Source organism: Terracoccus sp. 273MFTsu3.1 (assembly GCF_000383675.1).
In the GTDB taxonomy this organism is placed as follows: Bacteria; Actinomycetota; Actinomycetes; order Actinomycetales; family Dermatophilaceae; genus Terrabacter.
In genome coordinates this window covers 56,094-113,764 of the sequence record NZ_KB911827.1, presented here as the reverse complement: position 1 = coordinate 113,764, position 57,671 = coordinate 56,094, and the positions used below count along the sequence as shown (strand labels likewise).

Below are 57,671 nucleotides of genomic sequence, written 5' to 3'. Positions count from 1 at the left end.
ACGTCGGTCGCGACGGCGTCCTCGAGCGTGCGGGCCACGGTCTCCGGTGAGCCGACGAAGGTCTGGCGACCGGTCAGCTCGATGACGACCTCGCGGATGCTGAGCCCCTTGGCCTCGGCCACGGCTCGGTAACGGGCGGCCTCGGCCACGGGGTCACCGACCTGCCGGGCCCGGCCGCGGACGATCGAGGACGCGTCGGAGACGATCGGGTCGACGGTCGGCAGCGGGCCGTCGGGGTCGTAGTCGGACAGGTCGCGGTTCCAGACCTGCTCGAGCAGGAGGATCGCCGTCTGCGGGCTCACCTGCTGGCGCCGCACCTCAGCCGCGCGGTCGCGGGCCTCGGCGTCCGTGTCCCCGAGCACGAACGTGGCGGCCGGCAGGATCTTGAGGTCGTCGGGCTGCCGACCGTAGCGCCCGAGCCGGCCCTTGACGTCACGGTAGAACGAGCGCGCGTCGTCCCCGGTGGAGTGACGGCTGAAGACGGCGTCCGCACTGCGCGCTGCCAGCTCGCGGCCGTCGCTCGAGTCGCCGGCCTGCAGGACGACCGGATGGCCCTGTGGGCTCCGGGGCACGGTGAAGCGGCCGGCGACGTCGAAGTGCTTGCCCCGGTGCTCGAAGTCCCCCGCGGAGGCGTCGGACAGGAAGTCGGTGCCTGCCGCCCGCACGGCGTCGGCCGGCCAGGAGTCCCACAGCTCGCGGGCCGTCGCGACGAACTCCTCGGCGCGCTCGTAGCGCTCGGCGTGCGGGAGGAACCCTCCGCGCCGGAAGTTCTCGCCCGTGAAGGCGTCGGAGCTCGTCACGACGTTCCAGGCGGCGCGTCCTCCGGACAGGTGGTCGAGGGTCGCGAGCTGGCGCGCGACCTCGTAGGGCTCGTTGAACGTCGTGTTGATCGTCCCGGCGAGACCGAGGTGCTCCGTCACCGCAGCCAGCGCGGCGAGGACGGTGAACGTGTCGGGCCGGCCGACGACGTCGAGGTCGTGGATCCGACCGCGCTGCTCGCGCAGCCGCAGTCCCTCGGCGAGGAAGAGGAAGTCGAACCGGCCGCGTTCGGCCGTCTGCGCGAAGTGCGTGAACGACGACAGGTCGATGTGGCTGCCCGACGCCGGGTCGCTCCACACCGTCGTGTTGTTGACCCCCGGGAAGTGGGCGCCGAGGATGACCTGCTTGCGAGGCTGCGACATGGGAGGTCCTTTCTCAGGCCGACGCGGGGGCGTAGCGGTTGACGGCGACAGGCAGACCGAGGCGCTCGCGCAGCGAGCCCGGGTCGTATGCCGTCCGGAAGGCCCCCGCACGCTGGAGTGCGGGCACGACCTCGTCCACGACCGCGACGAGGTCGTCGTCGACGACGGCCGGACGCAGCCGGAAGCCGTCGTAGCCGACGTCGTGCCAACGGAGCAGGAGCGAGGCGAGGTCGGCAGCGGTGCCGGTGAAGACGTGCGCGTCCGACGTGAAGGGCGCCCCGGCCGCCTCGTCGAGCCGGCGTCGCCGGGCCCGGGCGGCGTCGGTCGTGCTCCCCAGGACCACGACGAGGTCGGCGAAGACCATGAGGGGATGGGCGTCGCGCCCGACCCGCGCCTCCGCCCCTCGGACCTCGCCGACGATGCTCGCTGCCTGCTCGTCGTCGTGCGGCGTGACGAAGACGACGTCCGCCGAACGGGCCGCCAGCTCGTACGGGATGGTCTGGTGGGCCAGGGCGGTCACGACAGGCTGCCCTTGTGGCGGTCGCGGGGTGATCGACGGGCCGCGGACGCTGAAGTGGCGCCCCTCGAAGTCGACGTGGTGCAGCCGGTCCCGGTCGACGAACCGTCCGGTCGCGACGTCCCGGATCTCGGCGTCGTCCTCCCAGCTGTCCCAGAGCCGCCGCACGACCTCGACGTGATCGGCGGCCTCGTCGAAGCGCTCGCGCACGGCAGCACGGCCCTCGGGGCTGGAGGCGAGATCCCGCCGGATCGTGGGGCGGGTGCGGCGACCGAAGTGGCCGGTCTCTCCGGGTGTGCCGCCCACCTGCACCCGCCACCCCGCCCGCCCGCGGCTCACGTGGTCGAGGGTGGCGACGGCCTTGGAGACGTGGAACGGCTCGGTGTGGGTCGTCGTGACGGTGGGGACGAGGCCGACGTGCTGCGTGAGGGGCGCGACCGCGGCGGCGACGAGGAGCGCGTCGAGCCGCCCCCGCACCTGGTCGGTGCGGGTGTCGACGTCGTCGGAGAAGGGGTCGGCCGACTGGAGGTCGAGGCTGTCCTCGATCGTCACGAAGTCGAGCAGGCCGCGCTCCGCCGTGCTGGTGAGATCCGCCCAGTAGCGCGCGGTGAAGAGGTCTACCGGTCGCGCGCCCGGCTCGCGCCACGCGGCCGGGTACCATCCGGCACCGTCGAGGGCGACGGCGAGGTGGATCGGTGCGGCGTTGCGAGCGGGGCGAGTCACCAGTCGACTCCCTTCTGCTGGAGGTCGACCCGCCGGAGGCTCGTGCCGGAGAGCGCGTACGTCGTCATCTCGGTGAGGCGCGGCGAGTACACGTGCAGGCTCACTGCCGGGTCCGGGCCCTCGTTGCTCACGTGGTGCACGTAGCGGCGTCCGAACGTGCGCTGCTGTCCGGCCCGCAGACGGCCGACCTCCTCCCTGACCTGCGGCGTCCGGTCTGGAGTGGCCAGATCGGCGACCCGCTCGCTCAGCTGTCCCTGCAGGACGACGAACGAGCCGGCGCTCTGCCCGTGGTCGTGCCATTCCGTCCCCTGCCCGGGCAGCCAGGTGAGCAGCCAGGCCTCGTGGTCGGCCTCGGCGGCGATCCGGGCGTAGTAGCGGCTGATGGGGTCGAAGTCGACGAGGCCGGCCCAGAGGGCACGATCGCCCGCGAGGCGCCGAGCGGTCTCGGCGAGGTTGATCGCCGTCGGCGCGTCGAGCGTCGGCGGCGTCCCGAGGCTCGACGCAGCGAGCGTGGTGAGGGTGGTGGCCCGGTCGGGGCGGGTGCGCAGAGGCATGGCAAGGCTCCTGAACGTGTGAGGGTGGGTCGGGACGGATTACGCGGGACGCCGCGCGCTCCGGCCGGACTCCGTGGGTGCCGGCCAGGCTGCGCAAGCGGTCATCTGGTCGTCAGCCCGGACAGAGGGCGCTGCTCACCCGGGACAGGTCGACGTGCCGGCGGCGGTGAGCCCACAGGGCGTGGCCGCGGGATGGCCGCTTGGTGGTATGCGTCATGGGAACCCTTGTGTCCGTGGGGCCCTCGTCGAGCCCGCGCTTGCGTCGACCGACGGGTCGACGCCTGGTCCTCACCCGGGGCACCCCACCGCGGAGGAGGGTTGCCGCCCAGCAAGCCGGGGCTTGTCGCTGGGACTCATGACCTGCGACGAAGATAACATACTGATTTGGTAGGGATAATGGGCAGACCACTCCGTGAGATGCACCGAGGCCACGGACCGTCGGGTCCGTGGCCTCGGAGCGGGCACGGCCTGGGGCTAGAGCACCTGCGAGAGGAAGCGCTGGAGCCTGTCGGTCTCCGGCGACTCGAAGAGAGTGTCCGGCTCCCCCGACTCGACGACCCGGCCGTGGTCCATGAAGAGCACCTGCTGCGCGACCGACCTCGCGAAACCCATCTCGTGGGTCACGACGAGCATCGTCATCCCCTCCGCCGCCAGGTCCGCCATGGTGGCCAGGACCCCCTTGACGAGCTCCGGGTCGAGGGCCGAGGTCGCCTCGTCGAAGAGCATCACCTCGGGCTCCATGGCGAGGGCGCGCGCGATGGCCACCCGTTGCTGCTGACCTCCGGAGAGGTTGCCCGGGCGCACGTCGGCCTTGTGGGCCAGGCCGACCCGATCGAGGTGGTGCTGGGCCTGCTCCGCGGCGGCGTCGCGTGACAGGCCCTTGAGCCGCGTCAGGCCGAGGGTCACGTTGGCCCGGACCGTCTTGTGCGGGAAGAGGTTGAAGTGCTGGAAGACCATGCCCACCCGCTGACGCAGCGCGTCGGGGTTGTCGCGCAGCACGCTCCGGCCGTCGAGCAGCACGTCACCCCGGTCGGGCTCGAGCAGTCGGTTGACAACCCGCAGCAGGGTCGACTTGCCTGACCCCGAGGGGCCGATGACGCAGGCCGTCGTCGCCGCCGGGACGTCGAGGTCGACGCCGCGCAGGACGGGGTTGGAACCGAACGCGAGGTGGACGTCTCGGGTGGAGACGGCAACTCCACGGACCGTCGCGGGTGCGTCGATGGTGGTCGGGCTGCCGGTGGTCATCGTGCCTCCTGGGCCAGAGCGAGCGGTGCGTCAGCGGCGGCACGGTCCCCGTCCGCGTCCCCGTCCGCGTCCGCGTCGTCGAGCCGGGCGGGGCCGTCGGCCCGGCGGCCGTCACGCAGACGGCGGTCGACGGCATTGACGACGTGCGTCAGGGGGACGGTGATGAGCAGGTAGAACAGCCCGGCGAGGACGAGCGCGGACTGGTTGCCGGTGTTGGCCGCCGCGTCCTGCCCGATCCGGAAGAGGTCGCGCTGGCTCGCGAGCAGGCCGAGGAAGTAGACGAGCGAGGACTCCTTGACCAGCGCGATGAACTGGTTGACCAAGGCCGGCAGCACCCGGCGCACCCCCTGCGGGATGACGACGAGCCGCATCCCCGAGGGCCGGCTGAAACCGAGGGCCCGCGCCGCCTCGAGCTGGCCGTCGTCGACGCTCTGGATGCCCGACCGGAAGATCTCACCGATGTACGCGCTCGCGATGAGGGACAGCGCGAGGATGCCCAGCGGATAGGGGTTCGGACCCCAGATCTGCAGCCCCACCGGCGACAGCCCGACCCCGATGAGCAGGATCGTCACCGCGGCAGGGAGGCCACGGAAGATGTCGGTGAACACTCGTGCGGGCCAACGCAGCCAGCGTCGGTGCGAGAGCCCGCAGACGGCCAGAACCATGCCGAGCACCGTGCCGATCACCGCCGAGGTTAGGGCCAGGATGAGCGTGTTGGGCAGGCCGACGCGCAGCAGGTCGGGCAGCGCCTCGCGCATGGCGTCGAGGTCGAAGAACGTCTCGCGCAACGTGGTCAGGATGTCCATCCGACCCTCCTCTCGGTGATGGGTGCTACGGCGTCGAGGTCACTCGGCGGCGGCCGCGCCGCTGCCCGGCTTGAAGTCGGCCGGGATCTCCCGGCTCGGGTAGTACTGCTTCTGGAGCTTGGCCCACGTGCCGTCGGCGACGACGGCGTCGATGCCCTTGTCGAGCGCGGCGCGCAGCGTGTCGTTGCCGGGAGCGACGGCATACGCGATACCGCCCGGGTCGAGCTGCTTGGCCACGGCCAGCACCCTGCCGCCGGAGTCGCCCGCGGTCTTCTCGCCGATCTCGGCGGGGGTGATCCACGCGTCGGCCGTGCCGGCGCGGAGCTGGTTGAGCGCGGCGTTGTAGTCGGGGACGCGGACCGGGTCGAGCTTCTCGCGCGTCGCGTAGTCGTCCTGGACCGTGCCCTGGACGACGACGACCCGCTTGCCCGCGAGCTGGTCGAAGGAGGTGATGCTCGAGCCCTTCGGCACGTCGAGGCCGAGGAAGCCGAAGTCGTACGCGTTGGTGAAGTCGACGGTCTTCTTGCGGGCCTCGGTGATGCTGATCGACGAGGAGCCGACGTCGAACTTGCGGGTCTTGACCTGGGCGAGGAGCGAGCTGAACTCGGTACCGACGAACTCGACCTTGAGACCCAGCTTGGCGGCGACGGCGGTCAGCAGGTCGTTGTCGAAGCCGGTGAACGTCCCGTCCTTGAGGAAGACGTTCGGCGGCGCATCGGTGAGAGTGCCGGCCCGCAGGGTGCCGGGCTGCTGGAGGTCGTAGGGGTTGTCGGCCGAAGCCTGGCTCCCGGACGACCCGCCCGCGCAGGCGGCGAGCGAGAGCGAGACGAGGGCGACGGTGGCAGCCGCCACGGAGCGCTGGATGAGGGGCATGGGTGTGGTCCTTCTCGTTTCGGGCAGGTCAGGACGCGCCGAGGCGCGGCTCGCCGGGCGACGGTGCTGGCTGGGGGAACGGGCGTGTGCCGCACGCACGGAGCGGCGCCGCGAGGGGCGCGCCGGGGTGCGGCTAGGGACAGCGCCGCAGGGCGGCAGGCATCCCGCGTCGCGCGTCGTTCACGTTCAGAACGTTATAGGACACGTAACTCGCGGTGATAACCGGGTCCGGGTCTGCCCGCTCACCCGTCACGGGTGAGGACCGTCCGGCCGGCGACGACTAGCGTCCGAACGGCACCGGCCCAGCCGGCCTCCCGACGGCGGGACGCCGGCCGGGCCCCGACGGACGAGAGGGCGGTGCTCGAGAGTGGAACAGCCCAGCCCCACGCCCACCCGGAAGGCCGACGCCGACCGGGCGCTCCGCCTCTCCATCGCGGCGGGTGCGGTGTCCGGGGCGCTGGCGCTCGCCTGGGGCATCGTGTCGGGCACGCGCGTCATCCTCTTCGACGGCGTCTCCGCCGGCATCGGGCTCGTCATGAGCGTCCTCGCCCTCCGCGCCAGCCAGGCGGCCGAGCGCGGCGAGAGCGAGCTCTTCCCCTACGGCCGGCAGGCCTTCCTCCCCCTCACCATCGGACTGCAGGGGATCGCCCGTCTGGGCTTCACGGCATACGCCGTCACCGACGCCGTCATCGTCATCACCGAGGGTGGGGACGACGTCTCCACCAGGTCGGCGACGATCTACGCGGTGGTGGCCACCGTGCTGTGCCTCGTGACCTGGCGCTGGCTCGAGGCACGGTCCGGCACGAGTGAGCTCGTGGCCGCGGAGGCCGTGGGGTGGCGGATCGCCAGCCTCCTGTCGGTGGCGATCCTCGCCGGATTCCTCGTCGTGACAGCGCTGCCCGCTGGTGAGTTCAAGGACACCGCGTCAGCACTCGTCGACCCGGTGCTCGTCATCGTCGTGTCACTCATGGTGCTGCCCGCCCCGGTCGGCTTCGTCCGGACCATGGCGCGCGAGCTGCTCGAGATGACACCTCCCCCCGAGATCGAGCGGCCGGCGCGTCAGGCCGTGACCGAGGTGTGCGCCGGCATGGGGCTCATGAGCCCGGTCGTCCGCATGACCAAGACCGGGGGCCGCCTCTACGTGGAGGTCGACCACGTCGTCGCCGCCGGCGAGTGGGACGTCGCAGACATCGACCGGCTGCGGACGGCTCTCACGGCACGGCTCCACCACCTGTCCGTGGCCACGTGGATCAACGTCGAGCTGTCCTGCGACCCCGCCTGGCAGCAGGGCTGACGGCGTCAGCAGATCGGGGCGGATCACCCACGGAGGGGGAATCGGTACGCCCCGCTCCCCCGGCACGATCGCGAGACGACCACCCACCACCACGAGGAAGAGGAGGCCGCTGTGAACCCGGTGCTCGCGTTCGTCATCGTCATGCTCGTCTGGACCGTCAGCGACCTCGTCGCCAAGAGGACGAAGTCGCTGCTGTCCTCGCTCTTCGTCGCCTCGATCATCTTCTTCGTCGGCTTCCTCACCGACATCTTCCCCGAGGACCTCCTCGCGAGCTCGAGCCTCCTCGCGCTCGCCGGCGTCGTCGTCGGCTTCGTCATCGTCCACCTCGGCACCATGATCAGCCTCGACGACTTCAAGAAGCAGTGGAAGACGCTGCTCGTCGGCATCGCCACCGTCATCGGCATCGGACTTGCCCTGCTGCTGGCCGGATTCATCTTCGGGCCCCGGATCACCGGCTCCGCGGCCGACGGCTATGCGCAGGCTCTCGACTTCGTCATCGCCGGCACCGGTGCCCTGAGCGGCGGCACCATCTCGGTCCTCATCGTCCAGGAGGCGGCCCTCGGCGTGGGCCTGACGAGCATCGCCGTCTTCCCCGTCCTCATCGCCGCGCTCCAGGGACTCATCGGCTTCCCGCTCACCTCGATCATCCTGCGCCGCGAGGCCGCCCGCCTCAAGGAGGAGTACCGAGCGGGCACGCTGGCGCCGGTCGTGGCTGCCGGCGCGGCCGCCGCCGGTGGCGACAGCGGTCGCGCTGGCAGTGGCGGAGGCAGCGCGGCTCCACCCGTCGAGCCGGTGCCCGAGACGAAGCTGCCCGAGTCCCTGCGCACGACCGCAGGCACGCTCTTCATCGTCGGGGTCGTGGTGCTCCTCAGCCTCGGCATCAACAACGTCACCGACGGCATCCTCAACACGTTCGTCGTGGCCCTGCTCTTCGGCATCGCCCTGCGGACGACGGGGATCTTCAAGCCGTCCGTCCTGTCCGGGATCGACGCCTTCGGCCTCATGATGATCGCCATCATGATCCTCGTCTTCGGCCCCCTGGCGACGGTGAAGCCCAGCGACGTGTCGGCGTTGGCCGTGCCGCTGCTCATCGCCTTCGTCTTCGGGATCGTCGGGATCGCGGGCTTCTCGGCCCTCGTCGGCAAGCTTCTCGGCTACAGCGTGTCGATGTCCGTGGCGATCGGGCTCACCTCGCTCTACGGCTTCCCCGGCACGATGATCCTCTCCCAGGAGGCCGCCAAGGGAGCCGGGGAGAGCCCCGAAGAGGTGGCCGCGATCGAGAACCAGATCCTGCCCAAGATGATCGTCGCCGGCTTCTCGACCGTGACGATCACGTCGGTCATCGTCACGAGCATCATCGCCGGCCGGATCGGCGGCGGCTGAGCCGTCGCGCACCGGCTCCGGTCCCGGTCAGGGGGCCATCGCGGCGTACCCGGTGGCGTCGTGGATCGCCAGCCCGGCGTACGTCGCGTAGGCACGCGCCCCGGCGTTCACCTGGACCAGCTGGGCCTCCATGGCGGTCCGGGTCCAGCCGTAGAACGTCTGCTTCGTGTCGACGGCCGTCGACCCGAGGTAGTTCGTCTCCTGGCCGAGACGCACGGGCTTGCCGAGCGCGGCGCCGGCTGTGAGGGCGGGGGACGCGACGTCGAGCGTCCCGTCCGTGCCGGCCGCGGTGTTCCGGTAGGACATCACCGTGACCCCGGCCGTGCGCTTCATGATCTCCCGGTCCAGGGTCGAGGCCGCGCCCGTGGACGTGACGGCACGGATCGTGTTGAACCAGAAGGGGATGTCGGCCTCGATGGGGTAGGTGCCGGCGTTGGCCTTGAGCTTGTCGAGCAGCGTGAGGTACTTGCTGACGACGGACTGCTGGTCGGTGCCCCAGGCGGACGTGGAGTAGGGCTCGACGTCGACGTGGATGCCGGTGAAGAGGCCCGAGCTCTTGGCCGGCTTGAGCCAGTACGTGACGACCCACGTCGGGTTGTCGACCCAGCCGGGGTCGCCCCCGAGCGCGTCGACCCGGATGCCGGCAGCGCGGGCCCGGTCGCTCAGCGCCTTGATGTTCGGCAGCTGGCTCGAGGTGGCGAGGTTCGGCGGGACGGCGACGAAGAGCTGGTCGATGCCGGCGCCCACGGCCAGGTCGACGGTGGCCGCGGGGGTGCTCGTGTCCCACACCCACATGGCCCGGGTGTCCGGGGCCGAGGACGAGGCGGCGGTCACGGCCTTGCCGCCCGTTGTCGCTGCCGCGGCGACGGGAGCCATGGCGACCAGGGCGGCAGCGGTGCCCGCCAGTGCGAGGGCCCCGGCGACGAGGCGGGTGGTGCGGGCACGAGGGGTGCTGAACATGTGAGAGCTCCGGGACGAAGGGCGGCGGACCAGCCCTCCGAATTGTCCGGATTGCGCAAGACTCGCGCAGGCGTTTCGCAAGATTGCCGCAAGTTCCGCACAGCACCCGCAGGGACCCCGGCGGACCCCCGACCCGTCAGGCCGGGTCGGGCTGGGCGCGCTCGACGAGGATCGCCAGACGCCGGAGCGCCTCTCGGTTGCGGCGGTCGAGCACCACGTCGCGCACCGGTTTCGGGACGAGCTTCGCCGGCCCCTTCGTCGCGTCCTCCTCCATCGTCACCTCGGTGTCGGCCCCGCTCGCGCGGCAGGTGATCCGCACGACGCCCTCACCGGACGGCCAGGCACGTACCGTCAGCTCGAGCACCTCGGGCCGCTCGCAGCGGAGCACCGTCGTCGTGTCGTCGATGAGGAGCGGCCACGCGCCGACCGAGTGGTGGATGTGCGTGTCGGGCGCCGGCCAGCCGGGCGTCACGTCGCGCACCCGCGAGGCGCCGACGACCCACTGGCTGTAGCTCCACCCGTCGGCGAGGACGTCGAAGACCGCCTCGGGTGTGCCGTGGACGATCCGGGTCGTGGTGCTCATGTGCGCCTCCAGGGCAGTTGGATCGTGTGGTGCCACAGGGCCGCCCGTGCCGCATTCGCGCCACAGGCACCGTGCACGCCCCCGCCGGGGTGGGCCGAGGCGGATGCGAGGTAGAGGCCCTTGACGGGTGTCTCGGCGCGTCCGGACCCGGCGACAGGTCGGAAGACGAGCTGCTGCTGGAGTCCGGCGGTGCCGCCGTTGATGGCTCCCCCGACGAGGTTGCGGTCGCGCGCCTCGAGCTCGCGCGGACCCAGGACCCGTCGGGCCGTGATGCGGTCCCGGAACCCGGGGGCCCGGTCCTCGATGCGCTGCTCGATGCGTTCGGCCATGGCGTCGAGGTCGCCCTCGCCCCACGTGCCGCGCACCTCGCGCACGCCGGACCGACCGGCGGCCGCGTCACCGCGAACCCGTTGGGGGACATGGGTGTACGCCCACAGCGCCTCTCCCCCGGCCGGCACTCGTGTGGCGTCGGCCACCCCCATCTGGCCGACGAGGAGGAAGGGCTTGTCCGGGACGAGCCCGGCAGCCACCTGCCCACCGGTCAGGGTCATCTCGTCCATCGAGTCCGCGACGTGCACCGTGCCCGGACCTGCGGCCGGAGGCCCTTCCCACGGGACGGGGCCGTCGAGCGCCCAGTCGACCTTGACCGTCGACGGGTCCCACTCGAACCGCGCCATCCGGTGACGCAGTCGCGTCGGCAGGGCGTCCCACGGCACGAGCCCGCCGTAGAGGGCGGGTGCCGACACGTCGGCAAGGACAGCGCGGCGCGCGCGGATCTCGCGGGACGCGGTCCGCACGGCGACCGCCCGACCGCCCTCCACGCGTACGCCCTCGGCTCGCTCGCCGAGACAGAGCTCGCCACCCTTGGCCTCGAGGCGGGACACCATCGCCGCCGCCAGACGGCCCGCCCCGCCGCGCGGGACGGGGAAGCCGACGGACTGGCCCAGCAGGGCGAGGAGCAGACCCATGGCCGCCGAACCCGGCGACTCGAGACCGATGTCGGCGTGACCGGCGTTGCCGGCCACGAGCATGCGTGCAGACTCACCGCGGAAGAGCCGCTCGGTCAGGCTGCGGGCCGGCATCGTCATCTCGCGCAGCAGCTCCAGCCCGCCCGGTCGGAGCACCTGACGGGCCAGACCGACGCCGCCGCGCACGGGTGGGAAGGGACTGAGGAGTCCGCGCAGCACGTCGTCGCCGACGCGGTCCCACGTCTCGCAGAGCGCCAGCCACGCCTCGCCGTCGCCGGGTGCGTCCTGCTCGAGCCCCGAGGCGGTGGCCGCCCGGTCCCGGTGCAGGACCCCCCACCGGCCGTCGCCGAAGGAGTGACCGAGGACGGACGGGGCGTGCGACCACTCGAGCCCGTGCTCCTCGAGGTGGAGCCCGCGGATCGTCGGCGACGCAGCGGCCAGGGGGTAGAAGGAGCTGAAGGTGTCGTGCACGTGCCCGGGCGCGACGGCGTCGTCGCTCGACACCGCTCCCCCCGGCCGGCCCTGCTCCTCGAGCACGACGACCGACCATCCGGCGTCGACGAGGAGGTTGGCCGCCACGAGCCCGTTGGGTCCGCTGCCGATGACCACAGCATCCGTCGCCGTCACGATGTCCCTTCGTCCGCCTCCTGCTCGTCGTACCCCGTGCAGGGCCGTACGAACCCGAGGGCAGCGGCCCGGATGCGTGGGGACGTGGGTAAGACGGAGGTGGACGTCCCAGGGCCGACCCCTCGTCTGCAGCACCCACCCTCTCGAAGGAGTGCCCCATGTCGACCGATGCCATCGTCCTGCTCAAGCAGGACCACAAGGACGTGCGTGAGCAGTTCCGCGCCTTCCGCAAGCCCGACCAGACCCCGGTCCAGAAGCAGAAGATCGTCGACACGATCCTCGAGCTGCTGACCGTGCACACCTACATCGAGAACGAGGTCATGTACCCGCGCGTGCGGTCCCTGCTGCCCGACCTCGAGGACGACGTGCTCGAGTCCTACGAGGAGCACCACGTCGCGGACGTGCTCTGCATGGAGCTGGCGGCGATGGACGCCACGGACGAGCGGTTCGACGCCAAGACGACCGTGCTCATCGAGAACGTCGAGCACCACATGGCCGAGGAGGAGCAGGACTGGTTCCCCAAGGTCCGCGAGGGCCTCGGACGCAAGCAGCTCCAGGAGCTCGGCGAGGAGCTGCTCGCAGCCCGCAAGAGGGCGCCGCGCCGACCCGAGCAGCCGAGCGCGATGAAGAAGGCCATCGACGCGGTCGTCTCCTGACGGTCCGGCCGTCTGCCTGACGAGGTCACCCGACCCGTCTGCCTGACGAGGTCACCCGACCTCGTCAGGCTCCAGGCCCGCCGGCCGAGCGCCGGACGTGGCGATCTCATGCCGACCGGGTGAGGACGGCCCACCGCAGACCGGGTGACGATGAGTCATCGCCTAGCCCGGGAGGACGCATGACCAGCTCGCCCATCACCGCTCCGACCCGCCCGCACGGTTGGAAGTACGGGACCGTGCTCTTCGCGGGAACGGTGCTGCTCATCTCCGGCGTCCTGGAGTTCCTCCGTGGACTGTCAGCCCTCTTCGACAACACCCTCTACGTCAACACTCCCCGCTACATCTTCGCCTTCGACGTCACGGCCTGGGGATGGATCCACCTCGTCTGGGGCATCGTCCTCGTCGTGGTCGGAGGCCTCATCCTCGCCGAGCGGCCCATCGGTCGGATCCTCGGTCTGGTCCCTGTCTCTCTCGCGATGGTCCTCAACTTCGCCTCGATTCCCGTCTACCCGATCTGGTCCATCGTGCTGCTGACGCTCAACGCCCTCGTCATCTGGGCGCTGTGCACCGCCGGCTTCGCCGACGACGTCGGCTACTGACGCCGGCCCTCGCTTCACGACGGTCCTCGCGCACTGGCCGCGAGGACCGTCGTCGCGCGGTCATGCCACTCCGTACGCGTACACTCGGAGTCGTAGGCGAGTCCCTGGACCCCGGTCGCGTCCCTCCCGTGAACGTGACACCGCGCGTCGTCCGGCTCCCCCGTCCCCGCGCCGGTCACTCCTCACATGCCCGTGCATCCCCGCGTCGTTCTCGCGAACCGACCGGGAGCCACGGTAATCCCCGTGGCCGAAGGAGATCGATCGCCGTGAGCACCCACCATGACCAAACGACCGGGAGCTCGTTCACCGCTCTCACCCGCCAGGTGCACGACCTCGGTCTGATGCGTCGGCGGTACGCCTACTACTGGACCCGGCTCGTCGGCGCCGTCGTCGCGATGGCCGTCTGGGTCCTCACCGTCGTGTGGATCGGTGACAGCTGGTGGCAGCTCGTGCCCGCCGCGGTCCTCGCGGTGCTGATGACCCAGATCGCCTTCCTCGGTCATGACGCCGCCCACCGGCAGATGTTCCGCTCCGGCCGGATGAACGACTGGGTCAGCCTCGTCGTGGCCAACCTGCTCGTCGGCATCAGCTACGGCTGGTGGCAGAGCAAGCACACCCGCCACCACGGCAACCCCAACAAGGTCGGCTACGACCCCGACATCGCGCCCGGCGCCCTGGCCTTCACCCCCGAACAGGCCCAGCGTTCCGAGCAACCGCTCGTCCGATGGCTCGTGGCCCACCAGGGCTGGTACTTCTTCCCGCTGCTGCTGCTCGAAGGGCTGTCGCTGCACTGGGAGGGCATCCACCGCGTCGCAGGCCGTCGTCGCGTCGACCGCCGATGGGTCGAGCTCGCCTTTCTCACGACCCGCCTCGCGGGCCTGCCCGTGCTCCTGCTCCTCGTCATGTCGCCGGTCAAGGTCGTCGCCGTCCTCGCCGTCCAGCTCGCCCTGTTCGGCCTCTACATGGGCCTCTCGTTCGCGCCGAACCACATCGGCATGCCGCTCGTCGCGCCGGGGCTCAAGCTCGACTTCCTCAACCGCCAGGTCCTCATGAGCCGCAACATCAGCGGCGGTCGGTGGATGTCCGTGCTCCTCGGTGGCCTCAACCACCAGACCGAGCACCACCTCTTCCCGTCGATGGCCCGGCCCCACCTGCGGCGGGTGCAGCCGCTCGTCGTCGCCTACTGCGCGGCCGAGGGAGTGCGCTACACGCAGACGACGCTCTGGACGGCATACCGAGACGTCATCAGCCACCTCAACTCCGTCGGGCTCAAGGACAACGATCCGTTCCTGTGTCCCCTCGTCGCGAGCCGTCGGGCCCTCCAGGTCACCGGGGTGACGTCGCTCCCGCCCGGCTGACCCTGCGAGCGATGGTCCCAACCACCCGCTGCGGGTGAAGCCTTGGGCAGGGGCGCGACCTAGCGTGCAGGAACGGCACCAACCCGTTCCGCTCACTGGAGGCGACATGGCCGACCGCCCGAACATCCTCATCATCTGGGGCGACGACATCGGGATCAGCAACCTCAGCTGCTACTCCGAGGGACTGATGGGCTACTACACGCCCAACATCGACCGCATCTCCGACGAGGGTGCACGGTTCACCGACTACTACGGCGAGCAGAGCTGCACCGCCGGGCGGGCGGCGTTCATCACGGGACAGAACCCGTACCGCACCGGGCTCACGAAGGTGGGGATGCCCGGCGCCGACATCGGCCTGCGCGCCGAGGACCCGACGATCGCCACGGCGCTCAAGGCGCAGGGCTACACGACCGGCCAGTTCGGCAAGAACCACTTCGGCGACCGGGACGAGTTCCTGCCGACCGCGCACGGGTTCGACGAGTTCTTCGGCAACCTCTACCACCTCAACGCGGAGGAGGAGCCCGAGCTCGACGACTACCCGACGGAGGAGGAGTTCCCGAACTTCCGTCAGAACTTCGGACCCCGAGGTGTCATCCACTCCTGGGCCAACGGCGACGGCACGTCCCGGGTCGAGGACACCGGCCCGCTGACGAAGGAGCGGATGAAGACCATCGACGACGAGGTGGTGCCCGAGGCGCTGCGCTTCATGACCGACGCCAAGGACGCCGACACACCCTTCTTCGTCTGGCTCAACACTACCCACATGCACTTCCGGACCCATCTCAAGGACGGCAGCCGGGGCAAGGCCGGGCGGTGGCAGTCGGAGTACCACGACACGATGGTCGACCACGACGAGCTCGTCGGACAGGTGCTCGACTACCTCGACGAGAGCGGTCTCGCCGACAACACCATCGTCATGTACTCGACCGACAACGGGCCGCACATGAACACGTGGCCCGACGCGGGCATGACGCCGTTCCGCAACGAGAAGAACTCGAACTGGGAAGGCGCCTACCGGGTGCCGGCCATGGTCCGCTGGCCCGGGCACATCGAGGGCGGCCGGGTGCTCAACGGGATCGTCAGCCATGCCGACTGGTTCGTCACCCTGCTCGCGGCCGCCGGGGTGGACGACATCGCCGACCAGCTCCGGGCGGGGGCCGACCTCAGCGGCACGACGTACCGCGTGCACCTCGACGGCCACAACCAGCTCGACTACGTCACCGGAGCGTCGGAGACGAGCGCGCGCAAGCACTTCTTCTACGTCTCCGACGACGGCGACCTCACCGCGCTGCGCTACGACAACTGGAAGGTCGTCTTCCTCGAGCAGCGCGCCACGGGCACTCTCAACGTCTGGGCCGAGCCCTACACCGAGCTGCGCGTGCCCAAGATCTTCAACCTGCGCACCGACCCCTACGAGCGCGCCGACATCACGTCGAACACGTACTACGACTGGCTCCTGGACCACGCGTGGGTGCTCGTGCCGGCACAGACGTACGTCGCGCAGATGCTGAGGACCCTCGTGGAGTTCCCGCCCCGCCAGGAGCCGGCGAGCTTCACGGTGGCGAAGATCCTCGAGAAGCTGCAGGGTGGGATCGCCAGCACGTGACGAACCCCGACGCACCCAGGAGGGCTGCACGGATGAGTGACGGCCGTCGGGCCCGCCCGTGAGCAAGGCTGCCCGTCGCAGCCCCACCCGACGACGCCGCGTGGCCGGGTCGGGCCTCGTCGACCTGCCCGGCGGCCTCTTCACGATGGGATCGGACGACCACTACCCGGAGGAGGCCCCCACCCACCGGGTCCGCGTGGACGCGTTCTCGATCTCGCCGACCGCGGTCACCAACGACGAGTTCGCGGACTTCGTCGCGGCCACCGGACACATCACGGTGGCCGAGCGACCCATCGACGCGGCGGACTACCCGGGCGCTCCGCAGGAGAACCTCCAGCCGGGCTCGCTCGTCTTCACCCCGACCGACGGCCCGGTGGACCTGCGGCATCTCAGCCAGTGGTGGACGTGGACTCCGGGAGCCAGCTGGCGTCACCCCGAGGGTCCCGGGAGCTCGGTGAAGCGGCTCGGCGACCACCCTGTGGTGCACGTCGCGCACGAGGACGCCGCCGTCTACGCCGCCTGGGCGGGCCTGTCGTTGCCCACCGAGGCGGAGTGGGAGTACGCCGCCCGCGGAGGTCTCGACGGCAAGCCGTTCACGTGGGGTGACGAGGCCCGCCCCGAGGGTCGGATCATGGCGAACACGTGGGACGGGCTCGACTTCCCGTGGCGCAGCACGGGTGAGAGCGGCTACCTCCGCACGGCGCCGGTGGGCAGCTTCCCGGCCAACGGCTTCGGGCTCTTCGACATGGCCGGCAACGTCTGGGAGTGGACCGACGACTGGTGGACGACGCACCACCCCGACGACGCCGGCTCCCCCTGCTGCGCGCCGAGCAACCCGCGCGGCGGTGACCTCGAGGCGAGCTACGACCCCCGGCAGCCGCAGTTCCACGTCGGTCGCAAGGTCATCAAGGGCGGCTCACACCTGTGCGCCGACAGCTACTGCCTGCGCTACCGCCCGGCCGCCCGACGTCCGCAGATGGTCGACACCGGGATGAGCCACGTCGGGTTCCGCTGCGTCCGCCGCTCTGCCCGCACCGGCCTCCCCCTGCTGTCGACAGCGGGTCACTGAGGTGGCCCGGACCGCTCCCGACGACGGGCACGGGACGTTGCTGCCGTCGTGGCGGCCCGGAGTCACGCGCGATGCCCTCGTGGCCTTCCTCGACGCGTCGTCCGAGCTGCCGCCCGAACGTCGCCTCGCGTGCTTCGACAACGACGGCACCCTCTGGGCCGAGCGACCCACCTACGCGCAGCTCGACTTCTTCGTCGACGCGCTCGGGCGTCGCGCCGAGGCCGACCCTCTGCTCGCCGACCGGGCCGAGTACGCCGCGCTGCTGACCGGTGACACGGCAGCCCTCGGCGAGCTCGGGCTGTCGCGGGTGGCGATGGCCCTCGTCGAGCTCTTCGACGGCCAGGCACCGGAGGCGTTCACGGCCGAGGTCAGGGACTTCATGTCGCGCGCGGACCATGCCACCTTGCGACGACCGCTCCGGTCGGCTCTCTACCTCCCGATGCTCGAGCTCCTCGACGCCCTGCGCGAGCGCGGGTTCACGATCTCGGTCGTCACCGGAGGCGGCACCGAGTTCGTCCGCGCCGTGAGCTCCGAGCTCTACGGCGTGCCTCCCGAGCTCGTCGTCGGGACGGCCATCACGTACGCGTACGCCCGCGACGCACGAGGCCGACCGACCCTGCGCCGGTCGGCCCAGCTCGACGGCAGACCCAACGAGGCCGAGGTCAAGGTCTCCAACATCCAGGCACAGCTCGGTCGCGCCCCGGTGCTCGCCGCGGGCAACTCCGGCGGGGACCGCGAGATGCTGGAGTGGGCCACGAGCGGCGCCGGCCCGAGCCTGGCGCTGCTCGTCGACCACGACGACGCCGACCGCGAGTTCGCCTACGTCAGTGCCGCGGCGACGGTGGCCGAGACCGAGCCGGTCACCGACGTCGCGCGGACGCTGGGCTGGACGGTCGCGAGCATGCGGCGCGACTGGGCGACGGTCTTCCCCTCCTGATCCGCCTGCGGACGGATCGAGTCGTGTCGTGTCGTGTCGTGTCGTGTCGTGTCGAGAAACCTCGCCCGGCTCCGTCCACGGGGTGAGGGGCTCGACGAACAGCCCACGACTGCGCACCTGACGACGGAGGACGACCGTGCAACCGAACGAGATCACCGAGGTCCTGGACCGGCCCGGGAGCCAGCAGATGCTCTCCCGCGACGTGGCACGCCTGGCCTACGTCGCCACGGACGGCACACCGCGGGTCATCCCGATCTCCTTCACGTGGAACGGGACCCAGCTGGTCATGTGCACCACGAAGAACGCCCCGAAGCTGCGTGCCCTGCGTCGCGACCCGTCCGTCGCGCTCACCATCGACACCGAGGTGCACCCGCCGACCCTGCTGCTCGTCCGCGGCACGGCCGAGCTCGACGTCGTCGACGGCATCCCTGAGGAGTACCTCCGGATGAACGGCACGTACGCGATGACGCCGGAGCAGCGTGTCGCGTGGGAGGCGGAGGTGCGCTCGCTCTACGACGGGATGGTCCGGATCGTCGTGACCCCGACGTGGGCGAAGCTCATCGACTTCGAGACGACGCTGCCGAGTGCCGTGGAGGAGCTGGTCCTGGAGCGCGAACGCCGGCAACGCGCCTGAGTCCGCGCCTACCCGGTCGGGGACCGTCCGGATCCGGTGGCACGGTCGTGTCATGACCACAGCGACGAGTCCCGGGTCCCCCACCGATCCGCGCCCGATCACCGACCTCATCCCCTCCGTGGCGGCGGAGTGCCGCCGCGTCCTCGACGCCGCCGTCGACCGCGACTGGCGCGCGCCGGCAGGCGACCTCGACTGGTCGTGCCGACACACCGTGGCCCACGTGGCCGACGTGCTCTTCTCGTATGCCGGCCAGGTCGTCGCGCAGCCGGACGCTTCCTACCTGCCGATGGAGCTGGTGGTCGAGGACGCCGCGACGCCCGACCGTCTCGTGGCGTCGGTCGTCACGTGCGCGGAGCTGCTGCACCTGGCCTGCCGGGCCGCGCCGGCCGGGCTGCGGGCGTGGCACCCGGCCGGCGTCGCGGACGCGGAGGGCTTCGCGGCCATGGGCGTCGTCGAGCTGCTCGTGCACACCCACGACGTCACCCGCGGGCTGGGGCTCGGATGGCGGTCGCCGCAGGAGCTTGCGGCCGCTGCACTCGGGCGGCTCTTCCCGCAGGCACCGGACGGGGACCCGGCGGAGGTCCTGCTGTGGTGCTGCGGACGCGGCGCCCTCGCGGACCGGCCCCGTCTCGAGACCTGGCGCTGGGACCCGACGGTGCGGGGCTGAGTCGCTCGAGCCACCGACCGCGCCGCTCGTGGTCTCGAGGCCCGGGGCGGGCAGCACAGAGCCCCCGCTCAGGTGGGCGAGCGGGGGCTCTGTTCGGTGCTGCCCGTCCCCGACGGGCCAGCCTGGGGTACCCCTCCACGAACACCCGAGGCTGTTGCCAGGACGCCCGAGGGCGTCCCTTCACCCTGTAGACGATCGGGCTGCGTTTTCATGACACGGTTTTTGAGGGGATCTCCCGGATCGTCCGACATCGTCCGACGAGGTCATCGCATGTTGCCCGTGTGACCCAACGAGAAGCGTCCCGGTTGCGGCCAGACGAGCAGCCCGTGCGGCCCCGGTCGCACCCGGATGTGGTGGGTGACACGACCCGTGACGGTGTCGATGACGTAGACGCAGGAGTCGTAGCGACCGGAGAACCACAGCTCCCTCCCGTCGGCCGTCACCCCACCCATGTCCGGTGACCCCCCGCCCGGGATCCGCCAGGTCACGAGGGGGCGCAGGGTCGCGCCGTCGAGGACGCTCACGCTGCCCTCGCCCCGGTTGCTGACGAAGACGCGGCGAGCATCCCGGGCGGGATAGATGCCGTGGGCACCGAGGCCCGTCCGGACGAAGCGCGTCTCCCGGAACGTCGTCGCGTCGATGACCCAGATGCCGTTGCGCAGCATGTCGGCGACGAGGAACGACCGGCCGTCCGGCGAGAGACGCACGTCCTGGGGCATCGACGTCGCGCCGGAGGCGAGCATGGCCGCGGGGCCGCCCATCGACCGGGCGTCGGCCGGGCGGGTCGCTCCCGGGGTCCGGATGTCGTTGAGATCGATGACCCGGACGACCCGGGTGGCAGCCGCGTCGAGCTCGACGAGGTCACCACTGAACTCGCAGCTGACGAGCATCCTCGTCAGGTCAGCCGTGACGTCGGCGTGGTTGAGGCCGGCACAGGGCACGGGCAGGGAGCGCCGCAGGGCCATGGTGCGAGCATCCCGGACGTCCACCCGACGGAGCCGCTCGGCCATGACGAGAGCGCTGCGGCCGTCGGGTGTGAAGTAGAGGTTGTACGGGTCGCGCACCGGGACGGGGGTGCCGACGGCACCGGTGCGGGGGTCGATGGGCGTCAGGGCGTTGCCCGCGTCGCTGTTCACCCAGAGGCGACGCAGGTCCGCGGACGGCACCACGTGCTCGGGTGAGCGCGGCACGCGTCGGGTGGCGATGACGGCATACGTCCTCGGGTCGATGACCTGCACCGTCCCCGCGAGCTGTTCGGGCACGTAGACGAGCGGACGGGCCCGCCGGGCCTCCGTCGCAAGGCTTCCCGCGCCCGTGAACGCGTACGGCTGCGGTGTCCCGGTGCTCCGCGGTGCGGGCCCGGACGGACGCGCCGAGGGTGACCTCGGCGAGGTCGCTCCCGGATCCGTCGGGCTCGCTCCGAGGGCGGCGGCGACGCGCGACGACGGGCTCGACGCCGCTGCGGCCGCTGCGGCCGTCCGGGACGTCGAGCAGTCGGCCAGCAGAATGCTCGTCGTGGCCGTGAGGGCCAGCAGGACCACGACGCGGCGGAGAGGTCTGTCGGCGGCACGAGCGCGGCGCGGGCTCACGCCAGGAGCTCGCTGACCGTGACCGCACGGAGGCCGAGGGCGCGCAGACCCGTGAGGATGCCGGGCAGTGCGGCCACGGTCCCGGCGTGGCCGAGGTGGAGGCTGACGATGCTCCCCGCGCGGACGTCGGCGAGCGTGCGCTCGCGCACCGCGGTCGTCCCGGGGTCGAGGTAGTCCTGGGGGTCGACGTCGTAGGAGATGCATCGGGCGTAGCCGGAGGCGCGGGCGGCAGCCCGGATCACGGCGGTGCTCGTCGGGGTCCCCGAGGGCCGGAAGAGCAGTCCCGCCGAGCCCCGCACGAGAGCCACCTCGGCCGCCCCTCGGCTCACCTCGGCGTGGGCCTCGGCGGGGGTGAGCCTGCGCATGGGTCGGTGGCTCCACGTGTGGTTGCCCAGGTCGTGCCCGCCCGCGAGAACTGCCCGGCCCAGAGCCGGGTTCGCATGGAGCCACTGGCCCACGGCGAACACGGTCACCCGGGCCGCTTTAGCGCGAGCGATTTCGAGGACGGTCGCTGTCAGGGAGGCTGGTCCGGCGCCATGGAAGGTCAGCGCCACCTCGGGCCGACCGGACGAGCCCGACCGGATGTCGGGGCCGGCGGTCGCGAGGACCGTGGCGGCCTGCGTCGACGGGGTGGGTGCCGCCGATGACCCTCTCGGAGCCGACGATGCCGTGGTGGGGGCTGCGGAGGTCGGCGCCGGTGCACGGCTGGACGGTAGCGTTCCGTGCGCCCCGGACGGCGGGGTCTCGGGCGCCGGCGAGCACGCGGCGACACCGGCCGACCCCAGGGCGCCTGCGGCTGCGACGAGCAGAGCTCTCCGAGACGTGCCGGCCCGAACTGCGGCCACAGCTGTGGACCGGTCGGGAGCCGGCTCCCGTGGCGTCATGCGTCCCTCCTCTCCGCCTCGCCGGCGCGAGGGCGCAGCCGGCTCCGCATCCGGAGCCGCAGCCACGGCAGTGCGGGCACGGCGAGGGCCGTCACCACGAGGACCGATGCCCCGGCGAAGACGACCGAGGCGGCGACGTCGGCGAGGTAGTGGACCCCGAGGTAGAGCCGCGAGAGGGCGACGACGGCCACGACGGGTAGGCCGACTGCCCACGCGACCCGCGTGGACCGCCCGGTCAGGACCAGTGCCGCCACGACCGCGAAGACCGTCGCCGCGGCGAATGCGGTGTGTCCGCTCGGGTAGCTGTCAGCGGCGGTCTCCGCGACGAGCGCGTGGACCGCGGCAGCAGGGGGCCGGGGCCGGTGGACGAGGACCTTGCCGACCTCGACCGAGAGCCAGCCGACGACCGTCAGGACCCCGATGGTCACTGCGGCGAACCGGTCTCTCGTCCAGACGACTCCGCAGCCCACGCGCAGCAGGACCGGGGCGATGCGCGTGCCGAGGCCGACGTCGACGAGCTCGGCGGCCACTGTGAGCAGACGGTCCCGGTGCCCGGAGATGAGCACATCCAGCCCCAGCTCGCCGGTGCGGGAGGCGCCGACAGCCGTCACCGCGAAGCCGAGGGCGAGGCCGACGACGAGCAGCGCGATCCCCGACACCACCCACACCCGCCGCGGCCGCCGGCGCCTCGTCGTGTCCGGCTCGGAGGTCACGACGGTGGTCATGCGGACCGTCCGCTCGCCCGGGTGGGAGCCGCGTATGCCGTCACGAGGGGCGTCGGGTCCGTGGCCGGGTCCGTGGCCGGGTCCGTGGCCAAGTCCGTGGCGAGGCTCGCCGGGGCGTTCGGGTCCAGCAGACGGAGGCCGTCGAGGACGAGCGCCAGCGGGGTGCGCTGCGCCCCCTGGCCCAGGGGGTTGTCGGTGAACATCTGCTCCATCCGGGTCCTTTGGCCCGCGGCGTCGGTCCCGAGGACGTTGCAGCCGAGGTCGTTCGCGTCGATGACGACGGTGCCGCCGAACGTGTCGGCAAGACCGTGGGGCAGCGCGGCCCGGACCGCCGCGGAGATCGTCGCGCAGACGTGGTCGGGATCCTGGGGGGCCAGCTTGGCCGACAGGTTGGCCGGGTGGACGGAGTACTCGGTCGGCCCGTCGATGGCGCGCACGTCACCACCGACGACGGTGTAGAAGAGGCCCCGTCGCCCGACGAGCTTCCCGGCCGCGCCCGCCGCCGCGGCGAGGAGCACCCGCGGGAGACCCGCCTCGTCGATCGCCAGCTGCATCGTGAACGGTGACCCGAGGCCGATGCCCGCGGGGGTCCGCGTCACGTGACGGCTCAGCACGCGCGCGGCGCGGCTGACGGGGATGTCCCAGATGAAGAACGAGCGGTGCTGGGTGATCGCGACGACCTTCTCCGAGACGAAGACGTACCAGCGGCTGAACCCCGTTCCCGCAACGGATCGGCCGTCCCCGAGCGCATCGACGTGCGCTCGGACCCGGTCCACCATGAGGGCGACGAGGTCGTCGGTGTCCGCCACCTGGGGGGTGCGCACCGGGAGGCGGCGGACCCGTGTCCCGTCCGGCAGCTCGATGTCGAGGTCCTTCCCCTCGTTGGTCACGGCGGCCCTCGCGGAGCCCGCCTCGCGGTCCGCCCCGCCGGTGGGGCCGGGCGCGCTCGACCTCGCGTCGGACCTGGCGCCGGACGTGTCCTCGTCGGCGGGTTCGGCTGGCGCGTCGAAGAACTCGCGCAGCCAGAGCTCGACGTTGAGGATGCGCCAGAACGCCATGGAGTCGAGCGAGCCCCTGCCGCTCAGCCACTGCTCGAAGGCGTTGAGGACCTCGGTCCGGTCGAAGTAGGGCCGGCTCGCGAACGACTCGGAGAGGAACACCCGGTAGATGAACTCGCGCTGTTCGTGGAACCACTCGTTCTGCGGGGTCGTGAAACCGATCTTGTTGCGCCGTCGGGTGATCGAGGTCGGAAGGACCTGCTCCTCCGCATCGCGCAGGACGTGCTTGTTCCACCCGTCCCGGATGATCGCGTCGTCGGGCATCGCGAAGACCGTGCGCACGAGGTCGGGGTCGAGGAAGGGCACCCGACCCTCGACGGAGAAGCGCATCGAGTTGCGGTCCTCGTAGCGCAGCAGGGCCGGCAGCGAGGCCACGAAGAGGTCGTGCACGAGGCGCTGTCGCAGGCTCGCACCCTCCACGGCGTAGGTGTCGTCGGCGTGGGCGGCCGTGAAGTCCCGTCGAAGGAGCAGGTTCACCGATCCCCCGCCGCGCAGCCGGGTCCGGAGCCGCGAGCGGACCTGACCGCCGAGGATGTCGCGGTTGGCGACGATCTCCGAGAGGCCGGCGCGTCGGTCCCGGGAGAGCAGACTGCGCAGGTGCGTGACGGTCTGGGGGACGTATCCCGCCAGCATCTCGTCCGCGCCCTGGCCGTCGAGCATCACCGTGACGTGCCGGCTTGCCTCCTTCATGACGCGGTACTGCGCGTACGGTCCCGTCGAGACGACGGGCTCCTCCTGGGTGCGCACGAAGTCGGTGAGGTCGGCGAGCAGGTCGTCTGAGGTCGGCCGGATCCGGTGCGACCGGACCGGCCCCGAGCAGGCGTCCACGGCGTCGTCCACCCAGCGCTCCTCGTCGTTGCGGTAGCCGGGGAAGACCGCCGAGAAGGTCTGCTGCCGGGGCCCGACGGCCTCGGCCGAGGTGTCGTGCGTGGTGAGCAGGCGGTCGATCCCGACGGCGATGGTCGAGCTGTCGAGCCCACCGGAGAGCGACGTGCCCACCGGCACGTCCGAGCGCAGCCGCAGCGCGATGGACTCGGTCAGCCCGTCGCGCAGGGCCGCGACCTCCTCCGCGCCTGCACCTGTCGCCGCGGGACGAGTGCGCTCGAGGTCGTGCTGCAGCGTGCCGTAGCGCCGGCGCTCGAACCCGGCAGCGCTGATCGTCGCCATCTCACCCGGCAGCAGGCGCTCGATGCCCTCGAAGAAGGTCTCGGCACCGTCGTCGTGCACGCGATGACGCAGGTAGCGGAACAGGCTGCGCTCGTTGGGAGCACGGTCGTGGCGACCGCTGACGAGGATCGGCCTGATCTCGCTCGAGAAGAGCCAGGACCCCCCGGGGCCACCTCGTCCTCCGTGCGCGGGCGACACCCGGCTCACGTGGAGCGGCTTGATGCCGAACTGGTCGCGGGCGAGGGTCAGCGTCTGCTCGTCGCGGTCCCAGACCGCGATCGCGAACATCCCGTTGAGGCGGTCGAACGCCTCTCGTCCCCACGCGGCATACGCGTGCAGGACGACCTCGGTGTCGCTGTGCGTCACGAACGTGTGCGACGCCGCGACGAGCTCGTCCCGCAGGGCGCGGTAGTTGTAGACCTCACCGTTGTACGCGAGGACGTACCTGCCGTCCGGCGTGGCCATCGGCTGCCTCCCGCCCTCACGGTCGATGATCGACAGGCGTTGGTGGGCCAGCCCGACCGGGCCGTCGACGTAGGTGCCCGAGTCGTCGGGTCCACGGTGGCGCTGGGCCGCGTTCATCCGGTCCAGCAGCCCACGGTCCTCCTCGAGGCCGAAGTACCCGGCGATTCCACACATGCGCATCCCTCCGACGACGGTCGTCTGACCCGCCATCGTGCGACGGTGTCGCTGAGAGGACCCTGAGGCCGGTTCTCAGCGACCGTTCAGGCTCGCCGACCTAGGCTCGGAGCCATGAGCGCCCTCCGCGAACCCGCAGGCCCCGGCCTCGATGCCCGGCGGGTCTGAGGGATGCGCGTGCTCGTGGTCGAGGACGAGACGTCCCTCGCGGAGGTCGTCCGACGCGGCCTGACGCGTGAAGGGTTCGTCGTCGACGTCATGCACGACGGCCAGGACGGGCTGTGGGCGGCCACCGAGTGGGCATACGACGTCATCGTCCTCGACATCATGCTGCCCGGGCTCGACGGCTACCAGGTGATCGCACGACTGCGCGAGGCGGGCGTGTGGACGCCCGTGCTCATGCTGACCGCCGTCGACGGCGAGCACGACCAGGCCGAGGCGTTCAACCTCGGTGCGGACGACTACCTCACGAAGCCGTTCAGCTTCGTCGTGCTCGTCGCCCGGCTCAGGGCACTCATCCGGCGCGGCGCGCCGGAACGGCCCGTGGTCCTCACGAACGGATCCCTGTCGCTCGACCCGGTGCGACGGCACGTGCTGCGACACGGATCGGAGATCGCCTTGACTCCCAAGGAGTTCGCGCTCCTGACCTTCCTCATGATGCACGCGGGCGAGGTCGTCACGAAGGCCACCATCCTCGATGCCGTGTGGGATCCGGCCTACGACGGCGACGTCAACATCGTCGAGGTCTACGTCGGCTACCTCCGCCGCAAGATCGACGCCCCGTTCGCGGAGGCGAGCATCGAGACGGTGCGGGGCGTGGGCTATCGGCTGCTCGAGGCGGAACCGGCGGAGCCGGCCGAGCCGGCCGAGCCGGCGGAACCCGCAGAGCCGGCCTGACCCTCGGCGCCCGACCCGCCGGTCGGTGGCTCCGCCGACGAGGGCAACGGCAGCGTCAGCTCGAAGCGGGCGCCACCCGACGGCGACTCCCCCACCGCGAGCGTCCCGCCGTGGGCCACGGCCAGCTCGCGGGCGATGGCGAGACCGAGGCCGGCTCCCCCGGAGTGGCGTGACCGGCTCTCGTCGAGCCGGACGAAGCGCTCGAACACGCGCGCCCGGTCGGCCACGGGGATGCCTGGTCCGTCGTCCTCGACCCGCACCACGGCACGGTCGCCGACCCGCTCGACGGTGACGGCCACGGCGCCCTTCGCGTGGCGGGCGGCGTTGTCGAGCAGGTTGCGCAGGACCTGCTCGAGCTGGTGCTCGTCGCCGCGGACCCGCACGGCGTCGTTCGTCAGACGGACGGCCAACGGGGTCAGCCGGCGCAGTCGCCGGACCTCACGGTCGACGAGGTCGTCGAGGTCGACGTCGCGGCGGCTGACCGTGAGCGCGTGGTCATCGGCCTGCGACAGCAGGAGCAGGTGGTCGACGAGCCGGCTCATCCGCTCGGTCTCGCCACGCAGGATCGGGTCGAGCTGCTCCCACGACGTCTCGGGATCGTCGGGGCTGACGACGTCGAGCGACGCCCGGATGGTCGCGAGCGGCGACCGCAGCTCGTGGCTGGCGTCGGAGACGAAGCGACGCTGGGCGCGCTGCGAGGCCTCGAGTCGACTCAGCATCGAGTTCATCGTCACGGCCAGCTGCGCGATCTCGTCGTGGGTGGGCGGCACGGGCACGCGGTCCTGCAACCTGGAGGCGCTGGTGCGTTCGACGTGGGAGCGGATCGCCTCCACGGAGCTGAGCGCGCGCCCGACCCGCCACCACGTGATCATCGCGGTGAGGGCCACGAGGAACGGCAGGGCGACCGCGAGGAGGATGGCCGTGGTCCGGACGGCCTGCTCACGCGCCTCCTGGGACGCCTGGGCCGCGAGGACGTACGTGACACCGTCCACGTCGACCCCGCGAGCGACCACGAGCGGGTCCTGCAGGTCGAGCGGCAGCGGGAGCGAGGAGCGGCCGGTGACGACGGTCTGGCCGGGCGCCGGCCGCGCGTCGGTGACCGGCTCGGTCCGCGACGCCTTCGAGGTGTAGACGACGCGCGCCGATCCACCCTCGTACCCGATGACCTGGACGAGGACGTTGTCGGGACCCTCGTCGCGCTCGCTTCGCGCGAGACCCGCGGTCCCGTCGACGGCGAGCACGGCGGCGTCCTCGTCGACGACGGAGGTCACGCTGTCCTGCAGCGTCTGGGTCAGCGCCCCCTGCAGCACGAGCACGAGCACGGCGCTGCCGAGGAGCAGGGCGACGGCCACCACGGCTGCGGCGGCGACCGTCGCCTGTCCCCGGACTCCCCTGGGCAGTCGGAAGCGGGCCGTCATCGGGCTCCTTCCGGTCTGGTGAGGCACGGACGGTGCCACCACGATTCTGCCCGATCGGGCTGTTACGCCTTCTTCTCCAGCGAGCCGATCGTGGACTGGAGCGCGTGGAGCGCGGCGGCGCTGTCCGCCTTGGAGGGCGGTGTCGCCCGCAGCGCGGTCAGCGCACCGTCGATCGCGGAGTCCATGGTGTGCCAGTCATCCGGGGACGCCGGCTTCATCGCGGCCTCCCCGTCGTCCCAGGCGACCTCGAGGTCCTTGATGCGCGTCGTCGCTGCGGACAGGTCTCCCGACCGGGTCTTCGCCGAGACGTCGTCGACGATGACGGCGAACGGCCGCAGGTCTCCGATCGGCGACGTCGCGTCCGTCTCCAGGGGGTTGGCCCGCGTGGCGCTGCCCCGGGTGCCGGACGTTGCACCGGCGGCCGTGCCGGAAGGAGTGGCCGCGGCGGGAACAGGAGCCGGCGCGAGGGCCGTGGCGGCGGCGACGACGGCCACGGCGCCTGCGGCCGCCCAGGCGTAGTCGCGGCGCGGGTGCACGGCCGGGGCCTCTCCCTTGGCGCGGATGCCGTGGCGGTTGACGTTGACCTGCTCGCGGGCGACGAGCACGACGATGACGGCGAGGAAGACGAGGCTCGTGAGGCTGGAGCCGAGGCCGAGCCCGCCGAAGGCCCGACTCTGTGTGAGCAGGTCGCCGAGCGACGCGCCGAGCGGTCGCGTCAGGACGTAGGCGATCCAGAACGCGAGGACCGCGTTGAGGCCGGCGCGACGGGCCACCCAGACAGCGAGGATGAGGCCGCCGAAGATCAGCGCGCCGTTGCGGAAGCCGAGCGACAGCGCCTCGGTGGCGAGGTCCCCGCCCGCCGTGCCGAGGGCGAACGTGGTGAGGATCGCGCCCCAGTAGTAGCGCTCGCGCCGTGGCGTGTCGATCGCGGTGATCGCCAGGGTGCGCTCCTGGCGCCACCACACCGTGAAGACCGCCGCGAGCACCAGGGCGAACACCGCCGTGCTGACGTAGAGGCTGACGCCGAGCGTGTCGGTGAAGAAGTCGGTGATCTGGGTACCGACGATGCTGACGAGGATGACCGTGAGCCAGTAGAGCCACGGCACCAGGCGCCGGGTCCGCAGCTGGGCGACGAGGGCGATGACCAGGAGGGTCATCATGGCCCCGTCCGTGACGAGCGTCCCCAGGCCGACCTGCACGGCGAGGTAGTCGGCGAACGTCTCGCCGATCGTCGTCGACAGGACCTTGATGAGCCAGAAGGTGGCCGTGATGGCCGGCACCTTGTTGAGCAGCTGGGCGGCCACTGGGTGGCGCGCCTCGTGCGGCACCGTCCCCGGGACGGTGGACGTCAGGGCGTCAGACATGCGGATCCTCCACGAAGAGAGCTGCCTCGACGGTCCTGCCGGCACGGGTGACCTGGCGTGGCGCCGTCGGTCGGCCCTCGTGCAGCTCGCGACGCGGCCGTCGGTGGCCGCGCGGGTCAGGACATCGAGACGCCGGGAGGGGGTCTCCCGGCGTCACGACGATGTCGCAGCCGCACTGAGCGCACGCTGAGAGGGATCACTCGTGCCCGCACGTCGACACGAGACAGTCAGGGCCTCAGGCGGCCGCGCGCTCCCGCGCCGGTGCGGACGTCGGCAGGTCGGTGACGGACGCGCTCCGGTTGCGGCCGAGGAAGTCGTTGGGCAGGGACAGCCGGATGACCTTCTTCCAGGCCGACGCCACCTGGCGCGGCAGCGAGCCCGTCGTGTAGGTCAGGCCGTACCTCCGGAAGAGGTCCTGCACCTGCGGGGCGATCTCCTGGTAGCGGTTGCTCGGCAGGTCGGGGAAGAGGTGGTGCTCGATCTGGAAGCTGAGGTTGCCCGTCATGAAGTGCATGGCCTTGCTGCCGCTGATGTTGGCCGAGCCGAGCATCTGGCGCAGGTACCACTCGCCGCGGGTCTCCCCCACGATCGACCGGCGCTCGAAGGTCTCGACGCCCTCCGGGAAGTGACCGCACATGATGACCGAGTGGGTCCACAGGTTGCGGATGAGGTTGGCCGTGGCGTTCGCGGCGAGCGTGTTGAGGAACGACGGGCCCGAGAGCAGCGGGTGGATGACGTAGTCCTTCGTCATCTGGTTGCGGATCTTCTTCAGCGTCACCTTGGCGCGGGCCCGGAAGTCGGGGTCCTGACGGCGCTCCTTGGTGGCGAGGTTCTTGCCCAGCTCGAGGTCGTAGGCCGCGATGCCGTACTCGAAGAAGCAGGCGTTGACGAAGTTCCACAGCGGCTGCGCGGCGTAGAGCGGCACCCAGCGCTGGTCCTCGTCGACGCGCATGATGCCGTAGCCGAGGTCGTTGTCCTTGCCGATGACGTTCGTGTACGTGTGGTGCAGCTCGTTGTGCGAGTGCTTCCACTGCTCCGACGGGCTGGCGTTGTCCCACTCCCACGTCGTCGAGTGGATCTTCGGGTCGCGCATCCAGTCCCACTGACCGTGCATGACGTTGTGACCGATCTCCATGTTCTCGATGATCTTGGCGACCGCGAGGCCGGCGGTGCCGACGACCCACGCGGGCGGGAACATCGAGACGAGCAGGACTGCGCGAGAACCGAGCTCGAGCTTGCGCTGGGTGGCGATGACCTTGCGGATGTAGGCCGCGTCGTCGGCGCCGCGGGTGTCGATGACGGACTGGCGGATCGCGTCGAGCTCGACGCCGATCTGCTCGATGTCCTCGGGCGTCAGGTGCCCGATCGGGTTGTGGGACTTCTTCTGCAGGACGGTCATGGTGACTCCTCTGGTCAGGGGGTCGGGAGGTCTGTGGAACAGGTCAGTGGTCGATGACGCAGGCGCCGGCGGCTGCGGAGATGCAGGTCTGGATCGGGACGCCCTGGCCCTCGGTCTCGCCGGGCGTGGCGGTCGTGACGGCTCCGGTGCGCAGGTCGCGCACGGCTCCCTCGCGCAGGGGCAGGACGCAGCCGAAGCAGATGCCCATGCGGCACCCGGACGGCATGAGGACGCCGGCGGCCTCGGCGGCGTCGAGGATGGGGGTGGCGCCGTCGGCGTCGACGGTCGTGCCCGTGCTGGTGAAGTCGACGGTGCCGCCCTCGCCGACGACGAGGGTCGCGGCGCGGAACTGCTCGGTGAGCAGGTCGAGCCCGCGCTCGTCGTGGTGGCGCTGGAGCGCGTCGAGCAGCCCGCCCGGACCGCACGCGAGCGTCGTCCGGTCGTGCAGGTCCGGGACGAGGGCCTCGAGGTCGGCGACGTCGAGGACGCCGTGCTCGTCGTCGTAGCGGGCGACGAGACGGATGAGCCCGGCCTCGTCGAGGTCGCGGAGGTTGTCGATGAAGATCGAGTGGGGCTCGCTCGGGGCGACGTGCACGGCGACGATGTCGTATGCCGCCGAGCGGGCCAGGCGCACGACGCCGTCGTCGGCCACGGGGAAGAGGTTGCGCAGCATGCCGATGACCGGGGTGACGCCGGACCCCGCCGTGACGAAGAGGAACCTGCCGCCGTCGGTGGGGAGCACGAACTCACCCTGGGCCTGCTCGAGGTGCACGAGGGTGCCCGGTCGCGACTCGCGCACGAGGTGGGTGCTGACGAGGCCGTCCGGCACGGCCTTGACGGTGATGGAGATGTTGCCGTCGGCGCGCGGGCCGTGGGTCAGGGAGTAGGCCCGCCACTGGCGTATGCCGTCGACGTCGACACCGATGCGGACGTACTGTCCCGGCACGTGGCCGGCCCAGTCGGCGCCGGGGCGGATGACGATGGTGGCCGCGTCGGCCGTCTCGGGGTGGACGTCCACGATGCGCCCGCGCAGGTCGGCGCCGGGGCGCAGCGGGTCGAAGAGGTCGAGGTAGTCGGCGGGCAGCAGCGGGGAGGTCGCGCGCTCGGCGAGCTGGAGGAACCGTCGTCGCAAGGACGGGCGGGCGGCTCGGGTCGAGGGTGCGGTCAGGCTCATGCCCCCAGCATGACTGACAGGCAAGGGTAAGATCCTGACCACAGGGCGTGAAGTGCTCGGGAACTCTTGTGCGGAGGGAACAGTCGATGGCCTCAGAGGCAACGAGAGCCACGGTCCGTGGTGCGGCGGACCTGCAGCTGGACCACGCCGTGCTCCGGGTGCTGCGGGAGCGGCTCCCGGCCATCGCGTCCACGACGGTCACCGCCGTCGTCGACGAGGTCCCCGACTACCGCGGCGCCCTCGGTGGCGTCGCCGGCGACACGATCGAACGCGCCGTGCAGATGGCCATCGCCGGCTTCCTCAAGCTCGCGGCCGGCGGGAGTGACGTCGACCCGAGCACGCCGCTCGGCCCGACCCGGGAGGGGGCGTACGCCCTCGGACGCGGCGAGGCACGCGGGGGACGCTCGATGGACAGCCTCCTCGCGGCATACCGGGTCGGTGCCCGCGTGTCGTGGCGCGAGCTCGCCCGGGCCGCGGGAGACGCGGGGCTGGCGGCGGCGGCGATGGCGAAGTTCGCCGAGCTGCTCTTCGCCTACATCGACGAGCTGTCGGCCGCGAGCGTCGCGGGCCACACCGACGAGCTGACGACGAGCGGACGGGTGCGGGACCGCTACCGGGAACGGCTCGGTCAGCACCTGTTGGCCCGGGCCGGCATCGACACGCTGACCGCTGCTGCCGCCCGCGCCGGGTGGCCTCCCCCGGCCACGCTGACGGCCGTCCTGCTGCCGGCGGCGCAGGGACGCCGCGCCCTGGCCTCGCTCGGCGCCGACACGCTCCAGGTCGGCGAGGACCTGCCGGGCATCGACGACGTCGACCCGGACGACCCGCTGACGCTGCTGCTCGTGCCGGACGCCGATGGCCCGGGCCGCGTCCACGTGCTGCGGGTGCTCGCCGGCCGCCACGCCGTCGTCGGGCCGCCGCGCCCGTGGGACGACGCACGCGCGTCCTACGACCGCGCCGCGCGCACGGCGCGACTCGTCCGACCGTCACGCAGCGGGGCCCCCGTCGACACGGAGCGGCACCTGACCGACCTCGTCCTCACGGCCGACCCGGAGGCACTCGCCGACCTGCGCGACCACGCCCTGGCGCCGCTTGCCGACCTGCCTCCCTCCACCCGCGAACGGCTCGCGGAGACCCTCCTGTCGTGGCTGCTGCACCAGGGACGGCGGGACGCGGTCGCCGCCGAGCTGCACGTGCACGCCCAGACCGTCCGCTACCGGATGGGCCAGGTGCGCGAGCTCTACGGCGACCGGCTCCTCGACCCGTCCGCGGTGCGGGAGCTCGTCGTGGCGCTCTCGGCTCCCTCCGCGGACGGGTCCTGAGCCCCGGTCAGCACGTGCTCCCGTCGACGCGGAGGATGGGACACGTCGGGGACGCGTAGGGCAGCACCCGTTGCAGGCCCCAGACCCCGACCGCGGTGAACGGCCTCCTGAGGTCGCCGTAGAAGTAGTCACCGGGTGCCGCTCGCGTGCCGCCCGCGCCGCCTACGACGTCGAGGTCGAAGGACTCCCACGGCCCCATGCCCTGCGTGGTCGTCGAGTCCGACTCACCGATCCGGGCGTCCTGCGGCCAGTGCAGCCCACCGAGGCTGAAGGCGTGGGCGCTCTCGCTCCCGGGCGTCACGAGGACGTGCACGACCTCCGGGTCGCCGGCGTATGCCCTCAGCAGGGGCACCTGCCCCGGGTCACGGAAGGCGCCCGGACCGTCACCGGCCGGAGCCGCGGCGTAGTTGAGCAGCGACCGTCCCGCCCGGGCGTTCGTCGGGTAGGGCATGAAGTCCTGGCCGATCTGCGTGTCGTCGTCGGCGAGGAGCACGGTGAAGTCGCGGTAGTCGGTGACGTCGCCGCCCGGGACGTGCACGATCACCTGGGCGCCGATGTCCTTCGCAAGTCCCGTGACGGGATCGCTGAACTCGGTGCGCAGACCGTCGACCCTCGACGCGGGCGCGACGACCATGGCGCCGTACAGACCGTTCTTCGCCGCGCCCGGCGAGGCGAGGTCCGAGATGACGGCGGTGCCGAGCCGGTCGGTGGCTGCGTAGTACGTGTAGGTGCGTACGGCCCCCGGAGCGACGTTCTGCTCCGGGGCGAAGCCGACGTCGACGCCGCCCGAGTCGGCGGCGCGGTCGAGCTTGCCCACCGAGAAGCCCACGGCAGTGGTCAGCGTGTTCGTGACGCGGACCGAGACGCACTCACCCGCGACGACGTGCAGCACGAGCGGGACCGGGCTCTTCAGGCCCTTCTTGATGCTCGCCACGTCACCGTCCGGGACGAACGCCGTCCTCGCTCCGTTGAGCGACTGCGACTTGTCGACCGCACTGAGGTTGAAGCTGCGCGTCGGCGCCGTCGGCGGACACGGGCTGTCCTGGGGCTCGGCTGCCGGTGGGAGTCCACCGGTGGTGACCGGTGGCACGTAGGCGGCGGTCGGCGGCGCCACTCCCGGCAGGGGTTGGAGGTCCTCGACGGTCCCGGGCAGCACCCGCACGACGCCCCAGGCGCCCTGCTGGGTGTGCTTCTCGACCCCGTTGGCGTAGAGGTAGTCCCCCGGCCTCATCCGCATGTCGGGCGCCGAGCCGTTGAAGACCAGGGTGAACTTCTCGCTGACGCCGTAGTGGATCGTGTCGATGATCGATCCCGCCGGGGTCGGACCCGACCCGTCGTCATGGGTGTAGCGCGGCTCGAGCAGCGTGCGGCCTCCCTGCAGGTGCAGGGTGTCGACGGTCGGTGACACGTTGATGGTGCGCACGACGAGCGGGTCGTCGGGATAGAGCCGCGGCAGGGGTGTCACCGGGTCGCCGTAGGTCCAGGAGCTGAACTGGTGCGCCGTGTCCGGCCGGTCCGCGAGCGGGTTCGCCTTGAGGTTGAGCGTGGAGTACGCCCCGGCGTCGTTGTCGTTGATCGTCCACAGCGCCAGCTCACGGAAGCTGCCGTCGACGAGCCCCGGGGACAGGGCGCTCGTCGTGTGGATGTCGACGAGGGTGCCCGAGTCCACCTCGGCCCCGGTCACGGGGTCGTGGTAGGTCGACCCGGGAGGCTCCACGACGAGCTGGCCGACGAGGCCGTGGCCCCAGCCGTGGATCCCGTCGACGTGGTCGTGCCAGAAGACGTTGTCGAGGAGGGCGTCCGGGTACCAGCGGTACTGGATGAACTCGGTCCCGGCATACTCCCCCGACGCGTGGGCGGCGACGAGCGCCGAGTCGAGGGTCACGGTGCGCGTCGTCTGGTTGACGGCGACGACCTGGTGGGTCTCGATGGACTCGAGGCCCTCACCGACGGCGATCCACGGTCTCGTCGCCTTGCCGTTGGCGTCGACCCCGACGAGCGAGGTCACGCTGCTGAGGACGAGAGTCTTGGCCCCCTTGGCGGCCGCCGCGCTGAGCCGTGCGTCAGCCCCCTGGTACGGCCGGACGGAGTGCTCGAAGGCGTAGCCCACACTGACGCCGTCGGACCCCTGCACGTCGAACTGCACGTGGTGGATGTGCATCGACGTCTTCGAGAAGCCGTCGAAGGCCGACGCGTCGGGGATCTCGTTCGTCAGCGTGATCGCGACGCAGTCGCCCTGGTTGGCACGGATCGCCAGCGGGTCGGAGCGGCGCGGATCACTCGCGACCGCCGCCTTGTCCTTGGCCAGGACGAAGAGCTTGCCGTCCGGGTCGACCTGCGTCGGGGTGCGTTGGATCGTCTTGCCGATGGTGACGACGTTGAACGTGCGCACGCGTCTCCCCTTGGGGCACAGGGCATCCGAGCGGTTGGCCCACGGACTCGTGCTCGCGGACGTCTGGCCCGTCGTCGCCCCGAGCCACGGGGTCCCGGTGTGTCCGGCCGGGGTGAACGGTGGTCGCTTGCCGATGGTCGTGCGGAACAGCGGGTAGGCCGGGCGTCCGTTGCGCGGGTTGAACAGGATCGTCGGTCGTCCTGTCACGATGCGCCCCACGTCGACGGCGAGCAGGTTCGGCTGCCCGGTCACGATCTTCGGCGAGTCGGCGAAGACCGTCGGGTCGGCAGGGGCTCCGAGGTAGAGCTGTTGCGACCCCGTGCCCGTCACCTTCCAGTTCCAGACGGTCGCGTCCTGCCCGTTGCGGGGCACGCCCGCTGGAGGCAGCTGGGGACGGATCCAGGAGTCGAGGTTGGTGGCCGTGATGAGGGTGCCGTTGATGGTGCGACCGATGAGGCCTCGCGAGTCGACGGCGGTCGGCGGCAGCGCACGATCCGCGATCGGCACGAGGTCCGGCTGACGGGTGTCGTAGACGCGCCAGATCCCCCACATGCCGGAGTTGTAGTGCTTGGCGATGTGGCAGTGGAAGAGGAAATCGCCCGCGGACTGCTGGACGCCGCCCGCGCCACCCTCGATCTCGAGGTCGTAGGACTCGCCGGGGCCGATCGACTGGGAGTCGAGACGCTGCGACGGCGACAGCACGGTGGGCGGGTCCTTGCGCAGCCCTGTGTCGGCATAGTTGAACGACGTGTCGGCGACGGGGTTGAAGCGCCACCGGTCACCCCCGCCGTGGAGGTGGAAGACGTGGAACTTCTCGCTGCCCACGTGCATGATCCGGATCTTCGTCGGGTCGGCGAGGTAGCCGCGCATCATCGGCGTCGCCGGCTCCCCGAAGGTGTAGGAGCTGTACGCGTGCGCCTTCTCCTTGGGGAAGGCGAGCAGCCGGTTGCGGAACGGCTCCGACCGGTAGTTGAGCGCGAAGGCGCCGGGGCGGTAGGTCCCCGTCGTGGCGTCGACGAGGGGGATGTCGGCGCCGGCCGCGTTCTTGATCAGCTCGTTGTCGTTGCCGATCTCGTGGTGCAGCAGGGCGCCCTCGCGGAAGCCGCACGTCGGCGTCGCGCTCGTCGGGACACAGGCCGCGTTCGCTGAGGCCGGCTTGATGATGGCCTCCCAGCCGGACTCCACCTGGCGGCCGGCGACCGACGCGTTCCAGTACGTCGACCCCGGAGGCTCGACGACGAGCGCCCCGAAGAGCCCGTGGTCGACCGCGGCGCGGTAGCCGGGACCGGGGTGGATGTAGTGCCCACCCTCGAGGCGACGGTCGAGCGGGATGGCGAAACGGTAGGTGCGGCTCTGTCCCGCCGCGACGTCGGACGGGTCGTTCTGGCCCACCTGGTCGCCCGACGAGGAGATGTCGAACTCGAGCCCGTCGATGTGCAGGCCGAAGGGACCGCCCGATGCCGCATTGGTCAGCCGGATCGAGACGCAGTCACCCTCGTTGGCCCGGATGACGAGGGGCTGGATCGCGTCGTCGCGCAGCCCCACCGAAACCTTCTGCGACGCCTCCTGGGCCCGGACCGCCGCCAGCCGTGACGTGAGGACGTACATCTTGCCCTTGGGGTCGTGGTCGCCGAACCGGTTCAGCGGGATGTTGACGTCGATGGCCGTGACGTCGAAGGAGCGGGTGACGCTCCCACCGTCCAGGCAGCCGGGCGTCGCGGCGAGGGCAGCGGTGGGCGACGACGCCTCGGCGACCGGCGCGAGGGCCAGCACGGCGACGACCCCGACGACCCCCGTACCCACGGCGACGAGGCGCGCCGCGTGCGTCCGGCGGTGTGACCGGACGCCCCCTCGACGGCGTCGCCCACCGGCCAGGAGCCGGAGCGCCGCGGACACCACCACCACGGGGACGACGACGAGCAGGGCCGCTGCGGCGTCCCCGAAGAGGCCGAGGACCGGCAGACCGGCCCGCGGCTCGTCCAGGACCACGAGGCGCAGCTGGTTGCCCACGGCGAGCGACGCCGCCACCGCGAGGACGCACCGTGCCAGCACCGCCGGCTCGCGCAGCCCGGCGCGCAGGGAGGCCGCCAGCACCGGGTGGACGACGAGCACGAGGGGCACGGTGAACGCCACGACCGTGGTGGAGTGACCGATCGGGCCCTGGACGACACCGGCGCCGACGTCGTGCAGGTCGAGCCAGGACAGCCAGAGCCCGCCCACCACCCCCATCGCCAGCGCCGTGACGAGGTCGGTCACGCTGACGTGCCGCTTCGCGCTCGCTCGGGTGGTGGGCGACGGGATGGCCATGGTCACTCCTTCTGGGAAGGCGTCGGCGCGACGTGCGAGTCGTGGGTGTCGCCGGGCGAGCCGCCCGCGGCCGACATGTAGAGCAGAGGCACGCGCACGGTCCCCGGGCCGGCGCTGAGCACGACGTGGGAGCCGTCACGAGGCAGAACGTAGGAGAGCGACCCCTCGAGGTGGGCATGAGCCGCGAGACGACCGCGGAGCGGCAGCGACCCGGCCAGCGGGGCCGCGCCCGACGGCTGTCCGGAGGCGATCGCCCTGAGGACCGACGCGTCGTAGGTCGTGTCGACGTCTCCTCCGGTCACCGTCAGGACGACCCGCACGAGGGCCTTGTCGCTCGTGACGAGGCCGTTCACCCCGTGGGACATCCCGCCGAGGTCTGCGTCGGTGAGGCCGGTGACCTCCTCCGCACCGCTCACCCGGAACGACACGTCGCCCACGGTGAGGAGCGACGGGTCGGGAGGCCCGGCGAGAACGGCACGGGTGTGCCAGCCGCCGAGGACCAGCCCGAGGGCGACCAGCAGCGCGAGGACGATGGTCCGTCCCCGGCGCGGTTCCGGGCGCAGGGTTCTCATCCGACCAGCGTCGCAGGGCGACCTTCGACCTACCTTGGGGTCCCGGCGGCCCCGCGAAGGACGGCAATCCCGCCCGGGCGCAACAGTTCCCGCCCTACTCTCGGACCATGACGCTGGGCAGGCCCCGCTCGAGCGGGGGCCTCGGAGGGAGCCCGGGACGACGTCGGCGCGGAGCGCTCGTCGCCCTCCTGACCCTTGCCTTCGTCCTCGTCACGTCCGGCCCGGCCGGCGCCCACACGCGCCTCCGGTCCTCGGACCCGGCGGCCGGCTCGGTCGTCGCCACGGCGCCGACGGCGGTGACGCTCCGCTTCGCCGAGCCCGTGGCGGCCGCGGACGGCGCGGCGCACGTCTACGACGACCACTACGAACGCGTGGACCTCGACCAGGTGCTCGCCGTCGCCGGCACCTCCGACTCGCTGCGTGTCCCGTTGCGACCCGGACTGGCCAAGGGCACGTATGTCGTGGTGTGGCAGGCGAGCTCAGCCGACACTCATCCCGTGACCGGGTCGTTCCGCTTCTCGGTCGGAGCCCCGACACCGGTCGAGGGCACACCACCGGACGACAGCCACAACGACCTCGCGGGCGCGGTGCTCGGCCCCCTGCGCTGGCTCGGGTACGCCGGGATGGTCCTCGCCCCCGGCCTGCTGCTCATGGTCCTGTGGCTGTGGCCCGAGGGGCTCTCGTCACCCCGGACCCGTCGCCTTCTCGGCGTCGGTGCGGGCGTGCTCGCCGTGGCCACGGTGGGGAGCATGGTCGTGCAGGGTGTGTATGCCAGCGGCGAGCCGTTCAGTGCGCTCTGGGCCGACCCGGGCTCGCTCGACACCCACTCCAGGACCTTCGACACGGTCCACTCGGTGCGGGCCTTCCTCCTCGTCGCCCTCGTCGCGCTGCTCGTGGCCGCCCTGAGCTTCGGGCCGCGAGCGACGGGGCGCTACCTGCTCGGCCTGCGGTCCGCCGCCGTCGCCGTGACGCTCGCCCTCGCGGTGACGTGGCCGCTGGCCGGGCACTCCGCGGCCACGACCCACCCCACGGTCACCGTCGCGCTCAACGTCGTGCACCTGCTCGCCATGGTCGTCTGGCTCGGCGGCCTCGTCGGCCTCCTCGTCGGGTCCGGGGAGCCAGGGCAGCAGGCGGCCCTCGGCCGGGCGCTCCCCCGCTTCTCCTCCGTGGCCCTCGTGTGCGTCGCGACGCTCGTGGTCACGGGCGTCCTGCTGGCATGGTCGGAGGTGGGCACCGTCTCGGCCCTCACCCCGACCGACTACGGACGCGTCCTGCTCGCCAAGGTCGCCGGCGTGCTCGTCCTCGTCGCCCTCGGCAACAGCGCGCGCGTCTGGGTCGAACGACACCGCATACCAACGCCTTCCGGAGAGGAGGACGGGGCTCCGGAGTCCACGGTCCCCGCGGAAGCCGTCGCGGCGAGGGGCCTGCGGGCGGGGCTCGCGGGCGAGACGCTCACCGCCGGCGTCGTGCTCGGCCTGACCACGGCGCTCGTCGTCATCGTCCCGGCCCGCTCCGACTACGTCGAGCCGTGGAGCAGGGTGATCACGGCTGGCGGGGCGACGGTCTCGGTGCAGCTGCCACGCCCACGGGTCGGCGACACGGTCGCCCTCGTGACCGTCGCGGCCCCGGGTGGCCGCCGCACCATCTCGTCCGTGACGGGGTCGGTCAGCCGTCCGGGGGTGACCGCGGCCGCCGTCCGGCTCCCCGTCAGCCCCGAGGGGTCCGGCACCGACGGCGCCACCGAGGTCGGTCTCACCTTCGACGACGTCGGCCCCTGGTCGGTCCGTCTCGTCCTCACCCCGACATCGGGCACACCGACCACGGTCGTCTTCACCGTGCCCATCGCTGCCGACGCCTGAGCCCACGCTCCGAGGGCGCCGGCGACCAGGAGACCCGGGGTCGGCCCCACGGGCCAAGGAGCCGCGGCATCCCGTCGATCACCGGCTCCATGAACTGGGGCCTGCGAGCTCGGCTGCACACAGGGAGGGTGGTGACCCCCTGCGGGGCCACCACCCTCCGTGCCTGCCTGTCCGGACTACCGCCCGGCCACCAGGTTGGAGCGCGCCGACTGTGCGCCGCCTCCGACCGCGTTGACCGCCTGCACGGTGAACCGGTAGTTACCGGCCACTGGCAGCGTCATCACGAGCGACCTTGCGGTGGCGGGCTGCACGGCCGAGGTGGTCGTCGCCAGGACGGCCCCCGCTGCACTCATGCGCAGTCCTCGCACCACGTAGCCGGTGATCGGCGACCCACCGGTCGCGGCCGGCGGCGTCCACCGGGCGGTCGCGTTGATCGCGCCTCCCGCGACTCCGGCCGTGGCCGTCCCGATGACGGGAGCACCCGGAACGGTTGCCGGCGTCACCGAGTTCGACAGAGCCGAGAAGGCGCCCACGCCGACGGCGTTCGCCGCAGCGACCTGGAAGCGGTATGCCGTCCCGTTGGTCAGTGCCGTGATCACCGCGGACCGGGCGGTCCCCGGAGTGACGGTCACCGTGCGGACGAGTGCGTTGGTCGCGGCGAGCCGCACCTGCACGCGCCAGGAGGTGATCGAGCTGATCGGCGCGAGCGGGGCCGCGTTCGCGGTCCACGTCACGGTCGCCGAGGCGTTGCCTCGGGTGGCCGTGCCGATCGTCGGGGCAGCCGGTGCGGTCGGGGCGACGGGTGTCGCCGTCCCCGATGCCGACGGGCCGGTGCCGAACTGGTTCACCGCGGCCACCTGGAAGGTGTAGAGCGTGCCGTTGGTGAGACCGGTGACCAGCCGGGAGGTCGCGGTGCGCGCGATCCCGGTGATGGTCTGGACGGGAGCCACTGCGGTGTTGGTCCCGGTGAAGACCCGGATCGTGAAGCTCGTCGCCGAAGCAGGCCCGGTGAAGTTGACCGTCACCGAGGCGTTGCCTGCGACCAGGCTCGTGATGCTGGGCGCGGCGGGCACTGCCACAGGCAGGGTCGCGTCGCTGAACTGCAGGCGCTCGACGTTCCACACGGTGTCGATGCCGTCGGCTCCGCCGTTGCTGTCGACGGTGATGCTGCCGTTGGCGTTCGGCGTGATCGTGTAGGACGCCAGGGTCCCGGTGAAGACGGCGACGTCACAGTTGACCGCCGCTGCTCCGGCCGCACAGTCCCCTGCCGCACCGGTGGCCGCCGTCGTCCCCATGCCCGTGATCTCACGGACGGTGACGAGGTTGCCCGGGTCGGCGAGGCCGGCGAACACGGCCTGCTGGAGGGTCATGCCGGTCGTTCCGGGTCCCCACGGGTTGGTCGTGGTGGCCGGAATGGCCTTGTTCTCCATCAGGTCGGTCGTGCCCGTCTGGGAGGTCGGGTCGGCCGGGTTCGTCCGGTAGCTGATGCGCACCGACACGGCGTGGTCACCGTCGATGATGTCATCGGCGCCGCGGCCCGTGATGGTGTCGCTGCCGCCACCGCCGAGCAGGATGTCGCCCTCGGCCCAGACCGTGCCGGTCCCGGTGGTCGTGCCACCCTGACCGGTGAGCGGGCAGTAGCCGGCCGCCGAGCTGGCCACGATGGGAGCGAGTGCACTCGGGAAGGTGGACACGAGCCGGTTGAGGCCGGCGATGCGAGCCACACCAGTGGGATCCAGCGCGTTGCAGCCGGTGAAGCCTGCGCCGCCCAGCGTGGACGGGGCGACCTCGTGGCCCTTGATGACGTCGTTGAAGTTCGAGCCGGAGTCCGCCTCGACCTCCTGCCAACGGTCGCGGTTCACGACGAGCTGGATCGGGACGCCGACGAGGTTGTTGTTGATCTCCATGTCGTCGTCACCACCCACGGTGTCGTACTGGTGGAAGGCCCAGTCGAAGCCGCCGGCACCGGCGTTGCGGTCGACGGCCGCGTTCTGCGACATGAGGTCGTCTCCGCCCTCTGCGTCGTAGTCGTTCTCACCGACCTGGCCGACGAAGACGTCGTTGCCGGGAGCGGTCTGTGCCGGGTCGTCGAAGAACGGCGCACCGTGGTCACCCTGGAGCAGGTCCTGCCCCGAGCCACCCTCGATCCAGTCGTCGCCACCGTCGCCGAAGACGGCGTCGGCGCCCTGACCGGCGATGATGAAGTCGTTGCCCGGACCGGCGAAGGTCTCGTTGTCGTTCGCTCCGCCGTTGATGAAGTCCTGGCCCTCGTTGCCCATCGGGATGTCGTCCCCGATGCCACCGTCGATCGCGTCGTCACCGGGTCCGCCCTTGGGCACGTCGGCTCCGCCGAGGTCGGTGATGATGTCGTCACCCTCGCCACCGAGCGCGACGTCGTCGCCGCCGTTGCCCTCGATGACGTCGTTGCCGAGGCCACCCCAGAAGGTGTCGTTGTCGTTGCCGCCGATGACGCGGTCGACACCGGACGTACCGTTGTAGACCGACTGTCCGTTGATCCCGGAGGGGTCCACGGTGTTGATGGCGCGGTACTGGAACGTGCCGTCGGCCTTCCGCAGCAAGAGAAGGTTCTCGTTGCAGTCGGTGCTGGTCAGGTCGTCCTGCACCGAACCGGCACCGAGGATGGCGCCGCTCGTCGCGGGCGAGACCAGGTTGCCGAGCTGGAACTTGCAGTCAGCCGTCGCGAAGGCGTCGGCCTTGAGCGTGTTGGTTCCCTCGGTGTTGCGCTGGATCATCTCGGAGAAGGAGTTGCCCTCGAGCTGGGTGCGGAGGTTCATCCCGGGAGTCCGGAGCAGGTAGTAGAACCGGTCGCCGTCCTGCAGGCTCTCCATCTGCGTCTGGAAGACGTAGTTGAAGGTCGAGCCCAGCAGGCCGCCGAAGAGGTTCGTCACCTCGGCGAGACCGCCGACCCACAGGTCGACGTCGTCCACCCCGGTGGTCGTGCGACCGCCGGCGTTGACCCACGTACCGGTACCGAACATGAAGTCGGCGGCGTCGGCCGGCGGGACGTCGGTGGCGAGCGGGTTGACGATCGCCCGGGCAGCGTCACGCTTGGCGGCTGCCGTCGTGGCCGCGAGGATCGACGGGTGGCGTCCGTAGGCCGCGACGAAGTTGATCAACGACTCGGGGTGCTTGAGGTGCTGCCCGAAGTCGGTCCAGTCGGTATAGGGCGCCAGCTGGCCGTCGTTGGTCTGCGCGAAGATCTGCCGGCGCAGGTCGTTGAGCCGCGGGATGCCGGCGTCCCTGGCGCGGGTCATGTTGAGCGTCGGGAGGTCGAGCGGCAGACCCAGCAGGTTGTTGCGCAGGGTCTCGGTCACGAACTCGTCGATCTCGTTGCCGGCCTGGTCGGAGGAGCCCATGAAGATGGCTCCCGCGGCCTCGTGCGCGGTGTAGAAGGTCGGACTCGCGCCATGGGTTCTCGCGAAGAACTCGGGCGGGTTGAGGAACGCCGTCAGCAGCGGCAGCGAGTTGTCCGTCTTGGCGCCGTTGGCCTCGGTCGTGGTGCGCGCCACGTCGTCGTCGAGCATCGAGTGGCCGAACCGGTAGACGGCGTGGGCGAACTCGGCCTGGATGGCCGGGTTCATGTCAGGCGAGTAGACGTGGAACGGCCGGATCGCCGGCTGCACCTTGCGACCGAACTCCTCGAAGACGAGGTGCTGGTACTCCATCTCCGTCACGAAGCGGGCGGCCTGGAAGAGGCGTCCGCCGAAGCCGTAGCTGACGTCCGGGCCCGTGGCCGTGAGGCGGTGCGGAGCCTGGAAGTCGGCGAGGAGCGACGGGTTGTTGTTCAGCGTGTTGGCGATGTCGTCGACCAGGCGGTTGTGCTCCGAGTGGAAGACCTGGTGGATCGAGGACAGGGCGATGTTCTCGTTGCACCGACCGTCACCACAGATGAAGTGCGAGTTGAGCAGCTCGTCGTCGTAGGTGCCGGCGGGCTGGCTCGCGAAGTCGGCCGACGGGGTGCTGTCGCCGTCAGGTGTGAGTCCACCGGACGGGTCGGCGTTGTGCGCGATGTCGGTGAGGAACGGCGTGTCGAAGTGCTGGACGTTGGCCGGCGCCGGCACCGGGCCGGTGCAGCCGACGTCGGTGGTGCGGCAGCCCTCGACGAGGGTGTTGGCCGTCGTCACGTACTGCGGGAGACCACGAGCCGGACCGGGCAGGAAGTTGCCGTAGGGGTCGGAGGCGATCATCGGGATGTTCGTGACATCCGTGTCGACGAGACGCAGGCCGAGCATGTCTGCCGCCTGCTTCTTGATGCCGGCCCAGGTGGCGAGGCCACCGCTGCCGTCGGGCGAGCCCGGGTAGGCCTCTCCGACCGGTCCACCGTCGAGGAAGCGGCCGTTCGAGACGGGCCGTCCGCCGATGTTGGTGTACTCGCGGAGGAAGACCTGGTGCGAGCTGTGCGACGTGTACGTCTGCGACTGGTCGACCCAGGGGCTGTCGGTGTTGTTCGCGTTCTGGATGTCGTCGGCGGACTCGTCCACGGGCGTGAGCGGGTTGTCACCGAGGATCCCGTCCGGGCCCGGCTGGTTCTGCGCGCGGGTCAGGACCATGAAGGCCTGGTTGGCCGGCACCTCGTCACCGTTGCCGGGTATGCCGTCCGGCCCCGCCGTTATCAGCGGGTCGTCGGCGCGGAGCGGGACGAAGACCGTGCCGCCGCCCTTGACCGTCTGGTCGACGCCGTGGTCGAAGAACTGGCCGAAGAAGGTGAAGACCGAGTTGAACGGTGGGGACAGGCCGACGTCCGTCGTGACGTTCTCGATGAAGAGCGTCTTGTGCGACGGGACGCAGTTGTCCGGTGTGCCGTTCGGGTCGGCCGGGGTCGGGTCGATCGTGCAGGCGATGACCTTGTTGCCACCCTGGGCCCGGACCGGGAACTCGGCCGCCGCGATGGCCGCCGGGTTGGTCGAGGTCTGGTCGACGATGAGGTTGCTGACCACGCGGGGCTGGCTGTCGAAGACGTTGCCCTTCTTCTGGGCGTACGACGTGGCGACGGGCGGCCCGAACAGTGGCGGGTTCGCTTCTGCCGCCCGGAAGTCCGGTGTCGTCAGTCGCGGGAACGGGACATCGGCGGCCGCGAACGTCTCACGCCCGGCGAAGAGGTTGTTGCACGAGCCGTCGACGGTGCGGAGCCCGTATGAGGTCAGCCGGTCGGGGACCTGGTCAGGGCCGGGGCCCACCAACGTGCCACATCGGTTCGACGCGGTCTGGGTCGCCGAGTGGCGCTCGGCGATCTTGATCTGCTTGAGGATGTAGGCGATGTCGGAGGCCGTCACCACGAAGCCGTTGCCCGCGGGTGCGGGAGCCGCCTGCGCGGACGTGACGGCCAGCGGCACGACCATGGCGAAGGGCACGACGAACGCGACGCCCGCCGCCACCCACCGGAACCGGGCCGCTAGTGACTGCGGCCCCGCCCGGTGCGCGGACCGACGAGCGTCCACGTCGAAGATCCGGGCGTGAATCCGCCCGGGAGAGTTGCCGGTTGAGCGTTTCATTGCACACCTGCCTCGTGAGTTGTTGTTGGTGTCCCCGACGTGGTCCTGTGCAGACCCGATGAGTGCGTGTGGAACGGAATGGGAGTGCGTCGGGCCGGCACCTCGTGCCGGCACGTCGTGACTCCCGGAGAGCGCTGCCGCCCGGGGCTCCCGGGCGTCATGCGCTGGCCGAACGGATCGGTCGTGATGGCGCCGAGGACGCGCACCGCACCAGGGCGGCGAGCGTGCGTCGGGCTTCGTCGGCAGCCGGGCCCCGGCGGCCGGTCCCGGAGTCGGGGCCGGCGTGAGGGACGTCCCCGTCGGCGAATCCGCCGCGAGAGACCCGGTGCAGGCGGACGACGGCCTCGATGAGGCCCTCGAGCTCGGAGTCGCCCGCAGCGGGGCCTCCGAGCAGCCGCCCGTACATCTCCTGCAGCCGCGGCCCGGGCGCACACCCGAGCTCGTCGGCGAAGACCCTGCGACACCGGGCATACGCCCGGAGGCCCTCTGCGTGGTGCCCAGAGACGTCCTTGCTGTGCAGGTAGGCGTACCAGGCACCCTCGTCGAGCGGGTCGGACTCGATGGCCTGACGGGCCCAGCGGGTCGCATCACCGGGTGCAAGGTCGACGACCTTCTCCGCGGCGGCGACGAGCCACTCGCTCGTCATGCGCTCGTGCTCCGCGCGCGCCTCGTCCAGCCAGAGGGCGCTCGCCTCGTCCGGCAGCAGCGGGGTCCTGGCGAGGGCAAGGGTCCGGCGCAGCAGGGGCAGGGCCACCTCCGCCCGGACGCTCGGGTGGAGGACACGTCCGACGTCACGGGCGAGCGCCGTGACGTCGAGGTCGACCTGGTCCAGGTCGAGGAAGTAGCAGCCGGCGCGGGTCATGATCGTCCCCTGCCGAGGAGCGCCCGGCACCTGGAGGTGCTTGCGCAGGACGCAGACGTAGGACTCGAGCGTCGCCGTCGACGCGGCTGGCCGGTCGTCGCCCCACAGGATCGAGACCAGCTGCTCCTTCGAGACGGGGACGCCGCGGGCGACCGCGAGGGCGATGAGCAGGTGGCGGGGCTTGACCCCACCGAGCTGACGCGGCCCGAGGACGGCGGTGCCGACGCGCACGTGCAGGCCGCCGAGCAGGCTGACCTGCACCGCGGCCGTGCCGGGACGTCGGCCGGTCGGCGCCGCCGTGAGGGGGCGCGCCACGTGGATGCTCATGTCCGCGCCCCGTCGACGGTGACAGCGGCACGGTCAGGCCGACGGCCACACCGCCGACCTGACCGGCCGCCGCGGGACTCCCACGTGGGGGTTGCATCGGCGCAGTGCGTGACGTGACCGGCACGCCCGGGACGGACGGGGGAGATCGAGCCGCCTGTCGTCGCAACGCCGTCTGCCGTGAGAGTCACGACTCTGACCGCGGGTGCGCCCGCGGTCACGAACAGGAGGCCGGCGGCCGTCGACGACGGCCCCGTCTCCTCAGTGATGATTGGGCACTCCCTCGCGAGATCCGGCCGGCCCGCGCACCGCCCCCGGATCGACGACGTGTCGTCCGCGACACGTCGACGTCGTCCGCTCCCCTGTCGGTGCCCCCACCCGAACTGCTTGTTCCCCATGCATCCATGGTGCTGAGCGCCCTTGTGCCACAACAGTGCCGAAGAGGGGGCCCCGCTCGACCCTCCTTGGGGGTGCCGTCAACCCCCTATATGGGGGGTGCGCCATGACCCGCCGCCCTCAACCCGGAGGCGGACGCCCTCAGGGGGCCCAGGACCAGGCGAACCTCTGGGGGAAGCGGGCGTGCAGCCGCGATCCGCCACCGGGCCGGGCGCCCAGGCTGACCTCGCCGCCGATGTCAGCGACGTCGTCCTGAAGCAGGCGCAGTCCGAGGTGCCCCTTCGCCGGCGCGGGGAAGGGGCCCCCCACGCCGTCGTCGTCGACGGTCACCACGACGTCGCTGCCGTCGACGGTGGCGACGACGGACACGGTCCGAGCGTGGGCGTGCTTCGCGACGTTGCGCAGGCCTTCCCGCACGACGTGGTACGCGAACTGGGTGGCCTCGGCCGAGATCTCCTTGAGACGTCCGTCGACGTCGATCGTGACCCCGATCCCCTCTGCCCGCAGGGGTTGCGCGAGCTGCTCGACGGCAGCCTCGAGCCCCTCGCGGGCGAGACCGACCGGGTAGAGGTCGGTGAGCAGTCCTCGCAGCGAGGCGATGTCACCCTGCAGCCGTCGGCCCACCGACTCGAGCACCCCGCGCGCGGAGGTCGACTGGGGCGGGAGCTCCGCCGCGACCGCGGGCAGCGAGTAGCCGAGGCTCGTCAGGTCCTGGATGAGCCCGTCGTGCAGCTCGCGCGAGATCTTGCGACGCTCCACGTCGGAGGCGGCCAGCGCATGGCGCAGCAGTGACGACCGTTCTGCCTGCGCCTGGTCGACGCGCCGGGCGAGGGACAGGGCCAACGGGATGACCGTCAGGATGAAGAGGACGAGCGCGCCGATCGCGAGGGGCAGGATGCGGGTCGAGATGACGATCTCGTCGCGGACGATCCGGTCACTCGACCAGTACGACTCGACGAGGATCGGCTTCCCGTCGGAGTCGACGGCCCCCGCGTACACCTCCAGGAGCTCGTCGAACCCCTGCTCGTGCTGGTTCTCCTCCTTCGAGAGGTCCGAGAGGCTCGCCACCGACGAGGTGGTCCCGAAGAGGGCGGCCTCCTCGGGCTCGAGGGTGAAGGTCTCGCCGTGCAGCTCGTGCACATCCGACCAGATGACCCGGCCGCCCACGTCCCAGACCTTGATCCGCACGAGGGAGTCGTCACGCAGTGGGCTGCCCACGACGGCATCGAGGATGCGGTCGGAGCCGGGGTCACCCCGGCGGACGGCCATCGTGATGAGCGGCGCGACGACGTCGCGCGCGAAGGAGATCCCGTGCGTGCTGGCGTCGCGGACCGCGATGTCCCGGGCTGCAGCCTTGACGGCCAGGCTGACGCCGCCGGCGCACACCGTCAACGCGATGAGGCTCCACAGCAGGAAGCGTCGAACGGCTCGGCCGCGGACGGTTCGAGAGTCCCCCATCGACCACCTTCGGGGTCGCAGGCGCACGGTCAGGGGCCGATCAGTCCGAACCGCCGGGCGGTCACGACCGCCTCGAGCTGCGAGTGTGCGTTGAGCTTGACCATGATGTTCTTGACGTAGCCCCGGCACGTGAGGCGGGTGATCCCCAGACGTCCTGAGATCGTCGCGACGTTGTGTCCCTCCGACAGGTGCATCAGCACCTCGGTCTCCCGGACGGTCAGGGGCGTGTGGCTCGAGACGGGCGGGCAGCGAAGGAGATCACGCAGGACCCGCGGATGCACGACGAACCCGTCGCCCTTGCAGCCACGCAATGCCTCGAAGAGCTCCGTCAGCGTGCCGTCCTTGAGCAGCAGGGCACTCGTGCCCGCGTCGGCGGCGCGGCGGAGCAGTGCCTGGTCCACGTCGGCCGTGAGCACGACGACGCGCAGCCGCGGGTCCTCGCGGATGAGCTCGGCAGCGAGCTCGATGCCGTCCCCGTCACCGAGGTTGACGTCCATGACGATGACGTCCGGACGCAGGGCGGCGACGGAGGCGCGTGCCTCTGTGGCGCAGTTCGCCGAGCCGATGCACTCCAGCCCGGCCTGCAGGCCGATCGCCAGCGCCATCGCCGACGCCACGGCCTGGTGGTCGTCCACCACGAGCACGCGGACGTAGTCCTCCAGGACCCCCACCTGGGGTCCCACTCCCAGTGTCACGCTCATTCGTCCCCACCCCCAGGTTCCGGGCTCCCCCGAGCCCCTCACTGAGAAATTATGCGGACGGCGGGCCCCCGCGTCTCACGAATCCGCAGGTCAGAGGCTCAGACCGGGACGATTCGGGCACTTCGATCGGATGCCGGTTCCGTCCCCGCGGAGGCCGGGGCCGCCGGGCGCCGCTGCCCGGGGCCGGGGACGGCCGTCAGGTCGCCCAGGTCCGGAGCCAGACGGTCTCCTCGAGCTGCCGCAGCCGCTCCAGGGTCTCTTCAGAGAGGGCCACGTCGGTGTCGGTGATGACGTAGCCGAGCTCACCGCGGGTCGAGAGCGACTGCCCGGTGATGTTGGCACCGGCCTCGGAGAGCGTCCGGTTGATCGAGGCCAGCACCCCGCGCACGTTGTGGTGGAGGTACCCGGCCCGGAAACCGCCGTCGGCCGGCGGCGCCGCCACCTCCGGAAGGTTCACCGACAGGGAGGTGACCCCGGACTGCACGAAGCCGAGCAGCTTGGCCGCGACGAACGACCCGATCTCCTCCTGCGCCTCCTGGGTCGAGCCACCCACGTGGGGGGTGAGGATGACGTTGTCGAGGCCTCGCAGCGGTGACTCGAACGGGTCGCCCTGGGCCTTCGGCTCGGACGGGAACACGTCGATGGCAGCACCGGAGAGGTGACCGGACAGGATGTGGGCGCGCAGCGCCTGGTCGTCGACGACCATGCCCCGCGAGGCGTTGATGAACACCGAGCCGGGCTTCATGAGCGAGAACTGCTCGTCGCCGAAGAGGCCGGCGTTGCCGGGTCGACCGTCGACGTGGAGGCTGACGATGTCGGACTCAGCGAGCAGCTGCTCCAGCGAGCCGAGGCGCCGGGCGTTCCCGTGCGCGAGCCGGTCTGCCGTGTCGTAGAAGACGACGTGGAGGCCGATGGCCTCGGCGACGTTGGACAGCTGGGTGCCGATGTTGCCGTAGCCGACGATCCCGAGGGTCTGGCCGCGCGTCTCGTGGCTCCCCCGCGCGGACTTGTCCCAGATCCCGTCGTGCATGCGCTGGGTCTTCTCGGGCAGACGACGGGCCAGGGCGAGCATCTCGCCGATGACCAGCTCGACGACGCTCCTCGTGTTCGAGAAGGGGGCGTTGAAGACCGGGACCCCGTGCGCGGCTGCCGCAGGGAGGTCGACCTGGTTGGTCCCGATGCAGAAGCACCCGACGGCGACGAGGTCCTCGGCGGCTGCGAGCACACGCTGGGTGACCTTGGTGTTGGACCGGATCCCCAGCAGCGAGACGCCGGCCAGAGCGTCGATGAGCTCGCCCTCGGTGAGGGATCCGGACCGGACCTCGACGTCGTGGCCGTTGCTTCGAAAGGCCTCGACGGCGACGGGGTGCACGTTCTCCAGCAGCAGGACCTTCACGGGCGCCTCCTTGTCCGGGCAGGACGGTTTGTGGTGCTAGCGGGTCGGTGGGCTGCGGTTCGAGCGCGCGTGCCACACCGGGGTCGACCGACCCGATGGTGTCACGCATGCTCTGGTCGGGCTCACGTGGCCACCAGTTGGAAAGGTCGCCTCCCCGTCCCCCTCCTCACGCGCCGTGTGTGCCCGCTCTCGTGCACTTGCTAGGTTCGCCGAGTGGAGGTGACGCGCATCGGAGCAGACGACTGGGAGCGGTTCCGAGCCGTTCGGCTCAGGTCGTTGTCCGACGCTCCGGCCGCCTTCGGCTCGCGCTACGCCGACTGGGTCGACGCCCCTGCTGAACGCTGGCGGTCCCGACTGACGCAGGTTCCGCTGACCCTCCTGGCGCACGACGGGACGACAGACGTCGGTGTCGTCAGCGGACAACCGGCGGGACCGGACTGGGTCGAGCTCATCTCGATGTGGGTCGATCCATCAGCAAGGGGCACGGGGCTCGCGGGACGGCTCGTCGGGGCGGTGGTGGGCTGGGCTGCTGATCAGGGCCGGTCGACCTACCTCATGGTCCGCAGCGACAACGTCGGCGCCCGCAGGGCGTACGCACGCGCCGGGTTCGTCGACGCCGGCGTCCCCGAGGGGTGGCCGGTCGACGAGCCGCCGGAGCACCGCATGGAGCTCCGGCTCTGACACCGTCGTCCGAGCGCCGTCCCGGGTCGAACCGACCGCTCCGCGCGGCGACCCTTGCTCAGGGCGGCACGGCCTCATCCGGCCAGGTGGCTCTCGTGACCTGGCCGCCCCGGACCGTGACGGACATGACGACCTCCCCCACCGGCAGCGGCGCGAGCTCGTAGTCTCCGGCGGTCACGCTCGGGTAGATGAGGGTGTACGCGATGCTCCCGCCGTTCGGCCGACCCACGACCGCCACGTGGGGGTGGTGGTGGGAGGCTGCGCCTCCGCGCTCCGTGCTGCCTGCCGGGCGGATCTCGACCTCGACCCCGTCGGTGGCGGCCGGCATCGCGACGACGAGGGCCCCGACGTCGTCGCCGATGTCGAGCAGCACCGGGCCCTGGCCGGCATACGGGTTCTCCGTGGTGGACATCAGGCGCCTTTCGCCGTGGTGGCCGGTGGGGAGGTCATGCGGCCGGGATGCCCGGTGAGCTCTGGTAGCCGCCCGCCGGGTCAGGCATGTAGGGGAACGTCGGCAGCACCGCCAGGTTCGTGTTCGACGTGCCGTCCTGGAGCAGCGCTGCGGCGGCATCCGGGGTGAACCCCGGATCGACGAGCGGGATGGTGGCGCCGGCGATGGCGCGCAGCTCGATGGCCACGACGTTGTCGATCAGACGCCGACCGTTCGGGAAGCCGGCGGCGTCGCCCGCGATGAGCCCGATCGGGTTGGGGCTGCTGCTCGGTGGGATCGCGAGGTTGAGCCGGAGCAGGTCCGCCTGCACGGGCCCGGTGAAGTTCTGGAAGCCCGGCACGATGCCCGACGGGATGCCGGTGAGCAGGATCGCCAGCAGGTCTGCACGGTCCTTCGTGTACGCGGCCAGGTTCGGGAAGACCCCGGGATAGAGGACGGGCAAGAGGCGCGCGAGCTCCGGCTGGGCGACGTACTGCGCGAACTGGCTGTCATCGCGCGGCGGTTCGACGTTCCACCGGTCCTTGTCCGCCATCGGCGTGATGACCTCGTTGAAGAGCGGGTTGCCGAGCCTCGAGACCTGGCTGAACGGCCCATGCCCTTCGCGCCGACCGCGAGCGGCGTCCCAGACCTGGACCTTCCGTCGGCTCGCAGTCGCCCACACCCCGATGACCGAGGACGGCTTCAGCGGGTCGGACGGGACGTCGCCGTGGCGGCTCACGTCGGAGATGGGGACCTGGATGGCGATGGAGTGCACGTTGAGCCCCTGGAGGCCGTTGACCCCGGGCGCCGCCGGGAGCGGGAGGAGGTGCAGGTTCTGGAACGGCCGCAGGGCGCCGAGGTCGAAGACACTGCCCAGGTCGACGTAGAACGCGTCGCCACGTTGACCGGCGAAGACGGTCCGCCCACCGCGGACGGGGTGGACCGCTGCGTCCGTGAACGTCGCGCCGTAGTTCGGGGTGCTACGCGGCCCGATGTTGACCGGCGGGCAGGCCAGGTCACTGGCGAGCCGCTGGGGCTTGTGCCCACGGGCAGTCCTCGTCACCGAGTAGAACTGCGGTCGGTTCCAGTCGGGGTCGTCGATCGAGGTGATCCGTCCAGTGTTGTAGAGGAAGGTGTCGTCGTGCAGCACCCTTGTGGTGAAACGGAACTCGTAGGACACATCGGCCCGCGCGTCGCCACGGTTGCTGATGTTGATCGCGTAGAGGACGTCGTCGCCGAACTCGTAGAAGTTGGGTCCACCCTGCGGGTTCTGGAACGGGATGAAGTTGGCCACCAGCGTCACCGTCGTGGGGCGGTCGGGGCTGACGAACGCGTAGACGTCGGTGTTGTCGGCGACGGGATCCTTCGAGATCTCGGGGGCTTCGCGGTGGGAGGACATCGTCATCGCCTCGCGGCCCGGTTGAGACGGCGAACGAGGTCGTGGTCGTGGACGACGACCTCCTCGGTGCCGACGTACAGCACGATCCGTCCCGCTGCCGGGTCGCTCACATGGGCTACGAGCGGCCCGCTGTCCGGGGACGATCGATGGGCCACCCCTGGGCCGGCGGCCGCACCTGCGGCCGACGCCATGGTCGCGGCGGCCGTCGCGGCGGCCCCCGCACCGGCCACGGCCAGGAACGATCGACGGGATGTACGGGACATGGGCCTCTCCTTCGTGCGGCATCTCGGATGTTCGGGAGAGGCCCGCGCGTCGGACAGACCTCGGCGAGGTCCTGACCCAGCAGATCACGCTACGCCGAGGTGAGGCACCGGGAAGGGTTTCGCCGAAAGGCACCCGAGGGGACCTGCGAGCACTGCCGGTCTGTGCGCCGCCGACGGTCCCGTGCACCGGCCGGGGTGGGGTCCCAGGCACCCCTCCAGGAGCAGACCCGGGACCCCTGACGCCGGCAACTCGGGGTGAACCGTCGTCATCTGGAAGACGATCGAGAGCCCGGATCATGACGCGCTTTTCCATCGGCGTGGCGTGCAGGATTCGCTCAGATTCCTGTGGCACTCTCGCTCTCGCGCGCCCGTCGATGCTCCCCTGTCTCGACGGGCGCGCCCACGCCCCAGCGGCAACCCCCCTGCCGCTGGCGCACCCCGGCGCGGCCCGCTCACCCCACCCGAGCGGGCTGCGCCCACCTGGCCTCGTCAGAGCCACGACCGTCCGAGGATGAGGCGTAAGGTGGAGACATCTCAGGCAGGGCGACCCCAGGCAACGGCGTCGGGCTTGTGGTTCATGCCGCAGAACCGAGGTTGCATGTGACGACGTCCCGTCCGGATCCAGCAGTGGCTCGTGTCCTGCTGCAGCTCGCCGAGGAGCCGCTCCCGGCAGGAGCGGACGGGCTCGTGAGCACCCTGACCCGTCTGTGCGCGGCACTGGTGCGGCACCTGCCGGCGGCGGGATCGGGCATCAGCCTGATGGGCGAGGGACACGGGTCCGCCGGGGTCGCTGCGGCCGCCGGCCCCCGCAGCCGCCGCCTCGAAGAGCTGCAGTTCACCGTGGGTGAGGGACCGTGCCTCGATGCGCATGCCGCGCGGCGACCGATGCTCGAGCCCGACCTCGCGGGCGCGGGTTCGGACCGCTGGCCGATCTACGGGCCACGGGCCGCCGCACTCGGCGTGCGCGCCGTCTTCGCCTTCCCCCTGCAGGTCGGCTCGGTGCGCGTGGGGGTGCTCGACATCTACCGGCAGCAGGCCGGGCCGCTGTCCCCCGAGGCCCTCGCGTCGGGCTACACCTTCGCCGAGGTCGCGCTGCGGCTGCTGCTGCAGGAGCAGGCCGGGGCCTCCGAGGGCCGGACCCCCGAAGGGCTGGACGATGCCCTGGCCTACCGCATGGAGGTCTACCAGGCCCAGGGGATGGTCATGGTCGACCTCGGAGTCCGACCCGACGAGGCGCTAGCCCGGCTGCGCGGACACGCCTTCGCGACCGGTCAGGACATCACCGCCGTGGCTCGGGAGATCGTCGACGGCTCGCTGCGCCTCACGCGAGACCATCCCCCTCTCGTTCCCGAGGACCCCGCATGACGCCGCGTCCGCGGACCGTCCCCCGCGTGCCCATCACGCCGAAAGGAGCCGAGCGCTCGTGATCGCCATCGACAAGCTCACCGACGTCTTCGTCGCCGTCGCCGACACCCTGGTCGCCGACTTCGACATCATCGAGTTCCTGGAGCTCGTCGCCCAGAAGGCAGCGACCATCAGCACCGCGAGCGCGGCCGGGATCGTGCTGGCCGACCCGACGCGGCGACTGCAGTTCGTGGCCGCGTCCGAGCAGTCGGTGCGACTCCTCGAGGCCTTGGCGGTCCAGAGCGAGAAGGGTCCGTGCCAGGACTGCTTCCACACCGGGGAGCCCGTGGTCAACACCGACCTGCGCGACGCCGAGGCCCAGGAGCGCTGGCCGGCGTTCGCCGACCTCGCCGTCTCGATGGGCTACGAGTCCGTCCACGCCCTGCCGCTGCGCCACCAGGGAACTGCCATCGGGGCGCTGACGCTGCTCAGCGTCCACGCCCACCCCCTCGAGGACGCGGAGGTGCGGGTCGTCCAGGCTGTCGCCGACATCGCCACGATCGGCATCCTCCAGGAGCGGTCGATCCGCGCGAGCGGCGTGCTCACCGAGCAGCTCCAGTTCGCGCTGGTCAGTCGGATCAGCATCGAGCAGGCGAAGGGCATCCTCTCGCGCATCCACGGCGTCAGCGTCGACGACGCGTTCACGCTCCTGCGCTCCTACGCCCGCGGCGCAGGCCTCGGCCTGAGCGCCGTCGCGACCGAGATCGTCAACCAACCTGAGCGACACCCGACACTCACCAGACCATCGGTCTGACGCACGAGCCCTGACCCCGCTCGGGGCTCCCGACGGCTGCTCCGACCCTCGCGCGCCCGCGAGTGAACCGGCGTACCCTGAGAACAGGTACCCCAGACCCGGCACCTCTCTCATCGCCGAGCGAGCCGAGGTCCCCGATGGTCTGCCTGTCAAGCTCCACCGTCCGGCCTGCCCGGAGCCTGCGAGATCGCGGCCCCTGCCCCGGAGAGCCCGCATCGACGGCCTCCCACGCCCCCGTGCCCGGTGGGCCGACGCCGAGCACCACCTGATTCACCGAGGGCTCCTCGTGCACGCGTACCCCGTCGCGTTAGCCCTCCAGGAGAGACCATGACCCGACAACGCGCTGGACGTGACCCGTACAGCACAGAGACCCCGCCACTCGAAGACGGTCGCCTGCGTGACGAGATCGAGCTGCTGCTCGACGTCATCGTCACCGCCTCCGAGCACCGACGCCACCTCTCCCCCCAGGAGGTCGACGCCGCGCTCCACCTGTCCTCCCCCGACGCCCGGCCCGCGACCCACCAGCGTGCCGGCTGACCTGATGGCGTATGCCGTGCGTCGCCGCCCCCGCCACGGCCACGGCCCCAGCCCCGAGCGGTCACACGACGACCACGTCGCCGTCGTCGTGCGACCGAGGGAGGGCCAGGACCTGCACGACAAGCCGAACCAACGCCAACGGCTGTCCCCGTCCGTGCGGTTCGGGGTACGTAGGGATCCGTCTGGTGCCTTCGACGGGGCGAAGCTGCCAGGACCGCTTCCCGATGCTAGGAGCTCGCCGTGATCGTGTTGGCCCTGATGACACCCTTGCTGGGTTTCGGCCTCTTGCTGACCCTGCAGTGGTTCGAGGATCGTGTCATGGCGTCCGACACCGGCAGGGTGCACGTCCCGACGCGTGGGTAGCGCGGCCGACACGCATCCTCTCCGTGCGGCAGGACCGAACGGGTACGCCGCTGGTCGCGTCGACCACGTCACGACGGTCGCGCGTTGACGGGGTCCGTGCACAGCACGCCACCTCGCCGTCGAGCCACGTCTCCAGGTGCCCGAGCGACAGAAGCAGAACGAGTCCTGCGAGCGGCACCAACATCGTGATCAGCGTCATGTCCAGTCCTTGTGGCAGCCGACCACCGTGCCTGGTCGGTCTCGTACTGATGACGCCCCCGCCCGGACCCCATGACGTGAGCCGTTTGGGTACGGTCTCCCCATGAGCGCGTCCGAGCGCTTCGGGGACAGCCTCGGCCACACCGCGGAAGACGTCGCGGACCTCATCCCGATGGTCCGCCGGATCGTCTACGCCAGGGTCGGGTCGCACCCTTCGGCCGAAGACCTCGTCCAGGAGACGCTGACCCGAGTCCTCTCCGCGGCCTCGACGGTCGAACCCGGCATGCTCGAGCCCTACGCGATCGTGACGGCCCGGAACGTCGTCTCCAGCCTGTGGCGGGACGCCGACCGCAAGAACCGGAACCAGCACCGACTCGTCGATCTCAGCGCCCCGGAACCCCCTGAGAAGCAGGTCGTTCTCGAGGAGGAGCAGTCGGCGATGGCCACGGCCCTGGCACGCCTCGATGAGCGGGAACGCCGCGCGCTGCTCGACCACGAGGTCGACGGGACCGACACGCACGCCCTGGCGGCTCGCCATGGCACGACTGCAGGTGCCGTGGCCGCCCAGCTCAACCGCACCCGGGCCCGACTGCGCGTCGAGTACCTGCTGGCGATCGAGCACGTCGACCCGCCGACCGATCGTTGTCGGCCGGTGCTCATCGCCCTGAGCAGCGGGGACCAACGACGTCAGCGTGAGGTGCAGGCAGCCCAGCACCTCCTCGAGTGCGAACCGTGCGCCCGGCTCAGCCAGCCGCTGCTCGAGCGGGGCCAGCAACGCGACGACTGCCTCCGCATCCCGGTGAGCTCCGACGCCGACATCGTGTCGGCCCGCCGCGCGGCGCGCGAGCTCGCCACACGCCTCACCTTCGGCGCCACCGACCTGACGGTGATCGCGACCGCCGTGTCCGAGGTGTGCCGCAACATCGTCCGCTTCGCCGGCAGCGGAGAGGTCGTCGTCGAGCTGCTCGAGGCGCCGAGACGCGGGA

At 71.4% G+C, this 57,671-nt stretch carries 45 protein-coding genes and 1 riboswitch (2 of these 46 cut by a window edge); of the genes, 18 read left to right on the top strand and 27 right to left on the bottom strand.

Annotation, left to right across the window (positions count from 1 at the left end; genetic code table 11):
• The 6 genes from H283_RS25940 to H283_RS0120265 form a co-directional block, all read right to left on the bottom strand.
• Positions 1–1,181, bottom strand: partial view of an NtaA/DmoA family FMN-dependent monooxygenase gene (locus H283_RS25940; RefSeq protein ID WP_020145362.1) — the 5' portion only. 244 nt of this gene lie to the left of the window's left edge; 1,181 of the gene's 1,425 nt are visible here — the first part of the coding sequence; it begins with the start codon at positions 1,179–1,181; its stop codon lies beyond the left edge, outside the window.
• Positions 1,182–1,194: 13 nt separating this feature from the next.
• Positions 1,195–2,421 (bottom strand): LLM class flavin-dependent oxidoreductase, encoded by a 1,227-nt coding sequence (locus H283_RS0120285; RefSeq protein WP_020145361.1) that lies wholly within the window; start codon positions 2,419–2,421, stop codon positions 1,195–1,197.
• Positions 2,418–2,975 (bottom strand): cysteine dioxygenase family protein, encoded by a 558-nt coding sequence (locus tag H283_RS27910; protein ID WP_020145360.1) that lies wholly within the window; start codon positions 2,973–2,975, stop codon positions 2,418–2,420. The genes H283_RS0120285 and H283_RS27910 overlap by 4 nt, the downstream gene beginning before the upstream one ends.
• A 248-nt stretch (positions 2,976–3,223) precedes the next feature.
• Positions 3,224–3,336, bottom strand: a riboswitch (SAM riboswitch).
• 113 nt (positions 3,337–3,449) lie between these two features.
• Complete coding sequence (locus H283_RS0120275; protein ID WP_020145359.1) at positions 3,450–4,220, bottom strand: amino acid ABC transporter ATP-binding protein; 771 nt, start codon at positions 4,218–4,220, stop codon at positions 3,450–3,452.
• Positions 4,217–5,026 carry an amino acid ABC transporter permease gene (locus H283_RS0120270; protein WP_020145358.1) on the bottom strand — a complete coding sequence of 270 codons (810 nt, stop codon included), beginning with the start codon at positions 5,024–5,026 and terminating at the stop codon, positions 4,217–4,219. Before H283_RS0120270 ends, H283_RS0120275 begins: the two co-directional genes overlap by 4 nt.
• A 39-nt stretch (positions 5,027–5,065) precedes the next feature.
• Positions 5,066–5,899, bottom strand: a complete 834-nt coding sequence (locus H283_RS0120265) for an ABC transporter substrate-binding protein (protein WP_020145357.1) — start codon at positions 5,897–5,899, stop codon at positions 5,066–5,068.
• 367 nt (positions 5,900–6,266) lie between these two features.
• Between H283_RS0120265 and H283_RS0120260 the strand changes: the two genes are divergently transcribed.
• Entirely contained in the window at positions 6,267–7,193 is a 927-nt protein-coding gene (locus H283_RS0120260) for a cation transporter (RefSeq protein WP_020145356.1), read from the top strand.
• 111 nt (positions 7,194–7,304) lie between these two features.
• Positions 7,305–8,576 (top strand): hypothetical protein, encoded by a 1,272-nt coding sequence (locus H283_RS0120255; protein ID WP_020145355.1) that lies wholly within the window; start codon positions 7,305–7,307, stop codon positions 8,574–8,576.
• 27 nt (positions 8,577–8,603) lie between these two features.
• Here the strand turns inward: H283_RS0120255 and H283_RS0120250 are convergent, their stop codons facing one another.
• The 3 genes from H283_RS0120250 to H283_RS0120240 all read right to left on the bottom strand — a co-directional run bounded on the left by H283_RS0120250 (position 8,604) and on the right by H283_RS0120240 (position 11,714).
• Entirely contained in the window at positions 8,604–9,536 is a 933-nt protein-coding gene (locus H283_RS0120250) for a hypothetical protein (RefSeq protein ID WP_020145354.1), read from the bottom strand.
• 136 nt (positions 9,537–9,672) lie between these two features.
• Positions 9,673–10,119 carry an SRPBCC family protein gene (locus H283_RS0120245; protein WP_020145353.1) on the bottom strand — a complete coding sequence of 149 codons (447 nt, stop codon included), beginning with the start codon at positions 10,117–10,119 and terminating at the stop codon, positions 9,673–9,675.
• Positions 10,116–11,714 (bottom strand): NAD(P)/FAD-dependent oxidoreductase, encoded by a 1,599-nt coding sequence (locus tag H283_RS0120240; RefSeq protein ID WP_156023348.1) that lies wholly within the window; start codon positions 11,712–11,714, stop codon positions 10,116–10,118. The genes H283_RS0120245 and H283_RS0120240 overlap by 4 nt, the downstream gene beginning before the upstream one ends.
• 158 nt (positions 11,715–11,872) lie before the next feature.
• Here H283_RS0120240 and H283_RS0120235 point away from each other — a divergent pair, with 158 nt between their 5' ends.
• The 8 genes from H283_RS0120235 (at position 11,873) to H283_RS0120200 (ending at position 19,240) form a co-directional block, all read left to right on the top strand.
• Positions 11,873–12,370: a hemerythrin domain-containing protein gene (locus H283_RS0120235; protein WP_020145351.1), complete on the top strand. Its 498-nt coding sequence runs from the start codon at positions 11,873–11,875 to the stop codon at positions 12,368–12,370.
• A gap of 179 nt (positions 12,371–12,549) precedes the next feature.
• Positions 12,550–12,969 (top strand): hypothetical protein, encoded by a 420-nt coding sequence (locus tag H283_RS0120230; RefSeq protein ID WP_020145350.1) that lies wholly within the window; start codon positions 12,550–12,552, stop codon positions 12,967–12,969.
• 266 nt (positions 12,970–13,235) lie between these two features.
• Positions 13,236–14,327 carry an acyl-CoA desaturase gene (locus H283_RS0120225; protein ID WP_020145349.1) on the top strand — a complete coding sequence of 364 codons (1,092 nt, stop codon included), beginning with the start codon at positions 13,236–13,238 and terminating at the stop codon, positions 14,325–14,327.
• Between the two features lie 106 nt (positions 14,328–14,433).
• A complete protein-coding gene (locus H283_RS0120220) occupies positions 14,434–15,933 on the top strand; it encodes an arylsulfatase (protein ID WP_020145348.1) in 1,500 nt (499 codons plus the stop codon).
• Positions 15,934–16,078: 145 nt separating this feature from the next.
• Positions 16,079–17,002 carry a formylglycine-generating enzyme family protein gene (locus H283_RS0120215; protein WP_051103706.1) on the top strand — a complete coding sequence of 308 codons (924 nt, stop codon included), beginning with the start codon at positions 16,079–16,081 and terminating at the stop codon, positions 17,000–17,002.
• 1 nt (position 17,003) lies between these two features.
• On the top strand, positions 17,004–17,939 hold the full coding sequence (locus H283_RS0120210; RefSeq protein ID WP_020145346.1) for an HAD family phosphatase: 936 nt from the start codon (positions 17,004–17,006) through the stop codon (positions 17,937–17,939).
• Positions 17,940–18,075: 136 nt separating this feature from the next.
• A complete protein-coding gene (locus tag H283_RS0120205) occupies positions 18,076–18,573 on the top strand; it encodes a pyridoxamine 5'-phosphate oxidase family protein (protein WP_020145345.1) in 498 nt (165 codons plus the stop codon).
• Between the two features lie 52 nt (positions 18,574–18,625).
• Positions 18,626–19,240 (top strand): maleylpyruvate isomerase N-terminal domain-containing protein, encoded by a 615-nt coding sequence (locus H283_RS0120200; RefSeq protein WP_020145344.1) that lies wholly within the window; start codon positions 18,626–18,628, stop codon positions 19,238–19,240.
• Between the two features lie 263 nt (positions 19,241–19,503).
• Here H283_RS0120200 and H283_RS0120195 read toward each other — a convergent pair whose 3' ends face one another.
• Genes H283_RS0120195 through asnB form a run of 4 tightly spaced genes read right to left on the bottom strand, consistent with a single transcriptional unit; the run spans position 19,504 to position 25,302 of the window.
• Entirely contained in the window at positions 19,504–20,829 is a 1,326-nt protein-coding gene (locus H283_RS0120195) for a YncE family protein (RefSeq protein WP_156023347.1), read from the bottom strand.
• Positions 20,826–21,713 (bottom strand): polysaccharide deacetylase family protein, encoded by an 888-nt coding sequence (locus tag H283_RS27355; RefSeq protein ID WP_081633957.1) that lies wholly within the window; start codon positions 21,711–21,713, stop codon positions 20,826–20,828. The genes H283_RS0120195 and H283_RS27355 overlap by 4 nt, the downstream gene beginning before the upstream one ends.
• The gene (locus H283_RS26935) at positions 21,710–22,438 is read right to left on the bottom strand and encodes a phosphatase PAP2 family protein (protein ID WP_020145341.1); all 729 of its coding nucleotides are present in this window, start codon (positions 22,436–22,438) and stop codon (positions 21,710–21,712) included. The genes H283_RS27355 and H283_RS26935 overlap by 4 nt, the downstream gene beginning before the upstream one ends.
• Positions 22,435–25,302 carry an asparagine synthase (glutamine-hydrolyzing) gene (gene asnB / locus H283_RS0120175; RefSeq protein WP_156023346.1) on the bottom strand — a complete coding sequence of 956 codons (2,868 nt, stop codon included), beginning with the start codon at positions 25,300–25,302 and terminating at the stop codon, positions 22,435–22,437. The genes H283_RS26935 and asnB overlap by 4 nt, the downstream gene beginning before the upstream one ends.
• Positions 25,303–25,473: 171 nt before the next feature.
• Between asnB and H283_RS0120170 the strand changes: the two genes are divergently transcribed.
• The gene (locus tag H283_RS0120170; RefSeq protein ID WP_020145339.1) at positions 25,474–26,199 is read left to right on the top strand and encodes a response regulator transcription factor; all 726 of its coding nucleotides are present in this window, start codon (positions 25,474–25,476) and stop codon (positions 26,197–26,199) included.
• Here the strand turns inward: H283_RS0120170 and H283_RS25930 are convergent.
• From H283_RS25930 to H283_RS0120150, 4 genes are all read right to left on the bottom strand, one after another.
• A complete protein-coding gene (locus H283_RS25930; protein ID WP_020145338.1) occupies positions 26,124–27,617 on the bottom strand; it encodes a cell wall metabolism sensor histidine kinase WalK in 1,494 nt (497 codons plus the stop codon). The genes H283_RS0120170 and H283_RS25930 overlap by 76 nt on opposite strands.
• A 62-nt stretch (positions 27,618–27,679) precedes the next feature.
• Positions 27,680–28,981 carry a hypothetical protein gene (locus H283_RS0120160; RefSeq protein WP_020145337.1) on the bottom strand — a complete coding sequence of 434 codons (1,302 nt, stop codon included), beginning with the start codon at positions 28,979–28,981 and terminating at the stop codon, positions 27,680–27,682.
• Positions 28,982–29,216: 235 nt separating this feature from the next.
• A complete protein-coding gene (locus H283_RS0120155) occupies positions 29,217–30,380 on the bottom strand; it encodes an acyl-CoA desaturase (RefSeq protein WP_020145336.1) in 1,164 nt (387 codons plus the stop codon).
• A gap of 43 nt (positions 30,381–30,423) precedes the next feature.
• Positions 30,424–31,554, bottom strand: coding sequence for a ferredoxin reductase (locus H283_RS0120150; protein WP_020145335.1), 1,131 nt, complete (start codon positions 31,552–31,554; stop codon positions 30,424–30,426).
• Positions 31,555–31,640: 86 nt separating this feature from the next.
• Between H283_RS0120150 and H283_RS0120145 the strand changes: the two genes are divergently transcribed.
• Positions 31,641–32,876, top strand: a complete 1,236-nt coding sequence (locus H283_RS0120145) for a CdaR family transcriptional regulator (protein WP_020145334.1) — start codon at positions 31,641–31,643, stop codon at positions 32,874–32,876.
• Between the two features lie 7 nt (positions 32,877–32,883).
• Here H283_RS0120145 and H283_RS0120140 read toward each other — a convergent pair whose 3' ends face one another.
• Together H283_RS0120140 and H283_RS0120135 are read right to left on the bottom strand one after the other, a co-directional pair.
• Positions 32,884–37,575, bottom strand: a complete 4,692-nt coding sequence (locus H283_RS0120140) for a multicopper oxidase domain-containing protein (protein ID WP_020145333.1) — start codon at positions 37,573–37,575, stop codon at positions 32,884–32,886.
• A gap of 2 nt (positions 37,576–37,577) precedes the next feature.
• Entirely contained in the window at positions 37,578–38,147 is a 570-nt protein-coding gene (locus H283_RS0120135) for a hypothetical protein (protein ID WP_020145332.1), read from the bottom strand.
• A gap of 107 nt (positions 38,148–38,254) precedes the next feature.
• Here H283_RS0120135 and H283_RS25925 point away from each other — a divergent pair, with 107 nt between their 5' ends.
• Positions 38,255–40,006: a copper resistance protein CopC gene (locus H283_RS25925; protein ID WP_020145331.1), complete on the top strand. Its 1,752-nt coding sequence runs from the start codon at positions 38,255–38,257 to the stop codon at positions 40,004–40,006.
• A 176-nt stretch (positions 40,007–40,182) separates the two neighbouring features.
• On the opposite strand, the gene H283_RS25920 is transcribed toward H283_RS25925, so the two are convergent.
• The 5 genes from H283_RS25920 to serA form a co-directional block, all read right to left on the bottom strand.
• Positions 40,183–45,402 carry a peroxidase family protein gene (locus tag H283_RS25920; RefSeq protein WP_020145330.1) on the bottom strand — a complete coding sequence of 1,740 codons (5,220 nt, stop codon included), beginning with the start codon at positions 45,400–45,402 and terminating at the stop codon, positions 40,183–40,185.
• A gap of 274 nt (positions 45,403–45,676) precedes the next feature.
• Positions 45,677–46,708 carry a BTAD domain-containing putative transcriptional regulator gene (locus H283_RS25915; RefSeq protein WP_051103700.1) on the bottom strand — a complete coding sequence of 344 codons (1,032 nt, stop codon included), beginning with the start codon at positions 46,706–46,708 and terminating at the stop codon, positions 45,677–45,679.
• A gap of 534 nt (positions 46,709–47,242) precedes the next feature.
• Positions 47,243–48,559: a sensor histidine kinase gene (locus H283_RS0120115; protein WP_020145329.1), complete on the bottom strand. Its 1,317-nt coding sequence runs from the start codon at positions 48,557–48,559 to the stop codon at positions 47,243–47,245.
• 29 nt (positions 48,560–48,588) lie between these two features.
• Positions 48,589–49,260 (bottom strand): response regulator transcription factor, encoded by a 672-nt coding sequence (locus H283_RS0120110; protein WP_081633955.1) that lies wholly within the window; start codon positions 49,258–49,260, stop codon positions 48,589–48,591.
• A gap of 196 nt (positions 49,261–49,456) precedes the next feature.
• Complete coding sequence (serA, locus tag H283_RS0120105) at positions 49,457–50,656, bottom strand: phosphoglycerate dehydrogenase (protein WP_020145327.1); 1,200 nt, start codon at positions 50,654–50,656, stop codon at positions 49,457–49,459.
• 276 nt (positions 50,657–50,932) lie between these two features.
• On the opposite strand from serA, the gene H283_RS25910 reads away from it, so the two are divergent.
• A complete protein-coding gene (locus tag H283_RS25910) occupies positions 50,933–51,337 on the top strand; it encodes a GNAT family N-acetyltransferase (RefSeq protein ID WP_196806034.1) in 405 nt (134 codons plus the stop codon).
• Between the two features lie 58 nt (positions 51,338–51,395).
• Here H283_RS25910 and H283_RS0120095 read toward each other — a convergent pair whose 3' ends face one another.
• The 3 genes from H283_RS0120095 to H283_RS27905 are packed head-to-tail and all read right to left on the bottom strand — an operon-like array spanning position 51,396 to position 53,429.
• Entirely contained in the window at positions 51,396–51,749 is a 354-nt protein-coding gene (locus H283_RS0120095) for a hypothetical protein (protein ID WP_020145325.1), read from the bottom strand.
• A 34-nt stretch (positions 51,750–51,783) separates the two neighbouring features.
• Positions 51,784–53,166, bottom strand: a complete 1,383-nt coding sequence (locus H283_RS0120090; RefSeq protein ID WP_028785774.1) for a DUF4331 domain-containing protein — start codon at positions 53,164–53,166, stop codon at positions 51,784–51,786.
• Between the two features lie 2 nt (positions 53,167–53,168).
• Entirely contained in the window at positions 53,169–53,429 is a 261-nt protein-coding gene (locus H283_RS27905; protein ID WP_156023345.1) for a hypothetical protein, read from the bottom strand.
• A gap of 627 nt (positions 53,430–54,056) precedes the next feature.
• Between H283_RS27905 and H283_RS25905 the strand changes: the two genes are divergently transcribed.
• The 4 genes from H283_RS25905 to H283_RS27350 all read left to right on the top strand — a co-directional run.
• Positions 54,057–54,794, top strand: a complete 738-nt coding sequence (locus H283_RS25905) for a GAF and ANTAR domain-containing protein (protein ID WP_020145322.1) — start codon at positions 54,057–54,059, stop codon at positions 54,792–54,794.
• Between the two features lie 58 nt (positions 54,795–54,852).
• Positions 54,853–55,587 (top strand): GAF and ANTAR domain-containing protein, encoded by a 735-nt coding sequence (locus H283_RS0120075; protein WP_020145321.1) that lies wholly within the window; start codon positions 54,853–54,855, stop codon positions 55,585–55,587.
• A 327-nt stretch (positions 55,588–55,914) separates the two neighbouring features.
• On the top strand, positions 55,915–56,124 hold the full coding sequence (locus H283_RS0120070; protein WP_020145320.1) for a hypothetical protein: 210 nt from the start codon (positions 55,915–55,917) through the stop codon (positions 56,122–56,124).
• Positions 56,125–56,788: 664 nt separating this feature from the next.
• A protein-coding gene (locus H283_RS27350) for a sigma-70 family RNA polymerase sigma factor (protein WP_020145318.1) crosses the window boundary here: on the top strand, positions 56,789–57,671 show its 5' portion. Its footprint extends 209 nt past the window's final position; the window shows 883 of its 1,092 coding nt (coding positions 1–883); it begins with the start codon at positions 56,789–56,791; the stop codon falls past the right edge of the window.

Coding starts and splice junctions, on each gene's coding strand:
- H283_RS27910 (WP_020145360.1), bottom strand. CDS start 2,975: ATGCCTCTGCGCACCCGCCCCGACCGGGCCACCACCCTCACCACGCTC.
- H283_RS0120275 (WP_020145359.1), bottom strand. CDS start 4,220: ATGACCACCGGCAGCCCGACCACCATCGACGCACCCGCGACGGTCCGT.
- H283_RS0120270 (WP_020145358.1), bottom strand. CDS start 5,026: ATGGACATCCTGACCACGTTGCGCGAGACGTTCTTCGACCTCGACGCC.
- H283_RS0120265 (WP_020145357.1), bottom strand. CDS start 5,899: ATGCCCCTCATCCAGCGCTCCGTGGCGGCTGCCACCGTCGCCCTCGTC.
- H283_RS0120250 (WP_020145354.1), bottom strand. CDS start 9,536: ATGTTCAGCACCCCTCGTGCCCGCACCACCCGCCTCGTCGCCGGGGCC.
- H283_RS0120245 (WP_020145353.1), bottom strand. CDS start 10,119: ATGAGCACCACGACCCGGATCGTCCACGGCACACCCGAGGCGGTCTTC.
- H283_RS0120235 (WP_020145351.1), top strand. CDS start 11,873: ATGTCGACCGATGCCATCGTCCTGCTCAAGCAGGACCACAAGGACGTG.
- H283_RS0120230 (WP_020145350.1), top strand. CDS start 12,550: ATGACCAGCTCGCCCATCACCGCTCCGACCCGCCCGCACGGTTGGAAG.
- H283_RS0120220 (WP_020145348.1), top strand. CDS start 14,434: ATGGCCGACCGCCCGAACATCCTCATCATCTGGGGCGACGACATCGGG.
- H283_RS0120215 (WP_051103706.1), top strand. CDS start 16,079: ATGGGATCGGACGACCACTACCCGGAGGAGGCCCCCACCCACCGGGTC.
- H283_RS0120200 (WP_020145344.1), top strand. CDS start 18,626: ATGACCACAGCGACGAGTCCCGGGTCCCCCACCGATCCGCGCCCGATC.
- H283_RS27355 (WP_081633957.1), bottom strand. CDS start 21,713: ATGACGCCACGGGAGCCGGCTCCCGACCGGTCCACAGCTGTGGCCGCA.
- H283_RS26935 (WP_020145341.1), bottom strand. CDS start 22,438: ATGACCACCGTCGTGACCTCCGAGCCGGACACGACGAGGCGCCGGCGG.
- asnB (WP_156023346.1), bottom strand. CDS start 25,302: ATGTGTGGAATCGCCGGGTACTTCGGCCTCGAGGAGGACCGTGGGCTG.
- H283_RS0120170 (WP_020145339.1), top strand. CDS start 25,474: ATGCGCGTGCTCGTGGTCGAGGACGAGACGTCCCTCGCGGAGGTCGTC.
- H283_RS25930 (WP_020145338.1), bottom strand. CDS start 27,617: ATGACGGCCCGCTTCCGACTGCCCAGGGGAGTCCGGGGACAGGCGACG.
- H283_RS0120160 (WP_020145337.1), bottom strand. CDS start 28,981: ATGTCTGACGCCCTGACGTCCACCGTCCCGGGGACGGTGCCGCACGAG.
- H283_RS0120155 (WP_020145336.1), bottom strand. CDS start 30,380: ATGACCGTCCTGCAGAAGAAGTCCCACAACCCGATCGGGCACCTGACG.
- H283_RS0120150 (WP_020145335.1), bottom strand. CDS start 31,554: ATGAGCCTGACCGCACCCTCGACCCGAGCCGCCCGCCCGTCCTTGCGA.
- H283_RS0120145 (WP_020145334.1), top strand. CDS start 31,641: ATGGCCTCAGAGGCAACGAGAGCCACGGTCCGTGGTGCGGCGGACCTG.
- H283_RS0120140 (WP_020145333.1), bottom strand. CDS start 37,575: ATGGCCATCCCGTCGCCCACCACCCGAGCGAGCGCGAAGCGGCACGTC.
- H283_RS0120135 (WP_020145332.1), bottom strand. CDS start 38,147: ATGAGAACCCTGCGCCCGGAACCGCGCCGGGGACGGACCATCGTCCTC.
- H283_RS25925 (WP_020145331.1), top strand. CDS start 38,255: ATGACGCTGGGCAGGCCCCGCTCGAGCGGGGGCCTCGGAGGGAGCCCG.
- H283_RS25915 (WP_051103700.1), bottom strand. CDS start 46,708: ATGAGCATCCACGTGGCGCGCCCCCTCACGGCGGCGCCGACCGGCCGA.
- H283_RS0120115 (WP_020145329.1), bottom strand. CDS start 48,559: ATGGGGGACTCTCGAACCGTCCGCGGCCGAGCCGTTCGACGCTTCCTG.
- H283_RS0120110 (WP_081633955.1), bottom strand. CDS start 49,260: ATGAGCGTGACACTGGGAGTGGGACCCCAGGTGGGGGTCCTGGAGGAC.
- H283_RS0120095 (WP_020145325.1), bottom strand. CDS start 51,749: ATGTCCACCACGGAGAACCCGTATGCCGGCCAGGGCCCGGTGCTGCTC.
- H283_RS0120090 (WP_028785774.1), bottom strand. CDS start 53,166: ATGTCCTCCCACCGCGAAGCCCCCGAGATCTCGAAGGATCCCGTCGCC.
- H283_RS27905 (WP_156023345.1), bottom strand. CDS start 53,429: ATGTCCCGTACATCCCGTCGATCGTTCCTGGCCGTGGCCGGTGCGGGG.
- H283_RS0120070 (WP_020145320.1), top strand. CDS start 55,915: ATGACCCGACAACGCGCTGGACGTGACCCGTACAGCACAGAGACCCCG.